General features: G+C 69.0%; 41 protein-coding genes and 1 tRNA gene. 24 read left to right on the plus strand and 18 right to left on the minus strand.

Annotation, left to right across the window (positions count from 1 at the left end; all coding sequences use genetic code 11):
• The 3 genes from HQ308_RS21595 to HQ308_RS21605 all read left to right on the plus strand — a co-directional run.
• Positions 1-325: DUF485 domain-containing protein (locus tag HQ308_RS21595; protein WP_222633921.1), on the plus strand; the 325-nt coding region annotated here is incomplete at its 5' end.
• The gene (locus HQ308_RS21600) at positions 322-1,983 is read left to right on the plus strand and encodes a cation acetate symporter (protein ID WP_231476145.1); all 1,662 of its coding nucleotides are present in this window, start codon (positions 322-324) and stop codon (positions 1,981-1,983) included. The genes HQ308_RS21595 and HQ308_RS21600, both read left to right, overlap by 4 nt.
• Before the next feature lie 68 nt (positions 1,984-2,051).
• Positions 2,052-2,483, plus strand: a complete 432-nt coding sequence (locus HQ308_RS21605; RefSeq protein WP_027504180.1) for an SRPBCC family protein — start codon at positions 2,052-2,054, stop codon at positions 2,481-2,483.
• Positions 2,484-2,486: 3 nt separating this feature from the next.
• Here HQ308_RS21605 and HQ308_RS21610 read toward each other — a convergent pair whose 3' ends face one another.
• Positions 2,487-3,218, minus strand: a complete 732-nt coding sequence (locus tag HQ308_RS21610; protein WP_222647883.1) for an energy-coupling factor transporter transmembrane protein EcfT — start codon at positions 3,216-3,218, stop codon at positions 2,487-2,489.
• Positions 3,215-5,203: an ATP-binding cassette domain-containing protein gene (locus HQ308_RS21615; RefSeq protein ID WP_222647884.1), complete on the minus strand. Its 1,989-nt coding sequence runs from the start codon at positions 5,201-5,203 to the stop codon at positions 3,215-3,217. The genes HQ308_RS21610 and HQ308_RS21615 overlap by 4 nt, the downstream gene beginning before the upstream one ends.
• 141 nt (positions 5,204-5,344) lie before the next feature.
• Here HQ308_RS21615 and HQ308_RS21620 point away from each other — a divergent pair, with 141 nt between their 5' ends.
• The gene (locus tag HQ308_RS21620; protein WP_027504177.1) at positions 5,345-6,628 is read left to right on the plus strand and encodes an MFS transporter; all 1,284 of its coding nucleotides are present in this window, start codon (positions 5,345-5,347) and stop codon (positions 6,626-6,628) included.
• Here the strand turns inward: HQ308_RS21620 and HQ308_RS21625 are convergent.
• From HQ308_RS21625 to HQ308_RS21640, 4 genes are all read right to left on the minus strand, one after another.
• The gene (locus tag HQ308_RS21625) at positions 6,608-7,945 is read right to left on the minus strand and encodes a DEAD/DEAH box helicase (protein ID WP_222627727.1); all 1,338 of its coding nucleotides are present in this window, start codon (positions 7,943-7,945) and stop codon (positions 6,608-6,610) included. The genes HQ308_RS21620 and HQ308_RS21625 overlap by 21 nt on opposite strands.
• Before the next feature lie 680 nt (positions 7,946-8,625).
• Positions 8,626-9,522 carry a DUF3089 domain-containing protein gene (locus tag HQ308_RS21630; protein WP_222647885.1) on the minus strand — a complete coding sequence of 299 codons (897 nt, stop codon included), beginning with the start codon at positions 9,520-9,522 and terminating at the stop codon, positions 8,626-8,628.
• 25 nt (positions 9,523-9,547) lie between these two features.
• Positions 9,548-9,620, minus strand: a tRNA-Arg gene (locus tag HQ308_RS21635).
• A gap of 54 nt (positions 9,621-9,674) precedes the next feature.
• Complete coding sequence (locus HQ308_RS21640) at positions 9,675-10,916, minus strand: CdaR family transcriptional regulator (protein WP_307095423.1); 1,242 nt, start codon at positions 10,914-10,916, stop codon at positions 9,675-9,677.
• Between the two features lie 321 nt (positions 10,917-11,237).
• Here HQ308_RS21640 and HQ308_RS21645 point away from each other — a divergent pair, with 321 nt between their 5' ends.
• Positions 11,238-12,191: an acyl-ACP desaturase gene (locus tag HQ308_RS21645; RefSeq protein ID WP_027504174.1), complete on the plus strand. Its 954-nt coding sequence runs from the start codon at positions 11,238-11,240 to the stop codon at positions 12,189-12,191.
• Between the two features lie 63 nt (positions 12,192-12,254).
• Here HQ308_RS21645 and HQ308_RS21650 read toward each other — a convergent pair whose 3' ends face one another.
• The 3 genes from HQ308_RS21650 to HQ308_RS21660 are packed head-to-tail and all read right to left on the minus strand — an operon-like array spanning position 12,255 to position 13,895.
• Entirely contained in the window at positions 12,255-12,581 is a 327-nt protein-coding gene (locus HQ308_RS21650; RefSeq protein ID WP_027504173.1) for a cupin domain-containing protein, read from the minus strand.
• A gap of 40 nt (positions 12,582-12,621) precedes the next feature.
• The gene (locus tag HQ308_RS21655; RefSeq protein WP_027504172.1) at positions 12,622-13,101 is read right to left on the minus strand and encodes a dihydrofolate reductase; all 480 of its coding nucleotides are present in this window, start codon (positions 13,099-13,101) and stop codon (positions 12,622-12,624) included.
• Complete coding sequence (locus HQ308_RS21660) at positions 13,098-13,895, minus strand: thymidylate synthase (RefSeq protein WP_222627723.1); 798 nt, start codon at positions 13,893-13,895, stop codon at positions 13,098-13,100. Before HQ308_RS21660 ends, HQ308_RS21655 begins: the two co-directional genes overlap by 4 nt.
• Before the next feature lie 23 nt (positions 13,896-13,918).
• Between HQ308_RS21660 and cobF the strand changes: the two genes are divergently transcribed.
• Together cobF and HQ308_RS21670 are read left to right on the plus strand one after the other, a co-directional pair.
• Complete coding sequence (gene cobF, locus HQ308_RS21665) at positions 13,919-14,665, plus strand: precorrin-6A synthase (deacetylating) (protein WP_027504170.1); 747 nt, start codon at positions 13,919-13,921, stop codon at positions 14,663-14,665.
• A 20-nt stretch (positions 14,666-14,685) separates the two neighbouring features.
• Positions 14,686-15,552, plus strand: a complete 867-nt coding sequence (locus tag HQ308_RS21670; RefSeq protein ID WP_027504169.1) for an Fpg/Nei family DNA glycosylase — start codon at positions 14,686-14,688, stop codon at positions 15,550-15,552.
• Positions 15,553-15,555: 3 nt separating this feature from the next.
• On the opposite strand, the gene HQ308_RS21675 is transcribed toward HQ308_RS21670, so the two are convergent.
• Positions 15,556-17,124, minus strand: coding sequence for a carboxylesterase/lipase family protein (locus tag HQ308_RS21675; protein ID WP_222647886.1), 1,569 nt, complete (start codon positions 17,122-17,124; stop codon positions 15,556-15,558).
• A 41-nt stretch (positions 17,125-17,165) separates the two neighbouring features.
• On the opposite strand from HQ308_RS21675, the gene HQ308_RS21680 reads away from it, so the two are divergent.
• Positions 17,166-17,759 (plus strand): hypothetical protein, encoded by a 594-nt coding sequence (locus tag HQ308_RS21680; protein WP_027504168.1) that lies wholly within the window; start codon positions 17,166-17,168, stop codon positions 17,757-17,759.
• Here the strand turns inward: HQ308_RS21680 and HQ308_RS21685 are convergent.
• Positions 17,756-19,195, minus strand: a complete 1,440-nt coding sequence (locus tag HQ308_RS21685) for an NAD(P)/FAD-dependent oxidoreductase (protein WP_027504167.1) — start codon at positions 19,193-19,195, stop codon at positions 17,756-17,758. The genes HQ308_RS21680 and HQ308_RS21685 overlap by 4 nt on opposite strands.
• A gap of 47 nt (positions 19,196-19,242) precedes the next feature.
• Here HQ308_RS21685 and HQ308_RS21690 point away from each other — a divergent pair, with 47 nt between their 5' ends.
• Positions 19,243-19,995: an SDR family oxidoreductase gene (locus tag HQ308_RS21690; RefSeq protein WP_222647887.1), complete on the plus strand. Its 753-nt coding sequence runs from the start codon at positions 19,243-19,245 to the stop codon at positions 19,993-19,995.
• Here HQ308_RS21690 and HQ308_RS21695 read toward each other — a convergent pair whose 3' ends face one another.
• The 4 genes from HQ308_RS21695 to pgi form a co-directional block, all read right to left on the minus strand.
• A complete protein-coding gene (locus HQ308_RS21695) occupies positions 19,996-20,241 on the minus strand; it encodes a DUF2630 family protein (protein WP_027504165.1) in 246 nt (81 codons plus the stop codon).
• A 41-nt stretch (positions 20,242-20,282) separates the two neighbouring features.
• Positions 20,283-21,563: a hypothetical protein gene (locus tag HQ308_RS21700; protein ID WP_222647888.1), complete on the minus strand. Its 1,281-nt coding sequence runs from the start codon at positions 21,561-21,563 to the stop codon at positions 20,283-20,285.
• Positions 21,560-22,321 carry a crotonase/enoyl-CoA hydratase family protein gene (locus HQ308_RS21705; RefSeq protein ID WP_222641565.1) on the minus strand — a complete coding sequence of 254 codons (762 nt, stop codon included), beginning with the start codon at positions 22,319-22,321 and terminating at the stop codon, positions 21,560-21,562. Before HQ308_RS21705 ends, HQ308_RS21700 begins: the two co-directional genes overlap by 4 nt.
• 165 nt (positions 22,322-22,486) lie before the next feature.
• Complete coding sequence (gene pgi, locus HQ308_RS21710; protein ID WP_222647889.1) at positions 22,487-24,130, minus strand: glucose-6-phosphate isomerase; 1,644 nt, start codon at positions 24,128-24,130, stop codon at positions 22,487-22,489.
• Between the two features lie 175 nt (positions 24,131-24,305).
• Between pgi and HQ308_RS21715 the strand changes: the two genes are divergently transcribed.
• Positions 24,306-25,787 carry an NAD-dependent succinate-semialdehyde dehydrogenase gene (locus tag HQ308_RS21715; protein ID WP_222647891.1) on the plus strand — a complete coding sequence of 494 codons (1,482 nt, stop codon included), beginning with the start codon at positions 24,306-24,308 and terminating at the stop codon, positions 25,785-25,787.
• A gap of 66 nt (positions 25,788-25,853) precedes the next feature.
• On the opposite strand, the gene HQ308_RS21720 is transcribed toward HQ308_RS21715, so the two are convergent.
• A complete protein-coding gene (locus HQ308_RS21720) occupies positions 25,854-26,180 on the minus strand; it encodes a chorismate mutase (protein ID WP_027504161.1) in 327 nt (108 codons plus the stop codon).
• 299 nt (positions 26,181-26,479) lie between these two features.
• On the opposite strand from HQ308_RS21720, the gene HQ308_RS21725 reads away from it, so the two are divergent.
• A complete protein-coding gene (locus HQ308_RS21725; protein ID WP_027504160.1) occupies positions 26,480-28,939 on the plus strand; it encodes a UvrD-helicase domain-containing protein in 2,460 nt (819 codons plus the stop codon).
• A 78-nt stretch (positions 28,940-29,017) separates the two neighbouring features.
• On the opposite strand, the gene HQ308_RS21730 is transcribed toward HQ308_RS21725, so the two are convergent.
• Positions 29,018-30,226, minus strand: coding sequence for a M23 family metallopeptidase (locus HQ308_RS21730; protein ID WP_027504159.1), 1,209 nt, complete (start codon positions 30,224-30,226; stop codon positions 29,018-29,020).
• Positions 30,227-30,470: 244 nt separating this feature from the next.
• Here HQ308_RS21730 and HQ308_RS21735 point away from each other — a divergent pair, with 244 nt between their 5' ends.
• From HQ308_RS21735 to HQ308_RS21755, 5 genes are all read left to right on the plus strand, one after another.
• Complete coding sequence (locus tag HQ308_RS21735) at positions 30,471-31,940, plus strand: hypothetical protein (protein ID WP_222647892.1); 1,470 nt, start codon at positions 30,471-30,473, stop codon at positions 31,938-31,940.
• Positions 31,925-32,149 carry a hypothetical protein gene (locus HQ308_RS21740; protein ID WP_222647893.1) on the plus strand — a complete coding sequence of 75 codons (225 nt, stop codon included), beginning with the start codon at positions 31,925-31,927 and terminating at the stop codon, positions 32,147-32,149. The genes HQ308_RS21735 and HQ308_RS21740 overlap by 16 nt, the downstream gene beginning before the upstream one ends.
• A gap of 137 nt (positions 32,150-32,286) precedes the next feature.
• Complete coding sequence (gene sucC, locus HQ308_RS21745) at positions 32,287-33,450, plus strand: ADP-forming succinate--CoA ligase subunit beta (RefSeq protein ID WP_222627394.1); 1,164 nt, start codon at positions 32,287-32,289, stop codon at positions 33,448-33,450.
• A 14-nt stretch (positions 33,451-33,464) separates the two neighbouring features.
• Positions 33,465-34,367, plus strand: coding sequence for a succinate--CoA ligase subunit alpha (sucD, locus tag HQ308_RS21750; RefSeq protein WP_027504157.1), 903 nt, complete (start codon positions 33,465-33,467; stop codon positions 34,365-34,367).
• Positions 34,368-34,457: 90 nt separating this feature from the next.
• Positions 34,458-35,450 carry a zinc-binding alcohol dehydrogenase family protein gene (locus HQ308_RS21755; protein WP_222647894.1) on the plus strand — a complete coding sequence of 331 codons (993 nt, stop codon included), beginning with the start codon at positions 34,458-34,460 and terminating at the stop codon, positions 35,448-35,450.
• A gap of 1 nt (position 35,451) precedes the next feature.
• Here HQ308_RS21755 and HQ308_RS21760 read toward each other — a convergent pair whose 3' ends face one another.
• Positions 35,452-35,817, minus strand: coding sequence for a VOC family protein (locus HQ308_RS21760; protein WP_056446979.1), 366 nt, complete (start codon positions 35,815-35,817; stop codon positions 35,452-35,454).
• Positions 35,818-35,910: 93 nt separating this feature from the next.
• On the opposite strand from HQ308_RS21760, the gene HQ308_RS21765 reads away from it, so the two are divergent.
• From HQ308_RS21765 to purH, 8 genes are all read left to right on the plus strand, one after another.
• Positions 35,911-36,876 carry a YafY family protein gene (locus HQ308_RS21765; RefSeq protein WP_056446982.1) on the plus strand — a complete coding sequence of 322 codons (966 nt, stop codon included), beginning with the start codon at positions 35,911-35,913 and terminating at the stop codon, positions 36,874-36,876.
• 252 nt (positions 36,877-37,128) lie between these two features.
• Positions 37,129-38,586, plus strand: coding sequence for an HNH endonuclease signature motif containing protein (locus HQ308_RS21770; protein ID WP_222647895.1), 1,458 nt, complete (start codon positions 37,129-37,131; stop codon positions 38,584-38,586).
• A gap of 68 nt (positions 38,587-38,654) precedes the next feature.
• Positions 38,655-39,890, plus strand: coding sequence for an acyl-CoA dehydrogenase family protein (locus HQ308_RS21775; protein ID WP_222647896.1), 1,236 nt, complete (start codon positions 38,655-38,657; stop codon positions 39,888-39,890).
• Positions 39,891-39,928: 38 nt separating this feature from the next.
• Entirely contained in the window at positions 39,929-41,053 is a 1,125-nt protein-coding gene (gene sfnG, locus HQ308_RS21780) for a dimethylsulfone monooxygenase SfnG (RefSeq protein WP_027504151.1), read from the plus strand.
• Positions 41,054-41,152: 99 nt separating this feature from the next.
• Positions 41,153-42,406, plus strand: coding sequence for a DUF5336 domain-containing protein (locus tag HQ308_RS21785; protein ID WP_222647897.1), 1,254 nt, complete (start codon positions 41,153-41,155; stop codon positions 42,404-42,406).
• 59 nt (positions 42,407-42,465) lie between these two features.
• Positions 42,466-43,908: a DUF6350 family protein gene (locus HQ308_RS21790; RefSeq protein ID WP_222647898.1), complete on the plus strand. Its 1,443-nt coding sequence runs from the start codon at positions 42,466-42,468 to the stop codon at positions 43,906-43,908.
• A 106-nt stretch (positions 43,909-44,014) separates the two neighbouring features.
• A complete protein-coding gene (gene purN / locus HQ308_RS21795; RefSeq protein ID WP_222629067.1) occupies positions 44,015-44,659 on the plus strand; it encodes a phosphoribosylglycinamide formyltransferase in 645 nt (214 codons plus the stop codon).
• Positions 44,628-46,229: a bifunctional phosphoribosylaminoimidazolecarboxamide formyltransferase/IMP cyclohydrolase gene (gene purH / locus HQ308_RS21800; protein WP_222627691.1), complete on the plus strand. Its 1,602-nt coding sequence runs from the start codon at positions 44,628-44,630 to the stop codon at positions 46,227-46,229. The genes purN and purH overlap by 32 nt, the downstream gene beginning before the upstream one ends.
• Positions 46,230-46,256 lie beyond the last annotated feature (27 nt).

Raw genomic sequence — 46,256 nt, forward strand, 5'->3', positions numbered from 1 at the left:
ACCCCGGACCCCGTCCCCCCAGGACTTCGTCGACATGCAGGCCACGCCCGAGTTCCAGGAACTCAAGAAGCGCCTGCGCGGCTTCGTCTTCCCGATGGCCGCCTTCTTCCTCATCTGGTACACGACGTACGTGCTCCTCGGGGCGTACGCACACGACTTCATGGCCACCCGCGTCTTCGGCAACATCAACGTCGGACTGCTGCTCGGACTCGGACAGTTCGTGACGACGTTCGCCATCACCGGCATCTACGTGAAGTTCGCGAACCGTGAGCTCGACCCCCGTGCCGCGAAGATCCGCGACGAACTCGAAGGACCCCTCCAGTGACCACCTACTCTGCCGCGCAGCAGTTCCTGGCCCAGCAGACGATCGAGGCCGAGACCGTCGGCAGCCCGCTCGTCAACATCTCGATCTTCGCGGTCTTCGTCATCGTGACCATGGCCGTGGTGATCAAGGCCAGCAAGAAGAACGCCACCTCCGCGGAGTTCTTCACCGCGGGCGGCGGCTTCTCCGGACCGCAGAACGGTGTCGCCATCGCCGGTGACTACCTCTCCGCGGCGAGCTTCCTCGGCATCGCGGGCGCCATCGCCGTCTACGGTTACGACGGCTTCCTGTACTCCATCGGCTTCCTCGTCGCGTGGCTCGTCGCCCTGCTTCTCGTCGCCGAGATGTTGCGCAACACCGGCAAGTTCACGATGGCCGACGTGCTGAGCTTCCGCCTCAAGCAGGGCCCGGTGCGTACCGCGGCCGCCCTGTCGACACTCACGGTGTCGTTCTTCTACCTGCTCGCGCAGATGGCCGGAGCCGGCGGCCTCGTCGCACTGCTCCTCGACATCTCGGATCGCACGGGACAGTCCATCGTCATCGCCGTCGTCGGCGTCCTCATGATCGTCTACGTCCTCGTCGGCGGTATGAAGGGCACCACCTGGGTGCAGATCATCAAGGCCGCGCTGCTCATCGCCGGTGCCGGTCTCATGACGGTGATGGTGCTGGCCAAGTTCGGCTTCAACCTGTCCGAGATCCTCGGCAGCGCGCAGACCATGGTCGGCGACTCGGTCTCCGAGACCGTCGCCGCGCGTGACGTTCTCGCCCCCGGCGCCCAGTACGGCGGCTCGGCCACGTCGCAGCTGAACTTCGTCTCGCTCGGTATCGCCCTGGTGCTCGGCACCGCCGGCCTGCCGCACGTGCTCATGCGCTTCTACACGGTGCCCACCGCCAAGGAAGCCCGTCGCAGCGTCGTCTGGGCGATCGCGCTGATCGGTGCGTTCTACCTCTTCACGCTGGTGCTCGGCTACGGCGCCGCCGCCATCGTCGGACCGGACCGCATCCTCGCCGCGGCCGGCGGACAGAACGCTGCCGCACCGCTTCTCGCGTTCGAACTCGGCGGGGTGATCCTGCTGGGCGTCATCTCGGCGGTCGCCTTCGCGACGATCCTCGCGGTCGTCGCCGGCCTCACCATCACGGCGTCCGCGTCCTTCGCTCACGACATCTACGCCGGTGTCATCAAGAAGGGCAAGGTCGACGACAAGAAGCAGGTCCAGGTCTCCCGCATCACCGCCGTCGTCATCGGCATCCTCGCCATCGGTGGCGGCATCCTGGCCAACGGACAGAACATCGCCTTCCTCGTGGCGCTGGCCTTCGCGGTCGCCGCGGCGGCCAACCTGCCGACCATCCTGTACTCGCTCTTCTGGCGACGCTTCACCACGCGCGGCGCGCTGTGGAGCATGTACGGCGGTCTGATCTCCACCATCGTGCTCATCATCTTCTCCCCGGCCGTGTCCGGCTCGGCGACGGCGATGATCAAGGGCTCGGACTTCGCCTGGTTCCCCCTGTCGAACCCGGGCATCGTCTCGATCCCGCTCGCCTTCATCCTCGGCATCGTGGGAACGCTGACGAGCAAGGACAACGAGAGCACCGACAAGGCAGCGGAGATGGAGGTGCGATCCCTCACCGGCGTCGGCGCCGAGAAGCCGGTCGCTCACTAGGATTCGTCCTGGAAGTTCGGACACGATGCGGGCCACCGCGGGTGTCGTCACGCGCTAGTGTTCACGGCGTGGCGAAACTCGAGGTGGTCCGCATCGTTCCTCTGTCCGCGGAGGATGCCTGGAACGGCGCATCCGATCTGACGCGGTACGAGGAATGGCTCAGCATTCACGACGGGTGGCGCGGCGACCTGCCCGCCGAACTGTCCGAGGGCACGCAGATGGCGTCCGTGGTGTCGGTCAAGGGCATGCGGAACCGGGTGCAGTGGACCGTGAAGAAGTACTCCCCGCCGCGCGAGCTCGAACTGAAGGGCGCGGGCAAGGGCGGGGTCAAGGTCTCGCTGAAGCTCACCGTCGCGGAGAAGAAGGACGGCTCCGAGCTGAAGATGACGATCGATCTCGGCGGCGCGCCCCTGTTCGGTCCCGTGGGATCCGGTGTGGCGCGGGCGCTCAAGGGCGACATCGAGAAGTCGGTCGACACGTTCGTCACCGTCTTCTCCTGAGCGTCAGGACAGTACGACCCCCGTCGCGCACGCAGCGATCACCAGCACCAGGGCGACCGCGTCGGATCCGTGCGGGCGACGTCGGCCCGACGTGATGCTGCCGCTGCCGCCGCGCACCGCGATCGCCTCGCCCATGTCGGCCGATCGCCGGATGGCCACCGACATGATGGCGGCCATGATGTCGATGAGGAATGTGTCCTGCGTCTTGCCGCTGCGCGTGCTCTTGCGGGGTCGGAGCTTGCGTGCGGCCACCAGCGTGTAGACGTCGTCGACCAACATCGGCAGCGACCGCAGCAGCAGAGCCATCGAGACGGCCCACTCGGTCACGGGCGCACCGACTCTGCGCAGGGGCGACAACAGAGTGGCGATGGCCGGTGCGATGTCCGCCATCGACGTCGTCCAGGCCACGGTGAGCGTCGCCCACAGCAGCACGACGCCGAACAGGATGCCGCGGAAGTAGATCCACACGGCGTCGACGCCGACCACCACGTTCACCGCGGCACCGAACGCGACCAGTCCCCAGAGCCACCACGGCGGAACGGGGATCGCGAACACCGGGACCCGCGCGGCGATCGCCGCGAGCAGCAGGACGACGGACACCGCGGCGAGCATCGGCCAGGTCGGGTAGACCACCAGCGACCCGCCCAGCAGCGTGACCGCCACGAGTTTCGTTCCCGCCCAGAGTCGGTGGACCGACGTCTCCCGCGGAAGTTCGCGGAGCAGTGTGCCTCTCACCGGGTCGCTCCTCGTTCGATGGTGTCGTTCGTGGACTCGGGCGCCACGGTGCCGTGGTCGAGCACGACGGTGCGCGAGCGGACGGACGCCAGGGTGTCGACGTCGTGCGAGATGATGACGAGGGTGAGCCCCGTGCGGCGCAGATGGGTGAGCAGGGCGGTGATCTCCCGTCGACCCGGCGGATCGAGTCCGGCGAGCGGTTCGTCGAGCACCAGGACGTCCGGCTTGCCCACCAGAAGTCCGGCCAGCGCGACGCGCCGCATCTGCCCGCCACTCAGTTCGTCGACACGCGCGCCCGCGATGCGGCGATCGAGTCCCACCTGGTCGAGGACACGGCTGACGTCGATGGTGCCCACGTCGGTTCCCCCCGCGGCCTCGATGTCCTCGGACACGGTGCGGCGCTGCAGTTGCAACCGAGCGTGCTGGAACGAGAGCGCGACGGTGCCGACGGACGACGACGTGGCCTTGCCCGAGAGCTCGCACGTGCCCTCGGAGGGCGTCGTCAGGCCGGACATGATCCAGGCCAGCGTGGATTTGCCGGAGCCGTTGCCGCCGATGACGAGCAACCCCTCGCCGCGATGCACCGTGAGGTCGATTCCCTCGAGCGCGCGGGTGGCCCACGGACCGCGTCGGTCGTACACGTGACCGACGCCGCGCAGCACCAGTAACGGTGGTCCGGGCGGCGGCAGCGGATCCGTCCGCAGCGGAGTCGACGACATCCAGTTCGGGTCGTGCATCACCCGGCGGCCGCGGTGCAGCCGTACGACGTCGTCGGCCAGCGCTGCCTCGGTCGCGCGATGGGTGATGAGGACGACGGCCATGCCGTGGCGACGGGGGAGCCGGGCGAGCAGTTCGACGAGATCGCGCTGACCCTCCGGGTCGATCATCGCGGTGGCCTCGTCGGCGACCAGCAGCCGTGGTTCGCGAGCCAACGCCGCGGCGACGGCGAGGCGCTGCAGTTCGCCGCCGGACAGGCTGCCGGTGTCGCGCAGCCCGTACCCGGCCAGGCCCACTTCGGCGAGCAGGGCCTCGACACGGTCCGGTGTCGGCCGCGCCGCCGCCGGCAGGCCCCACACGACGTCGTCGGCCACGCGGGTACCGAGGATCTGAGACTCGGGATGCTGCAGAATCATCGCGGTTCCGCCGATCAGGCCGAGCCCGGTGGAACCCGTCCGGTCGATCCGGCCGCCCGTCGGCTCGGTGCCCACCAGGATGCGAGCGAGGGTCGACTTGCCGGATCCGTTGGCGCCGACGACGGCCACGAAACGGCCGGGCACGATCTCGAGATCGAGTGGGCCCAGCGCGTCGTCGTGACCGCCCCGGTAGCGGTAGGTCACGCCCGTCAACCGCACGGGCACGGGGTGCGGTGCGGCCGCGTCGTCGGGGGTGACCACGGCGTCGGGCAACTCGCCCCGCGACTCCAGCTCGCCGAGGCGGGACAGGGTGGCGCGCAGCACCCACCACGCGACGACGCCGCTGACGGCCGTCGACACAAGCGCCGAGACGAAGACGAGCACCCACCAGTACCCCAGGGCGAAGGAGGCGTAGTCGGCCACGGCGGTGGCGACGTCCTCGGCGGGTGCGATCCTGCCGACGATGTCCGCACTGCCGCGGATCGAGTTGTCGAGGACGGTGAGGAACAGCTCGCGTAGTCCGCTGAGGATCAGCAGCATCAGCACGGAGAGGGCGCCCACCACGGCGCCGGTGAGCAGCGAGAGGGTGAGCACCGACGTGAACCCACGTCCGCGTCGGACGCTCACTCCGACGATCCCGGCCAGCACTCCGGAGATCGTCATGGTCAGCGCGGTGCCGAACCCGCCCGCGACGAACGACACGAGCATGCCGGCGGTACCGGCGACGGCCAGTGCGCGCAGGCGGTGGCGGTGGGCGATGACGGCCAACGGGACGATGGCGACGATCTGCAGCGCACCCGCCACGGGAATGAGGGCGCCGATCACCGAGAACGCGACGGCGAGGGCGGTCATCACCGATCCGGTCGCGAGTTCGTCCGGGTGTAGCGTCTTCGTACCGCGACCTGTGGCCGTCCTGGATCTCACCCCTCGAGTGTGCCACCGGCGTGTCCGGTTCCCGTTCCGACGGAGACCCGCGGAACGAGAAAGTGAGCCATGACGTCCGACTCCGACGCCGCCGTGCAGATCACGCGCCCGAGACGCGTGCACCGGGCCTGGATCGTCGCCGCCGTGGCGTTCCTCGCACTCCTCGGGGCCGCGGGGTTCCGCGCCGCTCCGTCGGTGCTGATGGTGCCGATCACCGACGAGTTCGGCTGGTCGCGCGGCGTGTTGTCCGCGGCGGTGGGTGTCAACCTGCTGCTCTTCGGGCTGACCGCACCGTTCGCGGCGGCACTGATGGACCGCTTCGGCATCCGGACGGTGACGTCCGTCGCCCTCACCGTCGTGGCCCTGGGCAGCGCCCTCACCGTGTTCGTCACCGCGCCGTGGCAGATCCTGCTGACGTGGGGACTGCTCATCGGCCTGGGTACCGGATCGATGGCACTCGTCTTCGCCGCCATGGTCACCGACCGATGGTTCGTGCGGCGGCGCGGGCTCGTGTCCGGCATCCTCACGGCCGGGTCCGCGACCGGTCAGCTCATCTTCCTGCCCGTGGTCGCCGCGCTCGCCGACAGCTCTGGATGGCGGACGGCGTCACTGGTCGTGGCGGGCGGTGCGCTGGCCGTGGTGCCGTTCGTCCTGCTGTTCCTGCGGAACTCCCCGGAGGAGGTGGGGGAGCTGCCGTACGGGGCGACCGAGCAACCCGCCCCGGTGCTCGTCACGGGGAATCCCGCGATGCGGGCGATCCGAGCACTGCGGGACGCGTCGTCCGTGCGGACGTTCTGGGCATTGATGGTGGGCTTCGCGATCTGCGGCGCCACGACTAACGGGCTGGTGGGGGTGCACTTCATCCCGTCCGCGCACGACCACGGCATGCCGCAGACCACGGCCGCGGGACTGCTGGCCGTGGTGGGGATCTTCGACATCGTGGGCACCATCGCGTCGGGCTGGCTCACCGACCGGGTGGATCCGAGACTGCTGCTGGGCGCGTACTACGCCTTCCGAGGCGTCGCCCTGCTGTTCCTGCCGGCGCTGCTGTCCGACGCCCTGCACCCGTCGATCGTGGTGTTCATCGTCGTGTACGGCCTCGACTGGGTCGCCACGGTGCCGCCCACCATCGCTCTGTGCCGCGAGGTGTTCGGCACGCAGGGGCCGCTGGTCTTCGGCTGGGTGTTCGCCTCGCACCAGGTGGGCGCGGGCATCGCGTCCGTGGTGGCGGGGGTCGTGCGCGATGCCACCGGTGAGTACACCGCCGCCTGGTTCGGCGCAGCTGGTCTCTGCGTCGTGGCGGCGGTGCTCAGCGTCGGGATCGCTCGGCGATCAGCCCCGGTAACCGGCTGATTCGCTGCGCGCGGTGGTGGGGCGACGACGTCGACCCGAACCCCCGTTGGAGTTGCCGGCATGACCGCCGCGGGTGGAGCGTCCGCGTCCGGGCTGCTGCTGCTTCGGAGCCGGTGCGGCCTCCTTGGGAGCGGGCTTGACGTAGGCCGCGACGTCGCCGACCAGCTCCTGGACGGCCGGTGAGTCGACGGTCACGCGCTGCGGCGCCGCGTCGATCTTGGCCTTGCGCATCAGGACCGACAGGTCTCGACGCTGCTCCGGCAGGACGACGGTGACGACGTCGCCGGCGCTGCCCGCACGGGCCGTACGGCCACTGCGGTGCAGGTAGGCCTTGTGCTCGGCGGGCGGATCGACGTGGACGACCAGCTCGACGTTGTCGACGTGCACACCGCGCGCCGCGACGTCCGTGGCCACGAGCACGCGCGCATCGCCGTTGGAGAACGCAGCGAGGTTGCGGTCACGCGCAGCCTGCGACAGGTTGCCGTGCAGGTCGACGGACGGGATGCCGGCCTCGGTGAGTTGACGCGCCAGCTTGCGAGCCTGGTGCTTGGTGCGCATGAAGAGGATGCGGCGACCCTCACCGGAGGCGAGGCGCTGGACCAGCGCCTTCTTGCCGTCGACGCCGCCCACCTCGAAGATGTGGTGGGTCATCGCGGCGACGGGGGAGTTCTCCTCGTCGACGGAGTGCTGCACCGGGTCGGTGAGGAACTGCTTGACCAGCTTGTCGACGCCGTTGTCCAGCGTCGCCGAGAACAGCATGCGCTGTCCGTGCGAGGGTGTGGCCTTCATGATGCGCGTGACGCCGGGCAGGAAGCCCAGGTCCGCCATGTGGTCGGCCTCGTCGAGCACGGTGATCTCGATGTCGTCCAGCGTCACCAGACGCTGCTTCATCAGATCCTCGAGGCGACCGGGGCAGGCGACGACGATGTCGACGCCGCGGCTGAGCGCGGTGACCTGGCGTGCCTGCGAGACGCCACCGAAGATCGTGGTGACGCGCAAGTTCGACGCCATGGTGAGCGGCTCGAGGGCGGCAGCGATCTGGGTGGCCAGCTCACGGGTGGGGGCGAGGATCAGACCACGCGGGCGGTTGGGCTTGCGGACGCCCGAGAACGTCTCGCCGAGCCGGGACACCATGGGGATGGAGAACGCGAGAGTCTTTCCGCTGCCGGTCTTTCCGCGTCCGAGGACGTCGCGACCCTTCAGCGTGTCGGGCAGGGTGTCCGCCTGGATGGGGAACGGTGACGCGATGCCGGCAGCTGTGAGAGCGCGGACGAGACGGTCACTGACGCCGAGGTCGGCGAAGGAGGGAGAAGTCATGAAGAGTTCGAGTGCCTTTCGGGCATCTGAGCACTCCTGTGGCGGAGCGCAGAATGGCGAGACTGCCGGTGGGCAGTTCCGATCGCCGTAAGAAAAATTCGTGCTGATTCCACGACGTACGCCGCGCACAGTGGCGCAGCAGCGTGCCCCAGTGTAGCCGGTCGGTCGCTGTGACCGCCGTCTCGCAGCGCGTGGGGCCGGCGCCGTGCACGCTCTGCCGGGTGGAGTTGTTGTGGCGGAACGGGATCGGCAGTGTGCGCACACCCGCTCTGGCGAGCGCACACCCCTCCCGGCAGGCCGCAGCGGGTGTGCGCCTCACGGAATCGGTGTGCGGTTCGGAGTACGGGTCTGGTTCGCGTGTGCGCACCCGGGTGATGAGCGCGCGCGGTTGCGGTGGGTGTGCGCTTCGGTGCAAGGCCCGGTAGGGGTGTGCACACCCCCTCTGGTGAGCGCACACCCCTCCCAGCAGGCCGCAGCGGGTGTGCGCTTCACGGAATCGGTGTGCGCTTCGGCGTGCGGGTCTGGTTCGCGTGTACGCACCCCGTGTGACCAGCGCGCACGGGGCTGCGGTGGGTGCGCGGGAGATGCTGGCCCGGTAGGGGTGTGCACCCCCCTCTGGTGGGCGCACACCCCTATCAACAGGCCGCAGCGGGTGTGCGCCTCACGGAATCGGTGTGCGGTCAGGCAGTGAACGCCGCGCTCTGCGACCGCACCAGATCGACCAGTGTCTGTTGCGGAATCGTCAGGTCCAGCAGGTGCAGCCCCCAGGTCGCGTTCGGCAGCGTGGGCAGGGCCGAGGCTCCGGGGCCGTCGATCATGAGCACGTTGTCACCGTCGCACTGCGCCGTGAGGTTCGGCAACGGCCCCAGCACCGGCGTCCTCGCATTCGCCCCGAGCGACGCCGGGTTGGTGCAGAGGATGCCGTCGCCGCCGTAGCGGGAGTCGGGCGGGGGAGTGCGCGAGAACGTGGAATACGCGACGACGCAACCGGTCTCGCTCGCATCCGCGCACGGGGCGACGGTGGTGAAGTCCGACGTCCGCACCGAGATGCCGGGAATGATCGCGGACACCAGCACGTCTCGGGCCGCGGGATCCGGTTCGATGCGGTTCTGCAGGAGCGTCCGCAGCATGCGAGACCCCTGCGAGTGGCCGAGCAGCACGACACCACGGTTGGAGTCCCGCTGCGCGAGGAAATCGGTCCAGGCTCGATCGATGTCCACGTAGGCCTCGGCGAGTGCCGCATCGCGAGCGGGGCCGTCCGCCGTGGCGAGGCTCAGCAGCGTGGCCTGCCGGTACACCGGAGCCCAGACGTTGCACACGGAGTCGAACGGGCGGGCCTGCGCCGCCGCGGCGAAGGCGAGTTCGGGGGACGCGTCGAGGTTCGCCGACTGCGCCGGTTGCAGAGAGGCGGTGGGGTAGACGTAGAAGCAGTCGACAGGGGCGTCGGTGCCACCACCACACGGATCCGCGGTGCCGGGCCGGCAGAGCCAGGTTGTCGACGGTGCTGCCGACGCGGCCGGCACCGACAGGAAGAGTGAGCCGAGCAGGGCTGCCACCAGGAGGAGCGCGCGCGTCATGGCTGGACTGTAGCGGGGCTTTCGGTGCCCTCGGCAGGATTCGAACCTGCGACCTACCCTTTAGGAGAGGGTTGCTCTATCCCCTGAGCTACGAGGGCCGACCCGGCGAGAGCCGGGCTGACGCTCAGCACTCTACCGGGTCGACATGTCTGTCAGGCGCTGGGCGAGATGGCCTCCAGCTTGCGTGCCACCAGTGCGGCCTGCAGGTGCCGCATTCCGGACGGGCGCGTGGGATCGAACCCCGTGAGGTGCGCGATCCGCTTGAGGCGATAGTCGACCGTGTTGGTGTGCAGGTGCAGCTGACGCGCCGAGCGCTGACGGTTGAGGTCGTGGTTGATGTGGATCTCGAGGGTCTCGAGCAGCTCGGGCGAGTTGTCCAACGGGACGAGAACGCGTGACAGGTACGCCCGGCCGGGGCCGGGGCGGGTGAGCTGGTACTCGAGAACCAGGTCGGTCATGCGGTAGACACCGGCGGGTCGACGAAGCTGCTGGGCGAGGTCGAGAAGCTCGTGCACCTGATCCGAGGCGGCCGGCACGTCGTTGACGGAACTGGTGGCGACGGTGGCGGTGACCGCGGTCTCGGCGGCGACGGACATGCGCTCCACGAGAGTGGCGACCCATTCGTCGTCGCGCTCGCCGGGAACGAGAATGGTGCCGCCCTCGGCGGACAGCATCGACAGGGGGGAGCGGTCGCACACGAGGGCCAGCTCGGCCTGCACGCGGCGCAGCTTGCGACGGGCGGTGACCGCGCGCGGCAGGGCGGGGTTGGACTCGTCGGGATGCGCGGCGATGGAGACGGCCAGCACGGTGAACGAGTCGGCGAGCTCGATGCCCGACTGGCGGGCCACCGAACGCGCGTTGTGGCCACTGAGCAGTGCGGTGACGACGGTGTGCGCGGCGGTGTGGTGCTCGCTCGCGACGGCCTGCAGTTCGTCGACGTAGCTGGCCGACGCGGCCGTCGAGATGCGTTCCGACAGGGCGACGAACGCCTTGGCGACAGCCTTGAGATTGCCCGTCGCGCGCTCGGACACCAGGTCCCAGCCCATCTGGATGCCCTCGTGGTAGACGCCGAGGACGGCGCGGAGCGGAACACCCTCGCGGGCCCACTGCGCCGCGCGGCCACCGAGCTCGGCGATGTCCTCGTCCGAGGTGGTGGGTGCGTCGCCGACGCCGACGGCCATGGACAGGCAGGACACCGTCAGTTCCGTGACGTCAGCCCGGAGGGTCGCGCCGAGTGTCGACGTGCGGGTGGCCGCAGCCGGCTGACCCACCGTCCGACGAGCGACGTTCTCGAGGTCGCGTGGCGGCACGCCGGTGCGGCCTGCCACCATGAGTCCGGTGGTGCTCTTCTCCACCGCAGCCGCCTGGGACGACTGCGTGTTCTCGACACTCACGTAACTAGTTCCTTCCGGTCGGCGAGCCGTACGTCCACTCCGTGTCACGTGGCGGTTTCCCTCCACGTCGACGGTCGACTGGCTCGTCACTCGCACAAAAACGGGGCGCAAGTTCAGATTGTAGGGCAATAAAAGTTCATATGTGTAGTTTCGTCCCGCGTTTACTCGCGGCGCTGTGACCCGAGCCAGGCGGAATCGGACCGTCCTGCGACTCGTCCCAACATCGACGCAAGGCGGCGGTGGCCCGATCGGACCCGTCCTAGCGTCACCTCTCGTCGGCCGGCCAGGTCGACGGAACACGACGCGTCACGGGGGAACCTCATGCCACAGGTGCTGTCACAGATCGAGCTGCTGCGCGAACTGCAGCCGGTAGCGGAAACCAATCTCGAACGCCATCTGACGCTGGCCAAGCCGTGGAACCCCCACGACTACATCCCGTGGAGCGACGGCAAGAACTTCGCGATGCTGGGCGGCCAGGACTGGTCGCCGGAGCAGTCGTCGCTGTCGAAGGTCGCCAAGGCGGCCATGGTCACCAACCTGCTGACCGAGGACAATCTGCCCTCCTACCACCGCGGGCTCGCCGAGAACTTCTCGATGGACGGGGCCTGGGGAACCTGGGTCGGTCGCTGGACCGCGGAGGAGAACCGCCACGGCATCGCGATGCGCGACTATCTCGTCGTCACCCGGAGCGTCGATCCCGTCGCGCTCGAGCAGGCGCGGATGGAGCACATGACGGTCGGTATCGACTCGCCGATGGAGGGCGCCAACCTGCTGCATGGCGTCGCCTACGTGACGTTCCAGGAGCTGGCCACCCGGGTGTCGCACCGCAACACCGGCAAGGCCTGCAACGATCCGATCGCCGACGCACTGCTCGCCCGCATCGCGGCCGACGAGAACCTGCACATGATCTTCTACCGCAACATGTGCTCGGCGGCCATCGAGCTCGCGCCGGACCAGACTATGAAGGCGATCGCCGACGTCGTCATGAACTTCCAGATGCCGGGGCTCAACCAGCCGGACTTCCGTCGCAACGCCGTCCTCATCGCGAAGTACGGCATCTACGACCTGCGCCAGCACCTCGACGAGGTCATCATGCCGGTGCTGCGCAAGTGGGACATCTTCGAGCGCACCGACTTCGGACCCGAGGGCGAGAAGCTGCGCGAGATGGTGGCCGACTACCTGGCCGACCTCGAGAAGCAGGCGGTGCGCTTCGAGGAGTCACGCGACCGAGCACTCGCCCGCGACCGCGAACGCGGCGAAGCCATCGCCGTCTGACAGATCTGACGACCGTCTTCGATCGACCGGCCTCCGGCCTGCCCGGCCTCCGGCCTGCCCGTCCTACATCGCGACGGTCAGCAGGAACGCGACGTCCTCGACGGCCTCCACACTGTGGCGGGCGTCGGGGACGACGAGGAGATCGCCCGCGGAACCTTTCCAGGATCGCTCACCGCTCACCAGTTGCAACTGGCCGCTGAGGACCAGGACCGTGGACTCCCCGTTCAGATCGTGCTCGGCCAGCGAGTTGCCCGCGGCCAGGCCGACGACGGTCTGCCGCAGGCTGCGCTGATGTCCGCCGTAGACGGTGTGCGAACTCCGTCCGCTGGACGCGGTCTTCGCCAGCTTCAGCTGTTGCCGAGCGAGCGCGGTCAGCGATTTCTTGTCCATGCGTCGTATTGTCCCGCTCAGCGGGCCCCGGCGCGGCGAATCAGCGCGTGTAGCGCACGAATCGATAGCGAACATCGGATGCGCTGCTCGTCTGCCAGGCGCCCTCGGTGCGGGTGAACGATGCCGGTACCTCGGGAGCGACCGTGTCGCCGCCGGGGACGTCCAGATCGATCTCGGTCATCTCGACGACATCGGCGTGCGGCAGGGCGAGCCGGTAGATGTCCGCGCCGCCGATGATCCAGGTGTCGTGGCCGCCGAGCAGCGCCTCGTCCATCGTGGCGGCACGTGCGGCACCCTCCGCGGACCAGGACGCGTCACGGCTGAGCACGATGTTCGTCCGGCCCGGCAGAGGGCGGAACCGTGCGGGCAACGAGTCCCAGGTACGCCGTCCCATGACGACGCGGCTGGATCCCGTGACCTCACGGAAGTGCGCCATGTCCTCGGGCACCCGCCACGGAATCGTGCCGTCCTTGCCGATGACGCCGCCGTGCGCCTGCGCCCACACCAACCCGATCGTCATACCGCTACGGGTGCCTTGATCGCGGGATGGTGCTGGTAGTCGGCGATCTCGATGTCGTCGAAGGTGTAAGCGAAGATCGAGTCACGTGGAGCGAGTCGGAGCGTGGGGGCGGGGAACGCGTCTCGCGTCAACTGCTCGCGCACCTGGTCTACGTGATTGTCGTAGATGTGGCAGTCGCCGCCGGTCCACACGAAGTCGCCCACCTCGAGGCCGGTCTGGGCGGCGACCATGTGCGTGAGCAGGGCGTAGCTCGCGATGTTGAACGGCACGCCGAGGAACATGTCTGCGCTGCGCTGGTACAGCTGGCACGACAGCTTTCCGTCGGCGACGTAGAACTGGAAGAAGGCGTGGCACGGAGCCAGCGCCATGTCGGGGATCTCCGCGACGTTCCAGGCCGAAACGATCATGCGTCGGGAATCGGGGTCGCGGCGGATGGTGTCGATCACCTGCGAGATCTGATCGATGTGGTCGCCCGACGGCGTGGGCCACGAGCGCCACTGCACTCCGTAGACCGGCCCCAGGTCGCCCTTCTCGTCGGCCCACTCGTCCCAGATGGTGACGCCGTTCTCGCGCAGATAGGCGACGTTGGACTCGCCCCGCAGGAACCACAGCAGCTCGTGCACGATCGACTTGAGATGCACGCGCTTGGTGGTCACCAGCGGGAATCCCTCGGACAGATCGAACCGCATCTGGTGGCCGAACAGGCTGGTGGTGCCGGTCCCGGTGCGGTCGGACTTGGGCGTGCCCTCCGCGAGCACGCGGCGGAGCAGATCCTCGTAGGGCGTCGCGACCATGGCTACACCTTAGGCTCAGGCAGATGAGGACCATGCACGTGATCGGTATCGGCGCGGGGGATCCCGACCAGGTGACCGTCGCGGCGATCAAGGCGATGAACACCGTCGACGTCTTCTTCGTCATCGACAAGGGCGCGCAGAAGCAGGAGTTGGTCGACGTCCGCACCCGCATCCTGCGCGAGCACGTGCCGACCGACCATCGCGTGGTCGAGTTCACCGATCCGCCGCGCGACCGCGCGCCGTCGGACTACGACGACGCCGTCGACACCTGGCACGACCTCCGCGCCCGGATGCTCGCCGACCTCGTGGACGCGGAGCCGTCCGAGTCGGTCGGCGCGATGCTGGTGTGGGGCGACCCGTCGCTCTACGACAGCACGTTGCGCGTGGTGGAGCGGGTGCGCGCGGTGCTCGACAGCCCGTTCGAGGTCTCGGTGATCCCGGGTGTCACCAGTCCGTCGGCGCTCGCGGCCGCGCACCGCATCGTGATGAACCGAGTGGGGGAGCCGGTCCTCACCACCACCGGTCGCCGGCTTCGTGACGAGGGCCTGCCCGACGGCGTCACGGCGGCCGTGGTGATGCTCGACTCGGACTGCAGCTTCCGGTCGCTGCCCGGGTGGAACGTGTGGTGGGGTGCGAACCTGGGCACGCCCGGCGAGGTGACCCTGGCGGGCCCCGTCGACGACATCGGGGACGAGATCGTCGCGCGCCGGGCGGCTCTGCGGGCCGAGGCCGGCTGGGTGATGGACACCTATCTCGTCCATCGACCGTGACTTCCGATTAGGGTCGAGGTGTGCCGGAATTACCCGAGGTCGAGGCTCTCGCGGGCTTCCTCCGTGAGCATGCGCTGGGAGCGGTGATCGGGCGGATCGACGTGGCCGCGTTGAGCGTTCTCAAGACCTTCGACCCGCCGGTCACCGATCTGCAGGGCAAGGACGTCACGGGCGCGGCCCGGTGGGGCAAGCACCTCGGCATCGAGGCCGGCGGGCTCTGGCTCGTCACGCATCTGTCGCGCGGTGGCTGGCTGCGGTGGACGGACAATCCGTCGTCGGCGCCGCCCAAGCCGGGCAAGGGGCCGCTCGCACTCCGCGTCCATCTCTTCACGCCCGAGGGGCTCACCCCCGCGTTCGACCTCACCGAGGCGGGGACGCGCAAGCGGCTCGCCGTGTGGGTCGTGCGCGATCCGCAGGAGGTGCCCGGCATCGCCCGCCTGGGCCCGGACGCCCTCGCGGTGACGGAGCCGGAGTTCGCGGAACTACTCGCCCGCAAGAGTTCTCGGCTCAAGACCGCATTGGTGGATCAGCAACTGCTCGCCGGGATCGGCAATGCCTACAGCGACGAGATCCTGCACACCGCGAAGCTCTCGCCGTTCGCCACCACCGCCTCGCTCACCCCCGAGTCGGTGACCCTGTTGTGGACCACGATGCGCTCGGTCCTGCTCGACGCCGTCGCGCGGTCCGAGGGTCAGGACGCGGCGCGGCTCAAGGGCGAGAAGCGGTCCGGTATGCGGGTGCACGCGCGGACGGGCATGCCCTGCCCGGTCTGCGGCGACACCGTGCGCGAGGTGTCCTACGTCGACCGGTCGTTCCAGTACTGCCCCACGTGCCAGACCGGCGGCCGGATTCTCGCCGACCGCCGTCTGTCCCGTCTCGTGAAGTAGCCGTCAGCGGAAGTCCTGCGACGACTCGTTCTCCGTACCGGCCGAGGATCCGGTCGGTGTGTCGTAGCCGCTGAAGCCCTCCCACGCAGCGCGACGGGACCCGAGCGGATCGTTCTCCATCCGCGTCGCGCTGTCGAAGATCCGAGTGGCGCGCCTGGGCACCTCGTACTGAGTCCAGTCCGCCTCGGGCGCACCGGTTCTCGCGAAGGCGAGCCACTGCTTCTGCACCTCGTCGGTGACGGCCACCGAGCTGCCCCAGTCGCCCAGGATCGCGAAGAACTTCCCGACGCGGGCGCGGTAGACGCCGAACACGGCGAACAGTTCGGAACCGTGCGTCGAGTACAGCTTCAGCAGGTCGAACAACCGCGGTGAGTAGTCGTAGCGGTACACATAGGTGGGCGCGTGCTCGGTGTGCGCGTCCGCGATCTCCAGCGACGGTAGCCAGAAGGTGATGTCGCCGCCGAAGTCGATGGCGGACAGGCCCCTCGGGTATCCGGGGTACTCGGCGAGAATGCGATCCCTGGCCGACGGATCGGTGTTCGCGAACAGGCGGTCGATGCGCTCGGCATTCGTGGGAAGGGCGTCGAGCCACTTGGGGAACAGGGTGCCCTCGTGCTCGTTGCTGCCGATGATCATCGGGACGGGATGCGCGCGGCCCGATCGGTACGCCTCGAGCGGCGCCTCCGGCACGTAGTCCCCGTCGACGCTGGGGCCGAACGGAATGAGCCCCGGAGTCTCCTTCAGGCTCTTCGAACCCAGCCGGTGAGCCGCCTTCAGCAGGTCGGCGACGTCGGCTCCCGCGAGCGCGTCGGCGGCGGTGTCCGGAGTGGCACCGAGCAACTCGACGAAGTCGCGTCCCCACTTCTCGCTACGGTCGGACGTGGCGACCATGCCCGGCGCCGAGCTCTGCGAGATGGCCTTGTGGAAGAGGCCCTTCGTGGCGGGCACGGTCGTCAACGTGGTGACGGCGTTGCCGCCGGCCGATTCGCCGAAGATGGTGACGTTGTCCGGATCGCCGCCGAATGCGGCGATGTTGCGCTGGACCCACTGCAGCGCGGCGACCTGGTCCCGCAGCCCGAGATTGCTGTCGAAGGTCCGGTCGGGCGTCGAGAACTGTCGGAAGTCGAGGTACCCGAGGGCGCCGAGCCGGTAGTTGAGCGAGACGTAGACGATGTCGCCGCGGCGGACCAGCGACGTGCCCGAGTACATGGAGGTGGCCGACGTTCCCAGCGTGTAGGCGCCGCCGTGGATGAACACCATGACGGGGCGGGGGCCGGCGGGCGTGGTGGCCGGCGCGCTGACGTTCAGCGTCAGGCAGTCCTCGCTGGTGCCCTGTCCCTTGATGGGACCGATGGGGGAGCGGCCCGAGTCCTGGACCGCCGCGTCACCCCAGCGGGTGGCGTCCCGGACGCCCTCCCACGCCGTCGGCGGCTGCGGTGCCCGCAACCGCAGCGGTCCGACCGGCGGCTGCGCGTACGGGATGCCCCGCCACTGCGCGATACCGCGCGCGACGAATCCGCGGACCCGCCCCTCGCTCGTGGTGATCTCTGTCGAAAAGTCTCCCTGCCCCATCCGGTCGACTATACGGAGAGCCGAGTGAGCACACTCGGGGTATGACGTTCACCTGTCCCATCGAGATCGTGCAGCTTCTCGTGTCTCCGTCACATGCCTACTTCGGTCGCAGCAAGGACGGGCCCGCCGCCGACGTCCGCACGCAGCTGCCGTCGTCCGTCGAGGTGGTGACCGGGAAGGGCATCCGGGGCGACCGGTTCTTCGGCGTCCAGGCGCACACCGAGGCGGCGATCACGTTCCTGGCCGTCGAGGCGTGGGAGACGGCGGTCGCCGAGGCGAACGCCCTGCACCCGGACGACGAGCCGTGGGACGGGGACGTGAGCGTGGCCCGCCGCAACATCGTCGTGCGTGGTCTCGAACTCGACCCGCTCCGGGGCGAGGACTTCGTCATCGACACCGGTGACGGCCCGGTGCTCCTGCGAGGGGGGCGTCCCGCGCACCCGTGCGCGTGGATGGACAGCATGGTGGTGGACGGCACCCGCAAGGCGTTGATAGGACGCGGTGGTCTGCGCACCGCGCCGATCAGCTCGGGCACGCTGCGAGTCGGACACGGCGTCGTGATCTCCCCGGTCCCACTCGACCCCGAGCGAGCAGCACTGTCCGTACGGCGCGCCCAGCCGCTGCCGCGCGGCTAGCTTCCGCTGCGAGCGGCCTCGAGCAGGCGCAACCACACCTCGCTCATCGTCGGGTAGGACGGGACCGCGTGCCACAGGGTCTCCAGCGGGACGCGGCCGACCACCGCGATGGTGGCCGCGTGCAGGAGTTCCGCGACGCCCTGGCCGACCAGCGTGAATCCGACGATCACGTCGCTCGACGTGTCGATCACCATCGACGCGTGTCCGGCGAAGTCGTCCTGGCGCAGGGAGCTTCCCGCGACGGCGATGTCCATCTCGACCACCCGCACCGGCAGACCGGCGGCCCGCGCCTTCTTCTCGGTGAGGCCCACCGACGCCACCTCGGGGGTGGTGAAGACGACCTGGGGCACCTGGCCGTGGTCGGCACTCGCCCGGAACCTGCTGCCGTCGATCGATCGACCGTCGGCGCGCGCGGCGATGACGTCGCCGCACACGCGTCCCTGGTACTTGCCCATGTGGGTGAGCAGGGCGCGACCGTTGACGTCGCCCACCGCGTAGAGCCACTCGTCCTTCGCCGTCAGATGGTCGTCGACGGCGATCGAGTCCCCGGTGGGGAGGCCCACCGCGTCGAGTCCCAGGTCCTTGGTGGCCGGCCGTCGGCCGGCGGCGACCAGGATCTCGTCGACCTCGAGTGTGTCGTCGCCGATCGTCACCGAGGCGGGCCCACCGTGGAGGTGGCCGTACCCGGTGTCCTGCGCGTCGGGCCGCGACACCGTGGCGACCTGCGACTCGAACAGGATGCGCGCACCCGCGGCGGTCAGAGCGTCGGCCACCGCCGCCCCGGCGAACGGCTCCGATCCGGCCAGCAGCGAGGTTCCGCGCACGATCATCGTGACCTCGGCGCCGAGGGCCAGCAACCATGTCGCCGACTCGCAGGCGACCACGCCCCCGCCGATCACGATGATCCGCTCCGGCACCTCGTGCAGGTTGGTCGAATCGCGGGACGTCCACGGAAGTGCTTCGCGCAGTCCGGGAATCGGCGGCACCGTGGCCGTGGTGCCGGTCGCGAGGACCACCGCGTGCCGAGCGCGCAGGACCCGATCGCCCACTGTCACCTCGCGCTCGCCGGACACCCGGCCGTGACCGCGCACGACGTGGATGTTCGCGCCCTCGGCCCACGACACCTGGGAGGAGTCGTCGAGCCCGTGGGTGAAGCTCTCGCGGCGGGCGAACACCGCGTCGACGTCGAGTCGCGCGTCGCCGACGATCTCGCGGACCCCGGGCATCGCCCGGGCCTGGTTCAGCACGGAGGCGGGCAGGAGCAGCGCCTTGCTGGGCATGCAGGCCCAGTACGAGCACTCACCGCCCACCAGTTCGTGCTCGACGATGGCGGCGGTGCGATCACTGCCCGCGATCGCGTACTGCGCCGCGTTCTCGCCGACGGGTCCTCCGCCGATCACGATGACGTCGTACTCGTCGGTGCTGCTGTCGCTCACTGATCCTCCAGAGTTCTGAGTGGGTCGTGGTGGCTAGTGTGTGCCTGATGGGGAGACAGAAGATCGTGATCACCGGGGCCAGTTCGGGTCTGGGCGAGGAGATGGCGCGGCGGTTCGCGGCGATGGGCCGCGACGTGGGGCTGTGTGCCCGGCGGGTGGACCGGCTCGAGGCTCTGCGCGCCGAGCTCACCGCCCGGCATCCGGACATCACCGTGGCGGTCGCCGCGATGGACGTGACGGATCACGAGTCGGTGGTGTCGGGGATCGACGCGCTGCGGGAGACACTCGGCGGGCTCGACCGCGTGATCGTGAACGCCGGTCTCGGGAAGGGCGCGAGGCTCGGCACCGGCCGCGCGGACGCCAACCTCGAGACCGCACGCACCAACTTCGTCGGAGTGGTGTCCCAGGTCGAGGCAGCGCTGGCGGTGTTCCGTGAGCAGAATGCCGGTCACCTCGTCCTCGTGTCGTCGGTGAGTGCCGATCGCGGACTACCCGGATCCAAGGCTGTGTACTCCGCATCGAAGGCGGGAGTCTCGGCACTCGGCGAGGCGCTGGTCGCCGAACTCCGCCGCACACCCATCGCGGTCACCACGGTGCTGCCCGGATATGTCGCCACCGACATGTCCTCCCGCGCCGGAGACGCCGGTCGACTGATGTCCTCACTCGACGACGGCGTCTCCGCGATGGTCGCGGCCATCGAGAAGGAGGTCACGCGCTCCGCGCTGCCGGGCCTCACCTGGAAGGCGATCGACGTCGTGTTGCGCGTGCTCCCTCGTCGACTCACGGACGGGCTCGTCTAGCTACTGCAGGTAGTTCTCGACCTGTGAGACGGACTGCGCCTCGGCGTCGTCGGGGGAGAGTCCGGCGTCCTTCTTGGCGCGCCGCTGACGTAGCAGGTCCCAGCACTGGTCGAGTGCCTTCTCGAGCTGGTCGAGCTGCGCCCGCTCCTCGCTCGGATCGAGCTCGCCTGCTTCGGTGCGCGAACGCAACTCGTGCTCGGTGTCGACCAGGTCCTTGATCTTCGCGTAGATGTCGGTCTCACTCATGAACGCACTCACCTCTCTGAAGTCGGTGATGTTCACCGTACTCACCAGAAGTCGGGTGTGAGGTGGTGATGCCCGAGTGCCGTCGCGATCGCGTCGCGAACCTGCTCCACCGAGTGCGCCGCCGCAGGATCGGTGACCACCACCGACAGCGTGTAGGCGTGATCGTGGCGGCAGAGATAGGCCGACAGGATGGTCGGCGACGCGGCGGACTGCTCGTGTCGGAGTCCCGGGTGGATCGCCCGCGCGGCGACGCGCACCGCGGGGCGGCCGCCGATGGTGCGCACCGCCTCGGGAAGCGGGCCGATGTTGGAGCACAGAGCATCTCGCCGGCCCGTCGACGGCGCGAGGAGCGCGGCGGCGCGTTCGGGGACCACGTGCAGCAACTCGTCAGGGAAGCCCGCGGGACCGGTCAGCGGGCTTCGGTACGCCGTCTTCGCGCGTCGACGGATGTCGGCCAGTGAGTCGGATTCCGTGATGCGGACCGCCGTCACCGAGATCGCGTTGGCGCCGCCGGCCTCGACCTTCATCGGGACGCCGAGCAGGACGGACCCGTCGGTGTCGCCGGACGTGCCCGAACATCTCAACGTCGCGACGACGGCCGCGACGACGGACAGGAACACCACGTTCGGAGTGCCCGCTCCATCGGCGGCGATCCGATCCCACTGCGTCGCTTCGACATCGGTGCTCACGGACAGCGCTTCCCACGCGTCGGGACGGGCCGGCGCAGGAGTTCCGGTCCTCGACGCCTGCAGGTACTGCATCAGTTCGGCGCGCCGGGCGCGACTGACGGCGAGCGCGGAGACGGCCACGGCGGTGCGGCCGACGACGGTCGACAGTGTGGCCAGTGCATCGGCGGTGTCGGTGGTGCCGTCGTCCGGGGCGATCGGGTCCGGGACGCCGGACAGCGCCGCCGCTGCTGCGTCGATGAGTCCGCGTGCGTCGGCGATGACGTGGGAGCACACCAACGAGACGGCGGTTCCGTTCCCGCAGGGCGCCGCGGTCAGACGCCAGCCCGGTCCGTACTCGGGGTCGAGCGAGACGTCGGCGCCCGACTCGGCCCAGCGGACCGGGTCGTCGGTCGGCTCCGTCCACCGGACGCCGGCGCGCCCCGATGCCCGGACCCAGCGCCGACGCGCGCCGGGCAGACGCGAGCTGACGATCCGCACACCCAGACGACCCTCGGCGAGCCGGGCGTCGATCAGGTCGAGAGCGCCGGGGGTGATGGGCTCCTCTGTGACCCAGAGGCCCTGCATCGCAACGGGTATGCCGAAGCCTCGATGTGTGCGGAGGAAGATCTCGTCGACGACGGAGAGGCGAGTCACTCGAGCGGTGCTCCGTGTCGCCCGGCGCCGGACGCAAACTTCTGTGCGCCGTCGAACGCGTCGACGAGCGAGGTGGCACCGTGCCGGAACTCGTTCGCCATCGCCGCGCGGTGGTCCAGGCCCTCCTGCTCGAGCGCCGACAGTCGGTCGCCGCGCAGGCACGCCTGCGGGAACTCGGCCAGGGACGCGGCGAGTTCCTCCGCGGCAGCGCGGCAGGTGCCCGTGGGGACGACCCGGTTGGCGAGTCCGAACGTCAGCGCTTCCTGCGCGTCGACGGCACGCCCGGTGAGGATCATGTCCATCGCCCGCGACGTACCGATCGCCCGCGGCAATCGCACCGTTCCGCCGTCGATCAGCGGCACACCCCAGCGCCGACAGAACACGCCGAACACGGCGTCCTCGTCGGCGACGCGCAGGTCGCACCACAGCGCGAGTTCGAGACCGCCGGCGACCGCATGGCCGGACACCGCGGCGATGACAGGCTTGGACAGTTCCATGCGTGTGGGCCCCATCGGCCCGTCACCGTGCTCGGTCGCCACGTTCGAGCGCTCGGTGCCCAGTGCCTTGAGGTCGGCACCGGCGCAGAAGGTTCCGCCGTCTCCCCACAGCACCGCGACCGATGCCGTCGGATCCGCGTCGAACTCCTCGAAGGCCTCCACCAGAGCGGCCGCCGTCGGACCGTCCACGGCATTGCGTGCCTCGGGTCGGTGAAGGATCACCGTGACCACCGGACCTCGGCGTTCGATCCGCACGTTCATGGTTCGACCGTACCGCTGCCACGCCCGGTTGTGGTTGTTCACGAGGCCGCCGAAGAAAGTTCGCCCGATGTGTAACGCCCGGACGGGTGGCGGCGACATGGTGTGTGAGACCGTGCCGGTCCGTCAGACCCCCGACCCGACGGACCGGCACGGTCTCGCTGTACGTCAGCGTCCGCGTTCGCTGCGGTACCAGTCGATCAGCGCACTCGTCGACGAATCGAGGTCCGCGCCCGGGCCGTCCGCATCGGTCAGCACCGGCGTCAGCTCCTGCGCCTGGGTCTTGCCCAGCTCGACTCCCCACTGGTCGAACGAGTCGATGCCGAAGATGACGCCCTCGACGAAGACCTGATGTTCGTAGAGGGCGATGAGCTGACCCACCACCGAAGGCGTGAGTTTCGGCGCGAGGATCGACGTCGACGGGCGGTTGCCCGGCATCACCTTGTGCGGCACGATGTCCGCGTCCGTGCCCTCGGCGGCGATCTCCTCCGCCGTCTTGCCGAAGGCCAACACCTTGGTCTGGGCGAAGTAGTTGCTCATGAGCAGGTCGTGCATGCTGCCCGTGCCGTCCGCGGTGGGAAGATCGTCCGTCGGCTCGGCGAAGCCGATGAAGTCCGCCGGCACGAGTCGTGTTCCCTGGTGCAGCAATTGGTAGAAGGCGTGCTGGCCGTTGGTTCCGGGCTCGCCCCAGAAGATCTCGCCGGTGTCCGTCGTGACGGGCGTTCCGTCGGCCCTCACCGACTTGCCGTTCGACTCCATGGTGAGCTGCTGCAGGTAGGCGGCGAACCGGTTCAGATCGTTCGAGTACGGCAGCACCGCCCGGGACTGCGCGCCGAAGAAGCTGGAGTACCAGACGCCCAGCGTGCCCAGCAGGATCGGCGCGTTGGACTCGAGCGGCGCCTCGCGGAAGTGCTGGTCGATCAAGTGGAAGCCCTCGAGGAAGTCCGCGAACGCCTCGCGGCCGACGGCGAGCATCACCGACAGACCGATGGCGGAATCGACCGAGTAGCGGCCGCCGACCCAGTCCCAGAAGCCGAACATGTTCGCGGTGTCGATGCCGAAGTTCGACACCTTCTCCGCATTGGTGGACACCGCGACGAAGTGCTGGGCGACGGCGTCGTCACCGAGTGCGGCCGTGAGCCATCGCCGGGCGGCCGTGGCGTTGGTCAGCGTCTCGAGTGTGCCGAAGGTCTTGGAGGCGACGATGAACAGCGTCGACGCCGGGTCCAGGTCGGCGAGGGTGCCGACGAGATCGGCCGGGTCGACGTTCGAGACGAAGCGCGCCGAGATGCCCGCGTCGGCGTAGTGCCGCAGAGCCTGGTAGACCATCACCGGACCCAGGTCGGAGCCGCCGATCCCGATGTTGACGACGGTGCGGATCCGCTCACCGGTGGCGCCGGTCCACGCGCCGGATCGCGCTCGATCGCTGAAATCGCCCATCCGCGTGAGGACCTCGTGCACGTCGGCCACCACGTCCTGGCCGTCGACCTCGAGTGACGCGTCCGACGGCAGACGCAGCGCGGTGTGCAGCACGGCCCGGTTCTCGGAGGTGTTGATGTGCTCGCCCGCGAACATGGCGTCCCGACGCCCGGTGACGTCCGCTGCGCGTGCGAGGTCGAGCAGCAGTTCGAGCGTCTGCCGCTCGACCCGGTGCTTGCTGTAGTCGATGTACAGGTCGCCCGCGGTGACGGTCAGCTCGCTCCCACGCGACGGATCGTCGGCGAAGAAGTCACGGAGGTGGCGATCGGCCACGGCCTCGTGATGCGAGACGAGCTCGGTCCAGGCTTCGGTGCTCGTGATGTCGGCGCTCATGAGCCCTGACCCTAATCGCTGGGCACCCGAGCCGCTGGGACATGCCGACCGGCCTCCGGCCTGCCCGCTGACATGCCGACCGGCCTCCGGCAGTGCGTGACGAGTCCGCCCCCACGGGGTAGACAGTCGGTACCACCGGGCGACCCGGCGAGCAGCGACGAGGAGTGCGAGAGACGTGAGCGAAGGAACGAGCAGCGCAGCGACGACCCGGGAGAAGGACCTGATCGCGTCCGTCCCCACGAAGTTGTGGATCGGAGGCAAGCAGGTCGACGCGGAGAACGGCGCCACGTTCCCGGTTCGGGATCCCTCGACCGGGGAGGTGCTCACCGAGGTCTCGGACGCGAGTCCCGCCGACGCCGCACGCGCGCTCGACGAGGCCGTCGCGGTGCAGAAGTCCTGGGCCGCCACCCCGGCGCGACAGCGCGGCGAGATCCTGCGGGCGGTCTTCGAGTCGATCACCGAGCACGCCGACGACATCGCACTGCTCATGACGCTGGAGATGGGCAAGGCCTTTGCCGAGAGTCAGGCCGAGGTGAAGTACGGCGGAGAGTTCTTCCGCTGGTTCTCCGAGGAGGCGGTCCGCATCGCGGGGCGGTACACGCCGGCGCCCGCGGGCAACGGCCGGATTCTGGTGACCAAGCAGCCCGTCGGCCCGGTGCTGGCGATCACGCCGTGGAACTTCCCGCTGGCGATGGGCACCCGCAAGATCGGGCCCGCACTCGCGGCGGGATGCACGATCCTGGTGAAGCCCGCCTCGGAGACTCCGCTGACGATGCTCTACCTGGCGAAGCTCATCTCCGAGGCCGGGCTGCCCGAGGGCGTGCTGTCGGTACTGCCGACGTCGAAGTCCAGCGCTGTCACCGGGCCGTTGATCGACGATCCTCGACTGCGCAAGTTGACCTTCACCGGCTCCACCGAGGTGGGGCGGATGCTCGTGGAGAAGTCGTCGAAGAATCTGCTGCGGACGTCGATGGAGCTGGGCGGCAATGCGCCCTTCGTCGTGTTCGACGACGCGGACATCGACGCCGCCGTCGAGGGGGCGATGCTCGCCAAGATGCGCAACGGCGGCGAGGCCTGCACGGCCGCCAATCGGTTCCACGTGCAGAACTCGGTCAAGGACGAGTTCGTCGCCAAGGTGACCGAGAAGATGCGCGCCATGACGGTCGGGCGGGGCAGTGATCCGGACACGAAGCTCGGACCGCTGATCAACGAGGAGCAGCGTGACACGGTGGCCGAACTCGTCGACGACGCGGCGTCCAAGGGCGCGACCGTCGCTCTCGGCGGCACTGCGGAGGACGGGCCGGGCTGGTTCTACCCCGCCACCGTGCTGACCGACGTGCCCGGCGACGCCCGAATTCTGAGCGAGGAGGTCTTCGGACCGGTGCTCGCGGTGCGCGGCTTCGAGACCGAGGAGGACGGCATCGCTGCGGCGAACGACACCGAGTTCGGCCTGGCCGCGTACATCTTCACGCGGGATCTGGACCGGGCGCTGCGCGTGGCGGAGGCCGTGGAGACCGGCATGGTGGGTGTCAATCGCGGGGTGATCTCCGACGCGGCCGCACCGTTCGGTGGGATCAAGGCGTCGGGATTCGGTCGCGAGGGCGGAAGCGAGGGGATCGAGGAGTACCTCGAGACCAAGTACATCGCCCTGCAGTGATGCGGTGAGGCACGGGAACCGCCCGTCGTCTGGGCGGTTCCCGGTCGAGCTCTACGAGCGGTGGACTCAGTGTCCGAGGCGGCCGCGGCCCAGGCGGAGCAGGAGCATGGCCAGCGTGTGACCCTCCTGGCCGAGGTCGCTGAAGCGCTGGAGGACCTTCATCTCGCGGCTGTGGACGAGGCGGGGTCCGCCCTGTGCCATCCGCGTCTGACCGATGGTGCGGGAGACCTCGGAGCGGCGCTTCACGGCGGCGAGGATCTCGGCATCGAGGCGGTCGATCTCCTTGCGGAGCTCGTCGATCTCGGCTTCGGACGTCGGCAGGTTCGCGTCGTCGGCGTGATCGTTCGACTCGGACGATGCCGATGCTGCGGTGGTGTGAATCGCTGTGCTCATATCAACTCCTCGTGTCAGAACGTGTGTCGCTCTGCTCTCACGTTCTGTTACGCGATTTCCACGAATTTCTGCGGAAGTCACGAAACGCCTGGTCACTACGGTCGGGTGCAGTCGGTGTGATGCCGTTCGCCGGTCGAGCCCGGGCAAGAGTATGCCCGTGTCACTCCCCACGTAAAGAAGGAGCAATTGCAGATCGGCGTGATACGGCGAGCGGCAGAACTCCGACACGACAGGGATTCGGCGCCCACGGCCCGAGTGATGGTGTCGGTGTCGGTGACCGCCGGTAATCTGGACGGACGATGAACACACAGTCACCCGCACGTGCCACCAGGTCCTCGGACCAGCTCCTCGAGGGCCTCAATCCCCAGCAGCGCGAGGCAGTGATGCACTCGGGGGGACCGTTGCTCATCGTGGCGGGCGCCGGTTCGGGCAAGACCGCGGTGCTGACCCGTCGCATCGCATATCTCCTGGCGGAGAGAGATGTCACACCCGGCCAGGTCCTCGCGATCACGTTCACCAACAAGGCCGCGGCGGAGATGCGGGAACGCGTCGTCCAGTTGGTCGGGCCGCGGGCCAACTTCATGTGGGTGAGCACGTTCCATTCGAGCTGCGTGCGGATCCTCCGCAGCCAGGCGGCGCTGCTTCCCGGCCTCAACTCGAACTTTTCCATCTACGACGCGGACGACTCGCGTCGGCTCCTCACGATGATCGGCAAGGATCTGCAGCTCGATCCGAAGAAGTTCTCGTCGCGTCTGCTGGCGACGCAGATCTCCAATCTGAAGAACGAGCTGATCGATCCGGACCAGGCCGTCGCCGACGCGGAGAAGGAGCCGGCCGAGCTGCCGGCCGTCATCGCGAAGGTCTACGGCCACTACCAGCAGCGTCTGCGGGCGGCCAACGCGTTCGACTTCGACGATCTCATCGGCGAGACGGTGGCACTGCTGCAGAGCCATCCGGACGTCGCCGAGTACTACCGGCGCCGCTTCCGCCACGTCCTCGTCGACGAGTACCAGGACACCAACCACGCGCAGTACATGCTGGTGCGCGAGTTGGTGGGCACCGGATCGACGGCGGAGGGCGAGGTCGCGGCAGTTCCCCCGAGCGAACTGTGCGTGGTGGGCGACGCCGACCAGTCGATCTACGCGTTCCGCGGCGCGACCATCCGCAACATCGAGGAGTTCGAGCGCGACTATCCGGATGCGCGGACCATCCTGCTCGAGCAGAACTACCGGTCCACCCAGACCATCCTGGCGGCAGCCAACGCCGTCATCGCGCGCAACACCAACCGTCGTGACAAGCGGCTGTGGACGGACACCGGCGACGGCGATCCGATCATCGGCTACGTGGCGGACAACGAGCACGACGAGGCCAAGTTCGTGGCGTCGGAGATCGATCGGCTGGTCGACGGCACCGACTACAAGTACTCCGACGTCGCGGTGTTCTACCGGACCAACAACTCCTCGCGCGCGCTCGAGGAGATCTTCATCCGCCTCGGTCTGCCCTACAAGGTGGTGGGCGGTGTGCGCTTCTACGAGCGCAAGGAGGTACGCGACGTGGTCGCGTACCTCCGCGTGCTGGCCAATCCGGACGACACGGTGAGCATGCGGCGCATCCTCAACACCCCGCGCCGCGGCATCGGCGATCGTGCCGAGGCCTGTGTCGCCGTGCACGCCGAGCGGAAGAACATCAGCTTCAACGCCGCGCTCCTCGATGCCGCGGCCGGCTCCGTGGCGCTGCTCAACACGCGCGCGCAGAACGCCATCGCGTCGTTCATGGAGATGATCGGCGAGCTGCGGGCCACCATGAACGCGACCGATGCCGACGGAAACGACGTCGCGGACATCGGCGACATCGTCGAGGCGGTGCTCGACCGCACGCGGTATCGCGCCGAACTCGAGGCCAGCTCGGATCCCCAGGACGGCGCTCGCCTCGACAACCTCAACGAACTGGTCAGCGTGGCCCGCGAGTTCAGTGCCGACGCACGCAACCTTCAGGGCATCGAGGATCTCGAGGTGGGGGTCGACATCAACGCGGACCTCGACGTCGCGTCCGCAGAACCAGAGGACACCGACGGTGTGGCCGAGCCGGGTTCGCTCGCCGCCTTCCTCGAGCGGGTCTCGCTGGTGGCCGACACCGACCAGATCCCGGACAACGGCGACGGTGTCGTCACGCTCATGACGCTGCACACGGCCAAGGGGCTCGAGTTCCCGGTCGTGTTCGTCACCGGGTGGGAGGACGGCCAGTTCCCGCACATGCGAGCGCTCGGTGATCCTGCGGAGTTGTCCGAGGAGCGTCGACTCGCCTACGTGGGCATCACGCGTGCGCGGCACCGGCTCTACCTCACTCGCGCGATCATGCGCTCGGCGTGGGGGCAGCCCATCAACAACCCCGAATCGCGCTTCCTGCAAGAGGTTCCGCAGCATCTCATCGACTGGAAACGGGAGGATCCCGGCGTCGGCAGCGGGTTCGGTTCCAGTGGTGGCTCGGGGCGCCAGCGCGACTGGACGTCGAATCCCCGTGGTGGATGGTCCGGTGGGTCGTCGCCGTCGGCCACCCCGACACCCAGCTTCGGCAAGGCCCGGTCCAACAACACCCTGACGCTCGCCGTGGGTGATCGCGTGAGCCACGACAAGTACGGTCTCGGGACCGTCGTCGAGTCCGAGGGATCAGGTCAGCGTGCGATGGTGCTGATCGACTTCGGCACGTCCGGTCGAGTGAAGATGATGCTCATCGGCGGAGTGCCGATGACCAAGCTGTGAGAGGGCACGGAAGAAAGGTCCGGCGCCACCGTGCATGACGGTGACGCCGGACCTTCGACGTTGTGGAGGTGTGGGAACTCAGTCGCGCTCGGGGCCGAGAGCGATACCGCGGGACGCCAACCAGGGGAGCGGGTCGATCTTGTTGTCGCCCGTGAGGTGGACCTCGAAGTGGAGGTGCGGGCCGGTGGACTGGCCGCGGTTGCCCATCTTGGCGATCTCGTCGCCGGCCATGACCGTCTGGCCCACCTGGACCTCGGACGAATCGATGTGGCCGTACACGGTGATGGTGCCGTCGGCGTGCTGCAACCGGACCCACAGTCCGAAGCCGGCCGCGGGGCCCGAGTCGATGACGGTGCCGTCGGCCACGGCGTACACCGGCGTGCCGATGGCGTTGGCGATGTCCACGCCGGCGTGCAGCGTGCCCCACCGCGAGCCGAAGCCGGAGGTGTAGGTGCCGAGCGCAGGCAGTGCGAAGAGGGGACGCCGTGCAGCGGCCTCGCGAGCCTCGCGCTCCTCGCTGAAGCGCTGGCCCTTCGCCAGGAGCTCCGAGAACTGGCCCAGGTCGACCGGTGCGGCGATGTTGAGGATCTGCGGTGCCGCGGACGTGGAGGGGGCCGTGACGGGCGCTCCGGTCGACGTGGCGGTGGGCACCGAGTCGACGTGCGCGGCCGGCTGGTCCGCGACGATGCCGGCGGCGGTGGAGCTGTCGACGATTCCTGCGGACGCGGCAGCTGCCGGGGCCTGGCCGGCGGCCAGCGCGTACTCGGAGGTCTCGGTGCGCTCGGCGGGCTGCGCGTTGTCGATCGCGGCCTGGCCGGCAGCGACGACCGCACCTGCGGCCACGGCGACGACAGCGACGCGTCCCTTGAGGGCGGACGGCGGAGCGGGGATGCGGTGGGCGCCGCTGCGCTTGACGGCGATCTCGTCCGCGATGGCAGCCGAGGTCACCGACGGTGCTGCCCCGGCCGGGGCGGTGACGAGGAAGGACGTCGCCGGTACCGAGCGGCGGCGGCGCGTGGGCGCATCGCCGAGGGGGGCCGGGGTGTACGCGGGCGCGGACGCCACGTAGTCGCTGGACTCGTGCGCACGGTCCCAGGGGGACGATGCTGCATCGGTCGAGAGGGCTTCGAGGGGGCCGGTGTCGGTCAGATGACCGTCCGCCGGCGTGAACACGGTGGTGTCGTGCTCGAACTGCTGGGCCTCGTACTGCTGGGAATCGAACCGACTGTCGTCGGTGGCGTCCGAGACGAAGCGTGAGCGTGTGAACGGAGTTCGGTGGTGCTGCAAGACCTGCCGTCCTCCTGATTCGTGACCTACCCGTGATGTGGAACCTCGTGGACGGTAACGAAATGGTCGCGGCGGGCGCAAGCCAAACGGCTTCTCGGGTCACATATGTGAGGTGGCTCACAAGGTGTCCTGGGTTTACTCGAGGACGAGTCCCGACGCCGATCAGGCACATCGGTGATCTTCCTGTGATCGAGGCGAGCGGCATCACGATCGGCGGAACGAGGACCGGATACCGTTCGTCATCGTGACACAGCCGACATCCGCGGGCCGTCGTACCTCTGGTTCCGCGTCCGACCCCGTCCGGCTCGGTGCCCGCGCTCTCGGAGTCGTCGGAGCGCTGGCGGTGGCGGCCGCTCCGTACGTTCCCGTCGTCGGCGGCGCCGACGTGGGCCCCCCGGTGCGGGGCGCGGCCGTCGTCTCGTCGGCGCTCTGGGCGGCGATCGCCCTGGCGCTCCTGGTGCGCGCGACCCGGCCGTCCACTCTGCCCGTGCTCGCGACGCTGGGCGCCGTCGCACTGGGATCGATCGTGGCCGATCTTCAGCTCTTCGTCGGAGCGATCGACGCCGACCGGCTGGAGCTGTTCCGTCCGATCTCGGCCGGCGCGCTGAAGGCGGGCCCGGGAGCCGTGGTGGTGACGCTCGGGCACGCGCTCGTCGTCGTCGCCGGGGCGCTGGCGGCACTCGCGCTGGCGCGGACGGTCGAGTGGGACGACGTCGACGAGGATCCCGTCGCTCGTCGATCGGCATCGGTCGTGGTCGCCGCGGGGGTCGCGGGCGCTCTCGCACTCGCCGCCTCGTTCCTCCTGCCCGCGTACGTGAGCACCGATGCCGTCGTCCTCGCTCCCGCTCCGGTCGCCGGACCCGTCGCGTCGGCTCTCGGCGGTGGACTGTCCGCGGTCGCGGTGCTGGTGGGTGTGGCCTACGCGTTCTCGTCGACCAGCAGGTCCGCGGCGGTCGGCGCACTGACCGGTGTGGTCGCGGCGTCGGCGACCGTCGTCGGCGTCCGCCTGGCTGCCGCGCTGGGGGCGGGCGACCGCATCGACCTCGGCGCGGGCACGGTCGTCGGAGTCGGCGGGCTCTTCGTCCTCGGCGTGGCCACGGTGGCGACGGCGCGCGCGACCTCCGGACCCACGACCTCCGTGCCCCGGCTCGCACGGTCCGCCGCTCCCTCGAACTCGACGCGGCGGCACGTCGTCGCGGGAGCGGTGACGGTCCTGACGGGCATCGCTCTCGGTGTCGGCGCCGTCCTGCCGCTTCTCGACGTCTCGACCGGCTCCGTCCCGACGGTGGTGGGGGATCGGGCGGTGGCCGCGTACGCCGTCGTGACCGTCGTCGGCGGCGTGCTGTTGCTCTTCTCGGAGTTCGCCGCCGCGGTGCGGCCTGCGGTGCCGCTGATCGTCACGGGCCATCTGGCGCTCGCGGCCGCGGTGCTGCAGGCGCTCGTGCTGGGCGTCGGTATCGACGGCGTGTCCGTCGGTGCGGGCGGCTGGCTGCTGGTCGTCGGCACGCTGCTCGGTCTGCTCACGCTCGCGCTCGTCGCCGCGGCGGGCGCCTCGGAGCGGGACGGCGTCGACACCAGCGATCTGGACGGGGCCTCGCGCCCCCTCGCAGCCGCGCTGGCCGTCGCGGCCGGGGTCGCCGCACTGGGGCTGCTCCTGCCGCAGTACGACGTGGTTGGGGAGACCGGCGGCTGGTACTCGTGGCCGCCGTCCTGATCGGCGCCGCCGTCGCGGCCCGCGCTCGGGCGTCGCGCGCCGCGGCGCTCCAGATCGGTTCCGCGGTGGCTCTGGCGGGTGTCGCGCTGAGCCCGATCCTCGGCGGCGCGGGCCCCGGCGTGACGGCGTCGTCGGGGGCCTTCGTGACCGCTGTCGGCGCTGCGGCATCGGCGCTGGTGGCGGCAGGATTTTTTCGTACTGGTGAGTAGATGTCGGCGCAGGTCGGTGATCTGAACCACAAGTTCGACGGGCTGTCGATCAGGCCTCTCGGTGGAAAGTTACAGTCGCAAGTCGGACCCGCTCCTACCCCTCGAGCGGGCGTCAACGCAGACGAGATGGTGAGCTGATGGATCTCTTCGAATACCAGGCGAAGGAACTCTTCGCCAAGCACGAGGTTCCGACGTCGGCAGGTCGTGTCACCGACACGGTCGCCGGTGCACGACAGATCGCCGAAGAAATCGGCAAGCCTGTCATGGTCAAGGCCCAGGTGAAGGTCGGCGGCCGCGGCAAGGCTGGCGGCGTGAAGTACTCCAAGGACGTCGCCGAGGCCGAGGCGAACGCGGAAGCGATCCTCGGACTCGACATCAAGGGCCACGTCGTCAAGAAGCTTCTCGTCGCGGAAGCCAGCGACATCGCGGAGGAGTACTACATCTCCTTCCTGCTCGACCGCACGAACCGCACCTACCTCGCGATGTGTTCCGTCGAGGGTGGTGTCGAGATCGAGGTCACCGCCGAGGAGAACCCGGACGCGCTCGCCCGCATCCCCGTCGACGCCGTCAAGGGTGTCGACCTCGCCTTCGCGCGTGAGATCGCCGAGGCCGGCAAGCTTCCCGCCGAGGTGCTCGACGCCGCGGCCAACACGATCCAGAAGCTGTGGGACGTCTTCATCAAGGAAGACGCGCTGCTCGTCGAGGTCAACCCCCTCGTGCGCACGCCGGACGACCAGATCCTCGCCCTCGACGGCAAGGTCACCCTGGACGCCAACGCGGACTTCCGCCAGAAGGGCCACGCCGAGTTCGAGGACGCCGACGCGGCGGACCCACTCGAAGCGAAGGCCAAGGAGAACGACCTCAACTACGTCAAGCTCGACGGACAGGTCGGCATCATCGGAAACGGTGCCGGACTGGTCATGTCGACCCTCGACGTCGTCGCCTACGCCGGTGAGGCGCACGGCGGAGTCAAGCCCGCCAACTTCCTCGACATCGGCGGCGGCGCCTCGGCAGAGGTCATGGCCGCAGGCCTCGACGTCATCCTCGGCGACTCGCAGGTCAAGAGCGTGTTCGTCAACGTCTTCGGCGGAATCACCGCGTGCGACGCGGTTGCCAACGGCATCGTCGGCGCTCTGAAGACGCTGGGCGACACCGCCTCCAAGCCGCTGGTCGTCCGCCTGGACGGCAACAAGGTCGAAGAAGGCCGGAAGATTCTCGCCGATGCTGCGCACCCGTTGGTGACACTGGCCGAGACCATGGACGAAGGCGCCGACAAGGCCGCCGAGCTGGCTGCGAAGTAGAGGGCACCGAAACCATGTCTATTTTCCTGAACAAGAACAACAAGGTCATCGTCCAGGGCATCACCGGCGGCGAGGGCACCAAGCACACCGCCCTGATGCTCAAGGCCGGCACGCAGGTCGTCGGCGGCGTCAACGCTCGCAAGGCCGGGACCACGGTCAAGCACACCGCAGCCGACGGTTCCGACGTCGAGCTGCCCGTGTTCGCCAGCGTTGCCGAGGCCATGGAGAAGACCGGAGCCGACGTGTCCATCGCGTTCGTGCCGCCGGCATTCTCCAAGGACGCCATCGTCGAGGCCATCGACGCGGAGATCCCGCTGCTCGTCGTCATCACCGAGGGAATCCCGGTGCAGGACAGCGCGTACGCGTGGGCCTACAACGTCGAAAAGGGCAAGAAGACCCGCATCATCGGGCCGAACTGCCCCGGCATCATCACCCCCGGCGAGGCACTGGTCGGCATCACGCCCGCCAACATCGCCGGCAAGGGCCCCATCGGCCTCGTCTCGAAGTCGGGCACCCTGACCTACCAGATGATGTTCGAGCTCCGTGACTTCGGCTTCTCCACCGCCATCGGCATCGGCGGCGACCCGGTCATCGGCACCACGCACATCGACGCCATCGAGGCGTTCGAGAACGATCCCGACACCGAGATCATCGTCATGATCGGCGAGATCGGTGGCGACGCCGAGGAGCGTGCAGCCGACTACATCAAGGCGCACGTCACCAAGCCCGTCGTCGGTTACGTCGCCGGCTTCACCGCTCCCGAGGGCAAGACCATGGGCCACGCCGGCGCCATCGTCTCCGGCTCGCTGGGAACGGCTCAGGCCAAGAAGGACGCTCTCGAGGCGGCCGGCGTGAAGGTCGGCAAGACGCCGTCCGAGACCGCTGCCCTCGCGCGCGAGATCCTCGAGAAGAAGTAGTCACTCTTTCTTCTCTCACACGAGGGAGGCCGGTTTCCCGCTCGGGAAGCTTGCCTCCCTCGTGTCGTTCCGGGGGACTACCGTCGAGGTATGAGCATTCCCGCGACTCACTCCGCCATCGTCTCCGTCGAACCCGACTCGCCGTTCGTGCAGATCGAGCGAGAGACTCCGTCGCCCACCGGATTCGACGTTCTCGTACGTGTCGACGCGGTGTCCGTCAATCCGGTGGACACGAAGGTTCGCTCGTCCTTCGATCCGTCCGACGGCCCGAAGGTCCTCGGTTTCGACGCCGTCGGTGAGGTCGTCGCGGTGGGTTCCGACGCCCGAATCTTCGAGCCCGGCGATCGAGTCTTCTATGCGGGATCCATAGCTCGGGACGGCAGCAACGCCCAGTACCAACTCGTCGACGAGCGGATCGTCGGCCATGCGCCGTCGTCACTGTCCGCCGAGGACGCCGCGGCCGTGCCGCTGACCGCCATCACCGCCTGGGAATCGCTGTTCGTCCGGCTCGGACTCGGGAAAGACAGCACCGGCACACTTCTCGTGATGGGGGCCGCCGGCGGTACCGGGTCGATGATCATCCAGCTCGCCCGGGCACTGACCTCGCTCACCGTCGTTGCCGCGGCATCGCGCGGCGAATCCCGCGACTGGGCAACGGAGATGGGCGCCCATCACGTCGTGGATCGGCACTCCCTCGTGGACGAGGTCGGTGCCCTGGCGCCGGACGGCGTCGAGTACGTGTTCTCGCCGTTCTCCGAGGGCAATGTCGGCGCCTACGCCGCGGTGATGGCAGTGCACGGCCAGGTCGTGGCGATCGACGATCCGGTCGGCCTGGACCTGATGCCGCTGAAGGCCAAGAGCCAGACCTGGCACTGGGAACTGATGTTCACGGTGCCGTTGTCGTTGCCGGAGAGCACTTCTCAGCACACCATCCTCGACGAGGTCTCGCGACTCATCGACAACGGAACTCTGCGGAGCACCCGCACCACTACTCTGTCACCGTTCGACGTGGACACCCTGCAGGACGCGCACCGGCGGGTGGAAAGTGGCGGCACCATCGGGAAGGTGGTCGTCGTTCGGTAGATCAGTCGATCGGCGAGACCCTGATGAGGTTGCCGTCGGGGTCGCTGACCACAAATGTGCGGCCGAAGACCGCGTCGTACGGCTCGTCGACGACACGGACTCCCTTCGAGACCCAGTTCGCGAAGACCTCGTCGACGGCAGACGCCGACCCGGGGACCATCAGTCCGACCTCGGTCGTGCGTGGAGTGTCCGGGGCCAGGTGCTCGCTGTAGCCGGTCCACAGCGCGAACAAGACGCCGGGGGCTACCTGGAAAGCGACATAGTGGGGACTGATGAAGGTCGGTTCGATCTCGAACAGGTCGCTGTAGAAGCTGGTAGCGGTCTCGGCGTCGCGGACGCCGATCAGGAACAGGTTCGGTGCGGGCACAGGAGCTCCTCGACTCGGTGAATTCTCGGTACCGCCACAGTGGACCGGCCTATCACGACAGAACCTGTCACCTTTTCTGCGAAGATCGGACGCATGAAGGCCTCCCGATTGCTGCACCTCTTGCTGTTGCTGCAGACCCGCCAACGCATCACCACCACGGAGCTGGCCGCGCGTCTGGAAGTATCGCGGCGGACCGTGCTGCGGGACGTCGAGGCGCTCTCGGCAGCAGGAGTGCCTGTGTACGCCGAACGTGGCCGCAGCGGTGGAATCGTCCTGCTCCCCGGTGCGCGGCTCAACGCGTCCCACCTGGAACCACCGGAGTTGGAAGCCCTTTCTCTGGCGGGTCTGGACAGCACGCAACGTGAGCGCATGGGCTTGTCGGCGATGTGGGAGTCGGCAGCACGCAAGATCGCCGCCCGCCAGGCCGCGACATCCACGGGCACGAGCCCATTGCGACTGGCGGACCTCGTGCTGGTGGACAGCACCCCGTGGTTTGCCGATTCAGAAGCAGCGGTCGACGTCGCCGATCTGGCATCGGCCCTGCAGGACCGACGCCGATTGCGAATCCGATACCGGCGGAGCGCCGAGAGTGAGGCCTCGACACGTGTGGTCGACCCGTACGGGATCGTGGCGAAGTCCGGCCGCTGGTACCTCGTCGCCGACCACCGAGGAGATGGACGACTGTTCTCTCTGGACCGACTCGCGGCTTTCGAACAACTCGACGCGCCAGTCTCTCTCCGACCCGGAGAAACCCTCCGCACCACATGGGCCGCGTTGAAGGACCGCACCGAGGGTCGAGGTCATGTGAGCGTGACCTTTCGCCTGCCGGAACACGGCCTCGACTTGGCGCGGCGCATCCTCGGGACACGCATCCACGATGTATCCGATCCGGAGAACGGAACATGCATTGTCGTCGTCGGCTACCCCGACATCGAGTCGGTGCGTCAACTGCTGCAATTCGGCGACCACATCGAGGTCCTCGCCCCAGACGCAGCCCGCACACGCATCAGCCAACTCGCGAAAGTCCTGGCCGAAACACACTCACCCCCATCCAGTTGACCGCCGATCGGGACGCCTCGAGCTCGATCGACGTGTCCGGTCAGTACGACCGGACGTGTTCTCGGGCACGGAATGTGTTGGTGGAAAGGCGATCTGCGCTCAATGTCCGCGCATGTATCGACGGCCGCAACGGATCGAAAAGCTGGAGCGCGCATCCGACGGCGTGACCCGAAAGTGTGTCGGTGGGGTGGGTTACTGTCTGTTCAGGTCGTCGGGGGCGGTCTGATCGGGGCATCACCGGGGGGTGAATTCGTGTACGACGCAGAGGTTTCGACGGATGTGTTGGTGTCGGCGAAGGTCGACGCTCAGGCGTCGTTCGCCCGGACCGTGTCGGCGTCGTGTGCGTACGTGCAGGAGTCGTCGCGTCGGCCGGCGGTGCTTGGTCCGGGTGGGGTGTTCGACGCGGAAGCTGCTGAGACCTGTGCGGTGGCGGAGGTCGCGGCGGCGTTGGCGGTGTCGACGCGCACGGTGACCGAGTGGCTGTTCCTGACCCGCACCGCGCATCCCGCGGTGGCGGAAGCGTTCGATGCGGGCCGGTTGGCGTATGCAGCGTTCCGGACGGTGTGCAGGTCGGTGGCCGAGGTTCCGAACGCCACCGAGGCCCTGCTGCAGCGGGTGATCGCTGCCGCGTCGAGGTGCACTCCGGGTGCGGTGGCAGCGGCGGTCGATCGGATTCTCGCGGAGTTCGATGCGGAGTGGCACCGGAAGGCGCGTGAACGGGCGGCGTCGGAGCGGTCGGCGACGGTGCGCAAGCGCCCTCGGGGTCAGGCGGAGCTGACGATTCGTGGTCCGGCGGAGCAGGTCGCCGCGGTGTGGCGGGTGATCGTGTCGGCGGCGCGTGGGGTGTGCGCGACGGATCCGCGGCCGCTGTCCGCGCGGTTGTTCGATGCAGCTCACGCGGTGCTCGCCGGCGGAGCTGTCGCGTGTGAATGTGCTGGCCATGACTGCGAACAGCGGGGGTCGGTCGCCCGTACCGAGGCTACTGCGGTGATCGTGCTCGATGCGGCCACGGCGGCGGGGTTGGCGGGGGAACCCGGCCACCTCGTGGGTTGGGGTCCGGTTCCTGCGGACGTGGCCCGGAGAATCGCCGGGGATGCGACGTGGCAGGCGATGATCACCGCGGCGAAGGTCGCGGAACCTCGGGCTGCGTGCAGCTGCCGATGCCCGGAACACGACCCGCCGACCGGCTCCGAACCACCGGGCACGCCGGTTCCCGCCGCCCGGCGGGAAGTCCGCCGAACTCGCCGCATGCCGGCAGGCTGGACACCGACCGCGGGGCGAATGGACAGCGTTCGAGCGCGGGCGGTGCGGGAGGACACCGAGTACCTCCGCGCGCTGCCACCATTGTCGTTGGACCGTGCCGTCGAGAACCCCGACGGACATGGGGGCTTCGCCGTGCCCCCGGCCGGGGCGTTGACCTACCGGCCGTCCGAGGCGGTCGCGGCGCTGGTGACAGCGCTGTATCCGACATGCATCCATCCGGGGTGTGCTGTGCCCAGCGAGGACTGCGATCTCGACCATGTCGTCCCGTTCGACCACACCGACCCGGAGAGAGGCGGCTGGACCGTCACCGGCAACCTCGCGCCGCTGTGCCGTCGGCACCACGGCCTGAAGACCCGGCGGCAGTGGCACCACCGCATGCTCCGGGACGGGATCGTCCATGTCCGCGACTCGCACGGCACCGACTACTTCACCGCACCCGGCGAGTGAGCGAACCGTTCGAATCACCCAGAGCGCAACGGTGGTTCCGCATCGACCCGGGCGATGTACTTCCGGGCATGACGATCACCGACACCCGCCCCGCCGGCGCCGCCACCGAACCGCGCTGGACCACCGCTCCCACGACGTCCGCGGAATGGATCGACCGTGCCCACGAGGTGGCCGCGATCCTCGCCGTCGACGCCGTCGCCCGTGATCGCGCCACCGAGGCGCCGCACGAGGAGGTGACGTTGTTGAAGGAGTCCGGTCTGGTCACGATCCTCGGGCCGACCGAGTTCGGTGGTGGCGGGCAGACCTGGGAGACCGCCTACCAGGTGATCCGCGCCGTGGCCGCCGCCGACGGGTCGATCGGACAGCTGCTCGGCTACCACCTGCTGTGGTTCTGGGCGGCACGTCTGGTCGGGACGAAGGAGCAGATCGCTGCCGTCGAACAAGCCGCCACCGAGAACACCTGGTTCTTCGGCGGCGCGGTCAACCCGCGCGACAACGACGTCGAGATCACCGACGAGGGCGACACGATCGTCTACAACGGTGCCAAGACGTTCTCCACGGGCAGTCGCGTGTCCGACGTGACCGTGCTCGAGGGGGTGCTCGCCGGTACCGACACCCACGTCTTCGCCATCGTTCCGTCGAACTCCGAGGGCCTGACGTTCCACGACGACTGGGACAACATCGGTCAGCGTCGCACCGAGAGTGGCAGTGTCACCATCGATCACGTCCGCACCGACTGGAGCTCGGCCGCCGGATTCGCGAACAAGGCGTTCGAGCCGCGGGTCTACAACACCCTCAACGTCCCGATCATCCAGCTGGTGTTCGTCAACTTCTACCTCGGCATCGCACGCGGAGCCCTCGAGACCGCTGCCGACTACACGCGCACCACCACGCGAGCGTGGCTGCACAGCACCGTGGACAACGCGCTCGACGAGCCCTACATCATCGACCTGTACGGAGACCTGACCGCGAAGCTCTGGGCCGCAGAGGCTCTCGCGGACGCCGTGGCCGCGGAGCAGCAGCGGATCCACGAGAACGCCTGGACCGTCACCGAGCACGAGCGCGGCGAGCACGAGGTGCGCGTCGCCGCGGCGAAGGCACGCGCCACGGAGGTCGCCCTGGAGATCACGTCGGGCATCTTCGAGGGGCTCGGCGCCCGCGCCACCGCGTCGAGTCACGGATTCGACCGCTTCTGGCGCAACGTGCGCACGCACACGTTGCACGATCCGGTGGCCTACAAGCGCCGCGAGATCGGCCGCCACGTGCTCACCGGCGAGTTGCCCCAGCCCACCTGGTACTCCTGAAATCATATGTCGCGCACTATTATCGAACCGAGGACTGCATGAGTACAGAGAAGATCGCCGACGAAGTGAAGTTCGCCTACTGGGTGCCCAACGTCAGTGGTGGCCTCGTCACCAGCGACATCGAGCAACGCACCAGCTGGGAGTTCGAGTACAACAAGAAGCTCGCGCAGACGGCGGAGAACAACGGGTTCGAGTACGCGCTGAGCCAGGTCCGGTACGAGGCCAGCTACGGAGCCGAGTTTCAACACGAGTCCACGAGTTTCAGTCTGGGACTGCTCCTCGCGACCGAGCGCCTCAAGGTCATCGCTGCCGTGCATCCCGGGCTCTGGCAACCGGCCGTGCTCGCGAAACTCGGTGCGACAGCGGACCATCTCTCCAACGGACGCTTCGCCGTCAATGTGGTGAGTGGATGGTTCAAGGACGAATTCACGCATCTCGGTGAGCCCTGGCTCGAACACGACGAGCGTTACCGACGCAGCGCCGAATTCCTGCAGGTGCTGCGCAAGATCTGGACCGAGGACGACGTCGATTTCCGCGGCGACTTCTACCGCATCCACGACTTCACGCTCAAGCCGAAACCGCTCAACACGCCCGCGCGTCCCAATCCCGAACTGTTCCAGGGTGGTAATTCGTCGGCGGCACGGGAGAACGCAGGTCGGTACTCCGACTGGTACTTCTCCAACGGCAAGGACTTCGACGGCATCACCGAGCAGATCGACGACGTGCGGCGCGTCGCACAGGCCCATCAGCGTGAAGTGAAGTTCGGTCTCAACGGCTTCATCATCGCCCGCGACACCGAGAAGGAGGCGAGGGACACCCTCCGCGAGATCATCGAGAAGGCGAACAAGCCGGCAGTCGAGGGGTTCCGCGGTGCCGTGCAGCAGGCCGGCAGTTCGACGTCGGACAAGAAGGGCATGTGGGCCGACTCGAGCTTCGAGGACCTCGTGCAGTACAACGACGGCTTCAAGACCCAGCTGATCGGTACGCCCGAACAGGTGGCGACGCGCATCGTCGACTACCGCGACCGCGGCGTGGACCTCATCCTCGGCGGTTTCCTGCACTTCCAGGAGGAGATCGAGTACTTCGGAGCGAAGATTCTGCCGCTGGTGCGGGAGATTGAGGCCGCGCGGGCGAGTGACCGCGAACCCGTCGGCGTCGCCTGAGCGAGGAGTCACTCACCGCGGGTCCGTAGTGTTGGTGAGCGGCGCGGCCGCCGCAGTCGGCGGCCGACCGACGACCAGCACCGAGGAAGAGGAATCGAGATGACCTTCTCACCAGGGGGACCCGACCACGACCACGGCCGGACGGACCCGCGGACGACCACCTTCGGAGACCCGTCCACGGAGACCGGGCAGGTCGACGACCGTTCAGCGTCGATCGACCGCACTGACGGCGCTGCGACCCCGTCCGTCGACGCGGACGCGGCCGACGCCGACGACAACACGACCGAGCAGATCGCGGCGCGCACGACGCAGGTCGCCCGTATCGCGTCGTACGTCGTCATCGGCACCGGTGTCCTCGCGTTCCTGCTCGGTCTGTCCGCGCAGTTCGCGCTCGGCGGTGAGTCCTCCAACTTCTTCGAACGCGAGCTGGGCGACCCGACGTCCGTGGCGCTGCTCCTCCTCGCCGCGCTCGTCGCGGCCGCGGGCCTCCTGCCGCGGCAGACGACGTCGCGGGGACTGGTCGCGGCGCTGTCCGTCACCGCGTTGCTCACGCTGATCTTCCAGCTGGTGAACCGCGGGGCGGCGTTCACCGCCTTCGGTGAGACCGTCCGCGTCGGTATCGGCATCGGGTCGATCCTGGTACTGATCCTGGCCATCGTGCAGGTGGCCGCGGCCGTCGGTGCGCTTCTCGTCGACTCGGGAGTCGTGACGGTCCCGGCGCCGCGTCCGAAGCAGCAGCAGTTCGGCCGGCCGGGTGGCCCGGGACAGCAGGGTCCCGGCCAGCAGAACTACGGGCAGCAGGCATATGGCCAACAGGCATACGGCCAGCAGGGCGCCTACGGCCAGCAGGGTTACGGGCAGCCACAGAGCTATGGCCAGCCGCAGGGTTACGGCCAGCCGGGTGCCTACGGGCAGCCGCAGGGTTACGGCCAGCCCCAGGGATACGGCCAGCCGCAGGGTTACGGGCAGCCCCAGGGTTACGGGCAGCCGGGTGCCTACGGGCAGCCGCAGGGGTACGGCCAGCAGGGTCAGGCGCAGCCCGGCGCCTACGGTCAGCAAGGGTACGGCCAGCCGCAGGGCTACGGATCGCCCTACAGCGCCCCGACCGAGCGCTACGGGCAGCCGGTCGGCCAGACCGCCGCGGACACCGCCCCCGCGCACGCCGCATCGGCGGAGTCCGCGACACCTCCCACCGGTGAGCAGTCGTCCGCGCAGCAGCCGAGCACGGAGGAGCGCACGCCCGAGCAACAGGCACCCGAGCAGCAGGCACCCGAGCAGCAGGCACCCGAGCAGCAGGCGCCGGAAGCCACCCGCGCACTCGACTTCGGCGATCGGTCGGACGACCGCCGCTGAACCGCGTCGTCGGCGCGCCTAGGTTCTCCACCGCGCCGACGGTGAGAACCTGATCGGTGATGACCTCACTACTCGATCGCGAACCGCACACGCGGGGCCGTTTCGGTCCGAGTCCCGACGAGGCTCGAATGCTGCTCACCGTGGCGTTCCGGCCCGTCGGGCTACTCCTGGCCGTCGTCACGGCCGTGGTGCTGGTGACGCTCGTCTCCGCGAACAGCGACCTGACGGGGACGTTCGGCGCGTTGGCCGCCACGTGGCTGGCCGTCCATCAAGTGCCGCTGGGCATCGCCGGTGCGACGTTGTCGATCCTGCCGCTGCTGCCCACTCTCGTGCTGGTGCACGCGGTGTCGTCGGCGGTCGCGCGGCCACTGACCGACGCCTCCACCCGCCGCGACATCGGATGGGTCGTCGGCGCGGCGATCGCGGGTCCGCTCGCGATGGCGGCGGTGATGCTCGCGATGATTCACGACGCGTCCACCGTCATCGCCCTGAGCACGCCCAACGCACTCGCCACCTTCGGGTGGGTGATCCTCGTGCACGGCATCGGTGCGGCGATCGGCTGCATCCGCGGTACCTGGCCCTCACTCATGCGCACGGTGGTCCTGCCGCCGTGGCTCGCAGCGTCCTTCGCTCCCGCGGCGCGTGCCGGCGCAGTACTGCTCGCCGGTGGCGCCGTCGTCGTCGCCGCCTCTCTCGTGCTGTCCTTCTCCACGCTCGGCACGCTGCTCGAGTCCGGCGGCGGGATCGGCGGAGCGCTGGGCCTGACCGCGATCTCGGTGCTGTATCTGCCCAACATCGTGGTGGCGGCGTCGTCGGTCGTCACCGGGTCGTCCGCCCACGTGGGCGCGGCGATGGTCTCCGTCACCGAGACGACCGGCGGTCAGCTTCCTGCCGTCCCGGTGCTGGCAGTCATGCCCGAATCGTCGGCCCAGGTGTGGTGGCCGGTCATGCTCGTCGTCCCCGCACTCGCCGCCGTGGTGCTCGGGCGTGCGTGTGCTCGTGCGACGACGTCCCTGGCGGACGCGGTGCGCAGTGCCGCCGCCGCCGCGGTCTGCGTGAGCGTGGCGGCCCTCCTGATCGGCGTCGTCGCCGGTGGCTCGGTGGGAACGTTCGGCCATCTTGGTGTCGATGCGCCGCTCCTCGGCGTCACCACCTTCGCGTGGTGCCTCGTGGTGGGCGCGCTCACCGCGGCCGTCACCGCTTGGTCGATGCGGCGCCACGACATCCACGGATGGCACGAGGACAGCGAAGCCGAGGAGCGCGAATCCGACGACTCCGCGGGCACATCGATGCTCGGTGAGCCGGCCGCCCTCCCCGCAGCCCCGGACGCCGCGCCGACGGACACGGACATCGTGGAAGCCGAGACCGAAGCCGAGACCACCGACACCGTCGAGACCGAAGACGATGCCGTGGAGGCGGACGTCGTCGACGCCGAGATCGTCGACCTGCCGGACGAGTCGGCCGAGCCCGAGAAGCCCGGCGGCACCGACACCGCTCCCTGACGCGCGTCCTCCCCGAGCGAGGCCGATCGAGGAGGCGAACGGCGGCCGTCTAGGCTTCCTGTCGGCGTGATCCCACGCCGACAGAGCACCTGACCCGCCCGAGCAGCTGAGGAGAAGCACGCTGTCTGCCCCGCGTTCGACACCCGGGCGGGACCTCCCGGCCCGCGTCGTCGTCCTCGCCTCGGGGGTCGGATCACTGCTCGGATCGTTGGTCGAGGCCGCGTCCGCTCCCGAGTTCCCGGCCGAGGTCGTCGCCGTGGTGGTGGATCGGCCGTGCGGCGCCGAGAGCGCAGGGCTGCCGTCCCGGCGAGTGGCCGTGTCGGACCACGGTTCGCGTGCGGAGTGGGATGCCGCCCTCACCGAGGTCGTGGACTCCTGGTCACCGGATCTCGTCGTGAGTGCGGGATTCATGCGGATCCTCGGGCCGGTGTTCCTCGCACGCTTCGGTGGCCGCATCGTCAACACCCACCCCGCACTGCTGCCGTCGTTCCCGGGCGCGCACGCGGTGGCCGACGCCCTCGCCCACGGTGTGAAGGTCAGCGGGTCCACCGTCCACCTGGTGGACGACGGTGTGGACACCGGGCCCATCGTGGCGCAGGAAGCTGTTCCGGTGCTCGACGGCGACACCGAGGAGTCGCTGCACGAGCGCATCAAGATCGTCGAACGACGGCTGCTGATCGACGTGGTCGCCGCCGTCGCCACACGCGGAGTCATCACCGATGGACGAAAGGCCCAGATCCCCAGTGACTAACCCAGAGAACACGCGCGCCGTCTCGCGCGCACTCGTCAGCGTCTACGACAAGACCGGTCTGGACGAGCTGGCCGTGGGCCTTCACGCCGCCGGGGTGGAGATCGTGTCCACCGGATCGACCGCCGGGCGCATCGCCGCCGCGGGCGTACCGGTGACTCGGGTCGAAGACCTCACCGGCTTCCCCGAGACCCTGGACGGCCGCGTGAAGACGCTGCATCCGCGCGTGCACGCCGGCGTCCTGGCGGACACGCGCAAGCCGGAACACCTCGCGCAGCTCGACGAGTTGGGCGTCGCTCCGTTCGAGCTCGTCATCGTCAACCTCTACCCGTTCACCGAGACGGTGGCGTCCGGTGCGAGTTCGGACGAGTGCGTGGAGCAGATCGACATCGGTGGCCCGTCCATGGTCCGCGCCGCGGCGAAGAACCATCCGTCGGTGGCGGTCGTGGTGGATCCCGCTCGCTACGCCGACGTGCTGACCGCGGTGCAGGGTGGCGGCTTCACGCTCGAGCAGCGAATCGCTCTGGCCGCCACGGCGTTCCAGCACACCGCAGCATACGACGTCGCGGTGGCGTCCTGGATGACCGACGTCCTCGTCGCCGGCGGTTCCGACGAGTCCGAGCACTTCCCGGCATGGATGGGCGCGACCTACGAGCGCGCCTCGGTTCTGCGCTACGGCGAGAATCCGCACCAGGCCGGCGCTCTGTACGTCGACCCGTCCGCTCCCGCCGGCATCGCGCAGGCGGAGCAGGTGCACGGCAAGGAGATGTCGTACAACAACTACACCGACGGTGACGCCGCCTGGCGTGCCGCGTTCGACCACGATCTCCCGTGCGTGGCGATCATCAAGCACGCCAACCCGTGTGGCATCGCGGTATCGGCGTCCGGCTCCATCGCCGAGGCGCATCGCAAGGCGCACGCCTGCGATCCGGTGAGCGCGTACGGCGGCGTCATCGCGTCCAACCGCGAGATCACCGTCGAGATGGCCGAGCAGGTCGCCGAGATCTTCACCGAGGTCATCATCGCCCCGTCCTACGCCGACGGCGCGCTGGGAGTGCTGCAGCGCAAGAAGAACATCCGCGTCCTCGTGTGCGAGCCGCCGACGGCGGTGCCGGAGATCAAGCAGATCTCGGGCGGCCTGCTGCTGCAGGACCGCGACCGTCTCGACGCCGCGGGCGACGATCCGTCGGGGTGGACCCTGGCCGTGGGCGAGCCCGCCGACGAGGCAGTGCTGGCCGACCTCGAGTTCGCCTGGAAGGCGTGCCGCGCCGTCAAGTCCAACGCCATCCTCATCGCCGCGGACGGTGCGTCCGTGGGAGTGGGCATGGGACAGGTCAATCGGGTCGATTCCGCCGAACTGGCCGTGCGCCGCGCCGGCGACCGCACCACGGGCGCCGTGGCCGCGTCGGACGCCTTCTTCCCGTTCCCCGACGGCTTCCAGATCCTCGCCGCAGCGGGGGTGGCGGCGGTGGTGCAGCCCGGCGGATCGATCCGCGACACCGAGGTCGTGGAGGCAGCGCGCGAGGCGGGCGTGACCATGTACCTGACCGGGTCACGCCACTTCGCACACTGACCTCTCCCAACCCCGACCCCCCCGAAC

The sequence above is a fragment of the Rhodococcus sp. BP-241 genome, from assembly GCF_019836145.1.
Lineage (GTDB): Bacteria > Actinomycetota > Actinomycetes > Mycobacteriales > Mycobacteriaceae > Rhodococcoides.

Coding starts and splice junctions, on each gene's coding strand:
- HQ308_RS21615 (WP_222647884.1), bottom strand. CDS start 5,203: ATGACCGCCCTCGCCGTCGCGTTCTCGGTGATCGGCGCCCTCATTCCC.
- HQ308_RS21620 (WP_027504177.1), top strand. CDS start 5,345: ATGACGTCCGACTCCGACGCCGCCGTGCAGATCACGCGCCCGAGACGC.
- HQ308_RS21625 (WP_222627727.1), bottom strand. CDS start 7,945: ATGACTTCTCCCTCCTTCGCCGACCTCGGCGTCAGTGACCGTCTCGTC.
- HQ308_RS21630 (WP_222647885.1), bottom strand. CDS start 9,522: ATGACGCGCGCGCTCCTCCTGGTGGCAGCCCTGCTCGGCTCACTCTTC.
- HQ308_RS21645 (WP_027504174.1), top strand. CDS start 11,238: ATGCCACAGGTGCTGTCACAGATCGAGCTGCTGCGCGAACTGCAGCCG.
- HQ308_RS21650 (WP_027504173.1), bottom strand. CDS start 12,581: ATGGACAAGAAATCGCTGACCGCGCTCGCTCGGCAACAGCTGAAGCTG.
- HQ308_RS21655 (WP_027504172.1), bottom strand. CDS start 13,101: ATGACGATCGGGTTGGTGTGGGCGCAGGCGCACGGCGGCGTCATCGGC.
- HQ308_RS21660 (WP_222627723.1), bottom strand. CDS start 13,895: ATGGTCGCGACGCCCTACGAGGATCTGCTCCGCCGCGTGCTCGCGGAG.
- cobF (WP_027504170.1), top strand. CDS start 13,919: ATGAGGACCATGCACGTGATCGGTATCGGCGCGGGGGATCCCGACCAG.
- HQ308_RS21675 (WP_222647886.1), bottom strand. CDS start 17,124: ATGGGGCAGGGAGACTTTTCGACAGAGATCACCACGAGCGAGGGGCGG.
- HQ308_RS21680 (WP_027504168.1), top strand. CDS start 17,166: ATGACGTTCACCTGTCCCATCGAGATCGTGCAGCTTCTCGTGTCTCCG.
- HQ308_RS21690 (WP_222647887.1), top strand. CDS start 19,243: ATGGGGAGACAGAAGATCGTGATCACCGGGGCCAGTTCGGGTCTGGGC.
- HQ308_RS21695 (WP_027504165.1), bottom strand. CDS start 20,241: ATGAGTGAGACCGACATCTACGCGAAGATCAAGGACCTGGTCGACACC.
- HQ308_RS21705 (WP_222641565.1), bottom strand. CDS start 22,321: ATGAACGTGCGGATCGAACGCCGAGGTCCGGTGGTCACGGTGATCCTT.
- pgi (WP_222647889.1), bottom strand. CDS start 24,130: ATGAGCGCCGACATCACGAGCACCGAAGCCTGGACCGAGCTCGTCTCG.
- HQ308_RS21720 (WP_027504161.1), bottom strand. CDS start 26,180: ATGAGCACAGCGATTCACACCACCGCAGCATCGGCATCGTCCGAGTCG.
- HQ308_RS21725 (WP_027504160.1), top strand. CDS start 26,480: ATGAACACACAGTCACCCGCACGTGCCACCAGGTCCTCGGACCAGCTC.
- sucC (WP_222627394.1), top strand. CDS start 32,287: ATGGATCTCTTCGAATACCAGGCGAAGGAACTCTTCGCCAAGCACGAG.
- sucD (WP_027504157.1), top strand. CDS start 33,465: ATGTCTATTTTCCTGAACAAGAACAACAAGGTCATCGTCCAGGGCATC.
- HQ308_RS21755 (WP_222647894.1), top strand. CDS start 34,458: ATGAGCATTCCCGCGACTCACTCCGCCATCGTCTCCGTCGAACCCGAC.
- HQ308_RS21765 (WP_056446982.1), top strand. CDS start 35,911: ATGAAGGCCTCCCGATTGCTGCACCTCTTGCTGTTGCTGCAGACCCGC.
- HQ308_RS21775 (WP_222647896.1), top strand. CDS start 38,655: ATGACGATCACCGACACCCGCCCCGCCGGCGCCGCCACCGAACCGCGC.
- sfnG (WP_027504151.1), top strand. CDS start 39,929: ATGAGTACAGAGAAGATCGCCGACGAAGTGAAGTTCGCCTACTGGGTG.
- HQ308_RS21785 (WP_222647897.1), top strand. CDS start 41,153: ATGACCTTCTCACCAGGGGGACCCGACCACGACCACGGCCGGACGGAC.
- HQ308_RS21790 (WP_222647898.1), top strand. CDS start 42,466: ATGACCTCACTACTCGATCGCGAACCGCACACGCGGGGCCGTTTCGGT.
- purH (WP_222627691.1), top strand. CDS start 44,628: ATGGACGAAAGGCCCAGATCCCCAGTGACTAACCCAGAGAACACGCGC.